Genomic DNA, 46,013 nt, shown 5'->3' with positions numbered 1-46,013 from the left:
ACTACCGTCGCACGCTCTATTGGAATCCGGCGTTGGAGACCGACTCTCTCGGTCGCGCCTATGTCGACTTCTACAACAACAGCCATGCAACGCGCCCGCGCATCGAGGCCGAGACCCTCACCCCCGACGGCGTACCGGGCGTGTATAGTTCCTCAAATGGATTTTGACGGTTCCCTTTGAAAGAGGCTTTTTATACATAAAAGAGGGGAACAGACCCACACAAATCCCTATATGTCGGTATTGCCGGCGGAGTGGCCTTGCTCTATCTTTGTGATGTCGAAACAAGCAAAGCCATACTTGATATTATAATAGGATTTGGGTTTAATAATAATGTAGTGTGTAAGCAGGGGACTGATGGGAATCAGTCCCTTTCCTTTTTTCGTGGGCGGAGCGGTGTGTCTCGTCCGTGGCTTGTTCAGTTGTCATTCGACCTCGATGACCACTCGCCGGTAGGCCGTCAGTGCGGGAGTTCCATCGTGGGTCAGCTCCAAGATGAGGTGTATGGTCTTTCCTGCCGCGTTGTCTTGTCCCGCTATGTCGTAGATGCGTATCTTGCCCACGAACTTCGCGACCTCTTCGGTGGGTGCGGGTGCGGCTGTGAGGCAGAAACAAAAAGCAAATACGGGGCTGCCATTGCTGGACAGTCCCGTATTCGTTTGAGTTATGAAGTCGTAGCGATTTTATTGAGCTGCGTTTTCTCCGGCTGCGGGAGCTTCGGGAGTCACGGGTACTTGGGTCTCGAAGTTGGGCATCGGAATTTCGGTGTTGATGGCATCTTTGATTTCCGAGGTGGCGCCGGTGTTGTGGTTGGGCAAGAAAGCGGCGGCGACGATGCTCAGTACGATAACGATGCCGGCGAGCGTCCAAGTGGCTTTTTCGAGGAAGTCGGCCGTCTTGGGGGCTCCCATAATCTGGTTCGACGAAGCGAAGCTCGATGCCAAGCCTCCGCCTTTGGAATTTTGTACCAAAACGATGAGTATGAGGCACACAGCTGCAATAAGAATCAAAACGGTGATGAACACGTACATGGTTATTCTGTTTTTATGTTAATAATCAATTTTTCGAGGAATCGAATTTGGTCTGCAAAGTAAATATTTTTTTCTGGATATTTCAAACTTAATTTTCGAATAATTTCCAGGGCTTTGGCATATCGCCGTTGTTTTATGTAGATTTTGGCCAGACTCTCGGTCAGGAATTCGTCTTCGGCTGGCTCTTCTTCGCTTTCTTTTACGGCCGAGGGCGAAGACTCTTCGGTCGACGGCGTGGGGGGGAGTGCCTTTTCTTGGGGCGATTTTTCGAGGAACGCGTCGATAAGTCCGAATGTCGAATCGCCTTTTGCGGCTTCTGATGTCGCGTCTTTTTCCGCGGGCGACTCTGCCGGAGCCAGTTCCTCGATGCGGTAGGGAATCTCGCCGGCCGGGAGCGTGCCGTCGAGCGGCTCTTTGGTCGAGAGCTCGGCCGCGTGGGCTTCGAGGTAGGAGTCGATGAGGTCAAAGGCGTCGGGCTTCTTGTTCTCGGTCTCTTCGGCAGCGGGGTAGAGCCGGCTCCATGCCTGCCGGGCCCCTTCGAGGCGGTAGAAGAGCGACTTGCGGTCGCCGGCATAGATTACGTTCTCGTGCAGGGCTTGGTCATACCGCTCGGGAAAAGTGTGTTGCAGTTTTTTGAGATAAAGGAACCGTGCCGCTTGGAAGTAAGGATAGTCGAGTTGCAAGCGGAGCAGTTCGTCGACGGCGAGGGCGGGTATCTCTCGGTCGAAGTCTTGGCGTAAGAGTTCTCCTTCGGTCATGATGATGTTACCAGTTTCCTACCGTCGCATTGAAGATGAGATCGGCCAGTTCTTGTGTGATTTGGGTTATCAGCTCGTCTTGCACGTCGGTGAGCATGCTGCTGCTCGGGAAGTCCCGGTAGGCGCTGAACGTGCGGTCGAGGTCGTTCTCGGGTTTTTTGTTGTCGGTATATCGCACGCGCACCGTGATGGTGAGTCGGGTCTGTGAGGCGTAGGCATCTTCGGTTACGGCCTGCGGGGTGAGGTTGTAACCCGTGATTTCTCCTTCGAGCACCAAGTCGCCGCCGCTGTTGACGAGGCTGAGCCGTGTCTGTCGCGTGTAAGCGTCTTTGAGCGTTTCGTTGAATGTCGTGGCCAAGGGCGGATACACCAGCGCCGCCCGTATCGGGAAGTCGTTGATGGTAATCGTCTTGGTGACGTTGTAGTCGATTGAGGCACCGTTGAATCGGTAAGAAATGGTGCAGGCCGTCGCACATACGGCCACGAGCAGTATCGGGAGGAGTCGTTTCATAGGTCAGTCGCTGAGGTTGTATTCTTTGATTTTGCGGTAGAGCGTGCGCTCTGAGATGCCCAGCTCTTCGGCTGTTTTCTTGCGTTTGCCGTTGTTCCGTTCCAGCGATTTGCGTATCATCTCGCGTTCGGCATCTTCGAGCGAGGGCAGGGTCTGTACGGCTTCGTCGGGCACATACTCGGCCTCTTCATGCACGATTTCGCCCTCTTCTTTGTCGATGTTGTGCGACAGGTGCCCCAGCACCGGTTGTACGGTGTGGGTAATGGGCGCCAGGGCGTCGGGTTTGGCATAGATGACCGGTGTCGCCGGTACGGCGGCCGATGTTGCCGGTTGGTTGTCGCGGCGATTCATCGCGGCGATGGTGGCGCGCAGGTCGTCGATTTCTTTTTTCATCTCGAAAACGAGATAGAGCAGTTCGCGTTCATTGCCGAACGGCATTGATTTGTTCTCCGTCTGGTTGAGTGTGGGCAGTTTCTCCATGTCGTAGGCCGGCAGGTAGGTATGCAGGGTGTCGGCGTTGATTTCGCGGGAGGTCTCGAAGATGGAGATTTGCTCGGTGACGTTTTTGAGTTGCCTGATGTTGCCCGGCCAGCGGTAGGAGAGCAACGAGCGCTGGGCTTCCTCTGTGAGCTGTATGGGCGGCATGTGGTATTTCTCGGCAAAGTCGGCGGCAAATTTGCGGAACAGCAGCAAGATGTCGTCGCCGCGGTTGCGCAGCGGCGGCAGTTCGATGGGCACCGTGCTGAGCCGGTAGAAGAGGTCTTCCCTGAAACGTCCTTCGGCAATGGCTTCCCGCATGTTGACGTTGGTGGCGGCGATGATGCGCACGTTGGTTTTCTGCACCTTCGACGAACCCACCTTTATGAACTCGCCGTTTTCGAGCACGCGCAGCAGGCGGGCTTGCGTCGTCATGGGCAACTCTCCCACCTCGTCGAGGAAGATGGTGCCGCCGTCGGCCTCCTCGAAATAGCCCTTGCGGTCGGCCAGGGCACCGGTAAACGACCCTTTTTCGTGGCCGAAGAGTTCCGAGTCGACCGTTCCCTCGGGTATGGCACCGCAGTTCACGGCGATGTAGCGGCCGTGTTTGCGGGCGCTGTTGGCATGTATTATCTGAGGAAAGGTTTCCTTACCCGTACCGCTTTCGCCGGTGATGAGGACCGACAAGTCGGTAGGGGCGATTTGCAGGGCGCGGCTCACGGCGCGCAACAGACCCGTGCAGTTGCCGATGATGCCGAAGCGCTGTTTCGTTTGTAATATTTCTGCGGTTGCGACCATAATCTGTGTCGAATTTTCGGTCTACAAATATAGTGAAAGGTGAGCGCAGAGACAAAAGGAAAACGAAGTTTTTTGCTTTTGGCTACGTCGATACGCCTCCTATATTCGCTGGGTAGTGCAAATATGGCGAAAGGCGGACGTAAAAAGGTAAAACTTGTTTTGTTCTTTCGGGCAATACATCGACCGCGATTCCAGCCATCAGGAATAATAAGGCCATGTCATTCAGGTTGTTGACTTGGAATCCAACGGTGAGGACACGGTAGGAATTTCCGTCAAGTGGGGAATGACAATATTCATGAAAATACCTGCTAATCTATTTGCTTTACTGACTGTTAAATTTAAGCCACCCGACATGTCCTGGCCAAATGTATAATATACCCAGTCATCATCGCCGGTGGAGTTTATGAAGACACTGATGCTTTTAGCCGTCTTTCTTTATGGCTCGGCATTGCGTTTATACACCAGCTTGCCGTTCTCTACCACTATGGCATCTTCGTAACACTCTATATCTCCCGAATTTGGGTCTGTATATTCGCTGAGGGGTTTTGTCACATATAAGGGTACCCTGTCGTATTGACCCGCAGAATTCTTCGTCATCGCTCTTACTATACTCCGCTTTTGATACACGATAGCGAGGTCTTTGTCCGTGGATAGTACCACTGTTACATATCCGGGTTGTTCATAGGAACAGTCAAAAAACAAGTAGGCTATGCTGGTAGGAGATACGGGAATCGTTACAAAGTAACAATCCTCTTCGGTCGGATAACATTCTATTGATTCCCGATGCGACTTTGCCCAACCGTCGAAATACTCTATATACACAAATTTTTTATTGAGCCGGTTCATTATCGATATTATTTGTATATCACCGCCGTCCTCCTCAAATTTCCCCGGATTTTTTTCTATATACTCTATTGTCTTGGGAGAATGTGCATATTTATATAATTCCACAACATTTACAGCATCGACTTCACGACACACAAGTCGATATTCACCATACCCGCGAGCCTCTTCACTGCCCGACAAGGTATCTACATATTCCGGCCTTGCGATGATTTTCCCGTCGACTATCGTGTATAACTCCTCTTCGGCGGAATAGGCACACAGACAAGGCATCAACAAGACCACAAGACTCCACAACTTTAAATATCTCCTTTTTATCATTTTTGTAATCTGCTAATTTATTTGCATATAACTTATGGATATCCCACAAGATACGAATAGTTGCCGGCTTTTCCAAATATTCCGAAAACGATTTTTGCTTTCTGCCCAGAAACATTTTTTGAGCTTGCGTTGTTGTTTACGGTATAGCAAAATCAAAATATAAAACTATGGGAAAGAAAGCGATTGAAATTGTCGATTTGGAAGTGAAAAAGTTGGTCGAGACGCTCAATCAGGCCCTCTCCGAAGAGTGGTTGGCCTATTACCAGTACTGGATTGGTGCCCGGGTGATGAGCGGCCCCATGCACGGTGATATCGAAAAGGAGTTCTACAAGCATGCCGACGAGGAGCTGCATCATGCCGAGATGCTGGTGCGGCGCATCATCGAGTTGGGCGGCACGCCGGTGCTCTCGCCCGAAGACTGGCCCCACTTGTCGAAGTGCAAATACGAGGCGCCGGTCGACGCCTATGTCGAGTCGATTCTCAAACAAAACCTCTCCTCGGAACGCTGTGCCATTCACCGGTATGAAAAGTTGGCTCAGCTCACCGACGGAAAAGATTTCACCACCTTCTCCCTGGCCACTCAGATTCTGGCCGATGAGGTCGAACACGAGACCGACCTGGAATCGTGGCTCGACGACATACGCGTGTTCCGTGAGTCGCTGGTGGCCATGCCCGTGTGAGTCCTGTCGCAAAATGTGCGTGAAAAACGTCGCGAACCGGTCGGCTTGTCTCTTGGCAGGCCGACTTGTCGCTGTTTGCGGTTTCCTGTGAAGCGATAATCCCCCCGACCATGTCCACCGAAAGATTAAGAGGCAAGAACCTTTGGCTGAAAATTTTTTATTTCTATTACGACGGTTTCAGAGAAATGACGTTGGGACGCACCTTGTGGATAATCATACTCCTCAAATTGTTTGTCTTTTTCGTGGTGTTGAAACTGTTTTTCTTTCCCGACCTGTTGCAGACTCGCTACGGAACCGACGGCGAAAGAGCCGAACGGGTCTCGATGGAATTGACCGATACCCATTAATCCAAACCTGTCTTTTTTTGATGTTATGAGCGATTTATATTCACTTGTCGACTGGTCGCGGGCGCAGTTTGCGCTCACGGCCCTGTATCATTGGTTGTTTGTCCCGCTGACGTTGGGCCTCGGGCTCATTGTCTCCTGCATGGAGACCATCTATTATCGTACCCGGGACGAGCGTTGGAAACAGATTACCCAATACTGGATGAACCTTTTTGGCGTGAATTTTGCCTTGGGCATTGCCACCGGCATCATTCTCGAATTTCAGTTCGGCACCAACTGGTCCAATTACAGTTGGTTCGTGGGCGACATTTTCGGCGCCCCGCTGGCCATCGAAGGCATCATGGCCTTCTTTATGGAGGCGACCTTCGTGGCCATCATGTTCTTTGGCTGGAACAAGGTGAGCCCCCGCATGCACCTGGCCGCCACTTGGCTCACGGCCATTGGCGCGGCGCTGTCGGCGCTGTGGATTTTGGTGGCCAATGCCTGGATGCAATACCCTACGGGCATGCAATTCAATCCCGACAGCGTGCGCAACGAGATGGTCGATTTCTGGGCCATGGTCTTTTCGCCTGTCGCCATCAACAAGTTCCTGCATTCGGTCTCGGCCGGTTGGGTGCTTGGCGCGATATTCGTCCTCTCGATTTCATCGTGGTATCTGCTCAAAAAACGCGAAACGTTCTTGGCATGCAATAGTGTGAAAGTCGCCGGTTGGGTAGGTATCGCCGGTATCGTGCTGGTGCTGTATACGGGCGACGGTTCGGCCTATTGGGCCGGGAGGGCGCAGCCCATGAAACTGGCGGCCATGGAGGGGCTTTACGAAGGCAGCCACGGGCAGGGGCTCATTGCCGTGGGGGTGCTCAATCCCGAGAAGAAGGCTTACGACGATGATGTCGACCCTTTCCTCTTCAAGGTGGAGATACCCAGGCTGCTGTCGATTCTTGCCACCCGCCATCTCGACGGCTATGTGCCCGGTATTGCCGACATCATGGCGGGCGGATATGATGAGGTCACGGTCGACGGCGATACCGCCGTGGCACTCTCGGCCGAGGAACGCATCGCCCGTGGCCGGGCGGCCATACAGGCTTTGGCCGATTACCGGGCGGCCCGTAAGGCGGGTGACGTGCCTGCGGCGGCCGCGGCAAGCAGGCTGTTGCAAGAGAACTATCCCTATTTCGGTTACGGGTATGTAACCGACCTCTCGCAGTTGGTACCCTATGTGCCGTTGGTCTTTTACTCGTTCCACATCATGGTGCTGCTGGGCGGATATTTCCTGCTGTTGTTCATCGTCGTGCTGGTACTCTCTTACCGGCAGCGGTTCGCCTCCCGTGCGTGGTTGCTGTGGATATGTCTGTTTTCCCTGCCGCTGGGTTACCTCTGCCTCGAATCGGGGTGGGTCGTGGCCGAGATGGGTCGCCAGCCGTGGGTCATACAGGACATCATGCCCACTTTCGCGGCGGTGTCGCGCATCGAACAGGCCGCCGTGCAGACTACCTTCTGGCTCTTTGCCGCCATTTTCACCGTATTGCTCATTGCCGAGGTGGGGATTATGTTGAAACAAATCAAAAAAGGAACCGACAAAAAATAACCGACTATGGAACTGAACGAATTTTTTTATCAACACTACTGGTGGTTTCTCATCTCGCTCTTGGGCGCGTTGCTGGTGTTCCTCCTTTTTGTGCAAGGCGGGCAGACGCTCCTTGCCACACTGGCCAAAAATGAGGTGGAGCGCTCGATGCTCGTCAACTCCTTGGGGCGAAAATGGGAATACACCTTTACCACGCTGGTCGTTTTTGGCGGAGCCTTCTTTGCCTCGTTCCCGCTCTTCTATTCCACCAGTTTCGGCGGAGCCTATTGGCTGTGGATGACCATCTTGTTCAGCTTCATCATACAGGCTGTCTCGTATGAATACCGTTCGAAACAAGGGAACTTTCTCGGCAAGGGCGTCTATGACACCTTCTTGCTCATCAACGGGGTGGTGGGGGTGACCCTGCTGGGCGTTGCCGTGGGAACGTTTTTTACCGGAGCCGATTTCCGGGTCGACAAGGCCAACCTCTACGACGACCTTTCGATGCCCGTGATTTCGACCTGGCAGAATCCGTGGCACGGCCTCGAAGCGGTGGCCGACTGGCGCAATCTGCTGCTGGGCATCACGCTTTTTTTCCTGGCGCGGGTGCTGGCGTTGCTCTATTTCGTCAACAACATCGACAATGAGGCGATTCATGCGCGTGTGCATCGCTGCTTGTTGCGCAATGCCGTGCCTTTTGTCGCACTGTTCCTCCTTTTCGTGGGGGTGACCCTCTGTGCCGACGGATACCAGTTCGACCCGCTCACGGGTGAGGTCTCGGTGCGGCCCTACAAATATTTCTATAATCTCGTCGAGATGCCGTGGGTGATGGCGCTCTTCCTGCTCGGGGTGGCGGCCGTGCTTTATGCCATTGTGCGGACGGTTTTTGGGACGCGCCGGACCTGTGGTATCTGGTATGGCGGGGCGGGTACCGTGTCGGTGGTGCTGAGCCTCTTTTTCATGGCCGGATACAACAATACGCCTTATTATCCTTCGTCGGCCGACATGCAAAGCTCGCTGACAATTTACAACAGCTCGTCGAGCCTCTTCACCCTCGAAGTCATGAGCGTGGTGTCGTTGCTCTTACCCGTGGTCCTGGCCTATATCTTTTGGGCGTGGCGGGCGATGGACCGCCGGTCCATTACCGCCGAAGAGATAAGACGCGAAGACCATATCTATTGATTGTCTTATCTTTTTTTGTTGGGACAAAAGGAGTAATTTTTATACGAAAAGTCTTGTCGATGGGAGACGACAGGACTTTTTGTATATTTTTGTGTCTGTAATGCGACGAGCTATGGATAAGAAAATTTACAATGTGACTTTTGCTGATATAGTCAACAATGTCGATAAGCGGTTGATCAGCAAAAACGGTGATGTGGCGTTGTTGGAGTTTGGCGATTATGATTATCAGGAAATAAGGGAGTTGCTCATGCAGGAGCAGGATATCGATAGCCTGAGATGTCAATACCAAGCGCAGTTTGCGTGCGTCTTGGCCGGGAGTCTGAAATTGGAGCTAAACGGGCGGTGTTATGACTTGGCGGCGCATGACGTGTGTTGCATGATCGAAGGCGACTATTTCAAGCCGCTCGATGCATCGAAAGATGCACATTGGTTTGTCATTATTTGTCGTTATGCCGAGTCGTTGATACAAGGCTTGAGCAATGTCATGTTGTTGATGTCTTTTATGAAAAAAATCAATACGAGCCGCTCTTTTCGCATGAAAGAAAAAACTTCCCAGGTCGTTTTCACGCTTTATAAGCTCATGCGCGAGGCGCTCGGTGATGAAGCACTGGCCTACCGGGATGCCATGGTCAGCAACTATTTGCAGATTTTGTTTTATCAGTTGTATTCCGATTTGACCCTCGACGAAGATGTGCACAAGACATTGGCCGTTTCGAGGCGTGATGAGTTGTTGATGCGTTTTACGCAGCTGGTGTCGGATAATTACAAGTTGCACCGCAAGGTATCGTATTATGCCGACAAGATGTGCCTCACCCCCAAGTACCTCTCCACGGTCGTCTATGAAGCCAGCGGGAAATATGCCCGCGACATCATTGCCGAATTTGTCATTCTGGAGGCCAAGCGGTGCTTGGTCAATACGACCATGACGGTGCAGGAAATCGGCGATTACCTGCATTTCTCGTGTCAGAGTTTTTTCGGAAAATATTTCAAGGAACACGCCGGCATGTCGCCCCAAGCCTACCGACGTGGAGGGGGTAGTCCCGGCTTTCCGGCTGATGGTTTGGGGACGGGCGGAACCGGGCGACGATAAGACGACAGCGGCATGGGAAATTTCAATTCCCATGCCGCTGTCGTGTGTGGAGGTGGAGAGATTCGAACTCTCGTCCAAACGAGGAAACAATATGCTTTCTACATGCTTATCTCCGCTTCGGTTGTCGGGCACACACAAGACCGGAGCTACCAATGTGCACCTTAGCCCCTAAGATTTCACGGTCGTCCCGGGGCGGGACTTCCGCTATTTCCGATATTCTTGCACCACCTGTTCGGAACGCTTCGGAACCACAGCAACCGGGTGATGTCTCGTTCCGGCAACTGTTGCCGGAATAAAGCTAACCTACTGTACTTCGATTAAGCAGCGAGAGCGTAATTGTTTTCGCCAGTTAAATTTTTGATGTCTGAGATTATAGAGCCAGGCAACGAAGCTCTGCATGCTTACATACCCTTTCTACCCGCTGTCAAAACCGGTCACCCCCATGGTGAGTGTATCGTGGTATGTGTCGGGTCGGGTGTGGGGCGCTCCCCTTTTTCCGAACCGGACGGCAAAGTTAGCAAATTCCGGGCGAAACCCCATGCTTTCTTTCGAAAAATAATGCGCCTCCCCCGATTTTTGTCTCTTGCTTTTCGTGACAATCGTCCTTCGCTGGTTATGCCTCTCAGGTCGGGGGTTGGCCTTTGCGTATGAGAATGATGACCTGCACGGCTACGTCGAAGAAGACGATTTTCCCGTTGGCGTTTTGGGCTATGTCGCGTTCGGCCAGTCGGAACAACTCGGAGAGTTCCTCGATGTTGGCGGCATTGATGAACGGGGCGAAGCGGGAGAGGAACTGCTCTTCTTCGGGGCGCACATAGTCGAGCTCGGGGTGATGCAGGTTGTAGATGAAGCTCTCGCGCATCATTTGCTGGCAGTAGCCGATAAACCGCTTTTCGCTTTCACGTCCCAGTGCGGCCACCTCCTCGCTCCATTTTTTGAGTTCTTTTACCTGGCGGGCATAGGCTTTGCGCATGAGGGTGACGAAGAGCTCGAAGAAGTGTTCGCGTTCTTCGCTCAACTGCACCGTTTCGAGGGCTTTGAGGTAACTCCCCGTTGCGGTGTGTGCCACGGCATTGGCCGTTTGGGCGTCGAGACCCTGGCCCTGTTGCAGGGCCGTGGCGATGGTTTCGGTCGGCAGGGGGGGTATGAGGGTGCGCTGGGTGCGGGAACGTATGGTTTCGAGAATGTTCTCGGGACGGTCGCTCACGAGCAGGAACAAGGTCTTGTCGAAGGGCTCTTCGAGAAGTTTCAGAATGGCGTTGGAGCAGGCGTCGTTCATGAGATGGGCTTGCCAGATAATCATGATTTTGTAGTCCGACTCAAAGCTCTTCAAGCTCAGCTTGCGTATGATTTCGCGAGCCTCGTGCACATAGATGAGCGGCTGGCTGTTGCCCGTGGCGAGAAATTGCTGCCACCCGTCGGCCGAGGGGTAGGCGGTCGTTTTCAGGTAGTCGCGCCACTCGGCTATGTAATCGTCGCACACGGGTTCTTTGCGCTGTTTTTTGTTGGCGATGGGGAAGACGAAGTGGAGGTCGGGGTGCATGAGCGACGATATTTGCCGGCATGAGGGGCATTCGCCGCAGGCATCGTCATCGCCGCGGTGCGTGCAGAGTATGTAACGGGCATAGGCCAGGGCGAGCGGCAGGGCGCCGGCACCGTCGCTGCCTGCAAAAAGTTGGGCATGGGCCATGTGTCCGCTCTTTACCGTTTCGATGAGGCGGCGTTTTACCTCTTCCTGTCCGATAATGTCTTTGAAAAACATGATTGGCGTTGAATTGTTTTCGGGACGGTTAATACACGGCGCGAGCCACGCGACGCACGCTCTCGGTGGCCATGAGTGAGTAGAAGTGAATGCTCGGCACGCCGCTGTCCTTCAATTCCTGAGCTTGTGCCGTGCACCATTCGACGCCGACTTCGCGGGCTGCCGCGTCGTCGCGGCAAGCGGCCAGCTCTTTTGCCAGAGGCTCGGGCAGGTCGACGTGGAATACTTTGGGCAGTACCGTCAGTTGGTTGGCCGAGGTAATCGGTTTCAATCCCGGGACGATGGGTACCGTGATGCCTTCGGCCCGGCAGCGCTTGACAAAGTCGAAGTATTTTTGGTTGTCGAAGAACATTTGTGTCACCACATACGAGGCTCCGGCATCGACTTTGGCTTTGAGATGGCGCAGGTCGGTTTCGAGGTTGGGGGCTTCGTCGTGCTTCTCGGGATAGCCGGCCACTCCGTAGGAGAAGGGGGTGGCAAGGGTCATGTGCGACCCGTCGAGAAAGTACCCCTCGTTGAAGCGGTTGACCTGTTGTTGCAACTCTATGGCATGGGCGTGCCCGTCGGGCGACGGGGTAAAACGGGCTTCGTGCTTGGCCTTGTCGCCGCGCAGAATGAGCAGGTCGGTAATGCCCAGGAAGTTGAGGTCGATGAGCGCATATTCGGTCTCGCTTTTGGTGAATCCGCTGCATATCAGGTGCGGTACGGCGGGAATGCGGTACTTGTATTGTATGGCGGCCGCCACGGCTACCGAGCCGGGCCGGCTCTTCTCCGACACGCGTTGGTAGAGGCCGTTGTCGGCTGCCTTGTAGACCAGCTCGCTGCGGTGCGAGGTAATGTTGATGTATTTTGGGTCGAACTCGCGCAGGGCGTCGATGGTGTCGAAAACCTTGTCGATGCTGTTCCCTTTCAGCGGGGGGAGTACTTCGAAGGAAAATGCGGTGCGGGTGCTGTTCTTGATTATTTCGGCGACGTTCATGGGTCAATTTTCATTTGCTGCAAAAATACTTTTTTATCGGGATATAAACGCCTTTTTGTCAGAAAAAGTGGCTTGTTGCTTCTTTTTCGCAGGAATCAAGCCGCTTTTCCCGACGGTTTTTGTGGCTCGTCGTTTTCGGGTGAGGGGGGCGGTGGCCGTGAACACGGCATGCCAATCGTTTTCGCCGAAGTAACAATTTCGTATCTTTTTTTTGCCTCAGCCCTTGCCGGCGGCCTCGACTGCCGCGGACATTGCACTCTCGCCTGGGGCGACAGGCTTTGAGTGTCAATAAGTTAAACAATCTAAAATCGTCCTCTCGGCGGCAAACATATCTTGTTTCATTTGTTATAATGATGTACATTTGAGAACAGTGTTTTTCATGGTATTAAATTTAGGTTACGGAGATTGGTTATCGTGAGATAATCAATCTTTTTTTTATGCAGAGTCAATGCGTCGATGAACTTTCCGGCGACAGGGCTTGTTTCCATTGTGCAAGGAGGAGATTATGCGGGTGACGTCATGTTGCGAAAGAATAGAAAAATTGTTTTCAAAGTTTTTTCGCTGCAAGATTATATATTAAATTTTGCAAAAAAACGAAAAACTATTTTTTTAAATCAAATCAGATATTATTTTTGCACTAACAAAATTGTGGATATAAAATCGAAAGAGTCTTAAAATATCCGAGTTGGTTGAAGAATTTTAGTAGCGAATCGTACGCGTACGATCAGTTCTTAATGGATTGTTTTTTGGTGTGAATACTTTCTCGGATTTTGTGTTGTGATTGTGGGGTGGAAGAGACATTTTCGATAGAATGAAAAAGGTATAAATATACATTACGCTCCGTCATGAAAGTGACCGTAAGAACAAATAAACTATTTTTATGTGTTTCTCCGGCCTTGTCTAAACCGTGGTACCGAATAGCTGTGTGGTGCCTGTTCGGGTTTCTTTTTCTCCCTTCGGTGGCCGAGGCCCAAGATATGGCCGTGAAAACAAATGCGTTGGGGTGGGGGACTCTTTCTCCCAATCTCGCTTTTGAGTATCGTGTCGCGCCCAAGTGGACGCTCGACCTCTCGCTCAGTTACAACCCCTTTACCTTCAAGGACAACAAGAAGTGGCGACACATTTCGGTGCAACCCGAAGCCCGTTATTGGATTTGTGCCCCTTTCGGCGGACATTTCGTCGGGGCACATTTGTTGTATATGCACTACAATGCCGGTAACATACGATTGCCTTTCGGCATTTGGGACCAGTTGCGTAATTATCGTTTCCAGGGCAACCTTTATGGAGGTGGCCTTGTGTATGGTTACCACCACATCATCAACAAGCGGTGGAGCATCGAGGGCGCCATCGGTCTGGGGTTTGCCCACACCTGTTCCAAGTATTACCGTTGTCGCAACTGCGGCCGTTATATCGGCATAGCCAAAAAGAATGTTTTTATGCCAACGAAACTTTCGCTTTCGGTGGTTTATGTAATTGATTGATTGATGCCATGAACAAGATAATCCCCCTCCTGAGCCTCTTGGCTTTGATGGCTCTTCCCTGCAAGAGTGAGGCATTTTTGTCGCGACCCGGTTATTTTGCCGTGGCCGACACGGCCTTTGTCAATGACACGGCGCATGTCGTCAGCACCCGGTTGTCGGCCGATACGCTCGTGGTCGACACCACGCTCATGGTGTCGACGACCTATGTTGTCACCCCGTCGGCAGGGGGCTTGGCTCCGACAGAAATGCCGGCCGTTTCCGACAGCCTTTCGGTGCGCCTTGTTTCGGGGCTCGGGTTGCCCGACACCTGTCTTGTCGAATGGACCGACAGCCTTGCCCTCACCCTGCAATTCCCGCTCACGGTTTCAAAAAAAGAGGTCAAGAAAGATTACTGCCTGTGGTTTTCGCCCGCCTTGTGTGGCGCCGAAGACACCATGGATTTGCCCGCGGTCGTTTTCCAGGGCAAGCGTCACCGCAAATACAATGTGCGCAAAGCGTGGCTCGACGGGCGCCAAGAGTGGTATCCCGCCGTTCCCAAGGGAACGCCCGGCGATACGCTTTGGTATGAAATGCGCATCGGGGTGGAACCGTGGATGCGCTATGGCCGCCTTACCCTTTGCCTGAATCGCGAAAAAGAGGGCTGTTGCACGGTCGACACCCTCGACCCCGTGTGCCGGGAACCGTTCCGTTACCGGCCACCCTATCGCCCCGAGTTGCCGTATGTGCAGCCGCAGGTTTATCCTTTGGCGCAGGAAAATCCCGTGTTGCATCTCCTGTCCGATTACCGTCCCTACGACGGTACGCAGGTATTGCGCAAGGAGCCCGGAGCATTGTATGTCTACTATCCGGTGAACCGGCATCTCCTCGATACGCTCTACCGTTCCAACAACGAGACCCTTGACAAGATTGTCGAGCTCACTTCGCGCGTCGCTGCCGACACGGCTGCCGATGTGCGCTTTATCGAGGTCATCGGTTTGGCTTCGCCCGAGGGGCCTCTCGATTTCAACATTCGTCTGGCACAGCGGCGTGCTGAGTCGTTGGCCCGGTACATACAGGAGCGCACCGGTTATCCCGACTCGCTCTTCCGCCTCATCTCCGGAGGTCCCGCCTGGACGGAGTTGCGCGATATTGTCGCCGACGCCGATTCATCGTGGAGCCACCGTGCCGACCTCTTGCAACTCATCGACTCCGTTGCCGACCCCGTGGCCCGGGAACGTGCCCTGCGCAGCATGGCCGGCGGGCGTGCCTACCGCGAACTGGGGCGTGAAGCCTTGCCCGAGTTGCGTAATGCCGGATATGTGCGCATCTATTACGACAATGCCCCCGACCGTGTGGCCATCATCATCAATCGGGCCATCGGGTTGCTCAACAGCGGTTATTCGGCCGAGGCTCTTGCCATGCTCGAAACCGTGGCTCACGACAGCCGCAGTTACAATGCGTTGGGCAATGCCTGCTATGTCAATGGCGACCCGGCTCGTGCCATCGACTACCTGCAACGGGCAGCCGATGCCGGCGATGAAGCTGCCGCCCGCAATCTTTTCCTCATCAGGCGCATAGTCGGCGACCCGGCCATGTAGCTTGTCGGTAAGATGTGAGGCGCGTTGAAGACAGGTTTTATTGATACCATATATGCACTAATAAAAGAAACAACAAATATTTATTCACCAATTTGCAATAACATGAAAAAAACATGGAAACTGGCCCTTGCAAGTGTAGCACTTGTTTCGGGCGTAGCATTCACTGCATGCAGCAGCGATGACGAAGAAATCCTGGGCGGCAACGAGACGACTGCTCCTGTCGTCGGCGAGACCGGCGAAGTGAAGACCCAAATCACCTTTGCCATTCCTCATGCCAAAGTACAACGTTCCACAGCCGATTATGTGCAAGAAACCCAAAATTTCAATGGTATGACCAACATCTATCTCCTTCCGTTTAAGGTAGGTGCCGTCGGTGAAACTGTTGATGCAGGTGATACTTTCTTGGGCACGATGGTCAATCTTGGCAACATTGCTTCGGACGAGATTGCCTCAACCAATGGGGTAAAAACCTATTCGCAGGTATCCTTGCCTTATGGTAATGTCTCTTTCCTCCTCTATGGAGAGACTCAGGCAACCGGCAACGGCAAGCTTACCCCGAGCTATACCACGAAAAGTCCGCTCGATGCTTCATACACTCCGAACGACATATCGTTTACCCTTACCGACATCGAGACTCCCGATCTTTCCACTCTTGCCACGGCATTGAAGGAGCTCCGCAGTACATTGCACACAAACTGGGGGACGTCTGCCGCTCAAAGTGCGATGAAAGAAAATGTTGCGAAACTTACCGGTAAATTTTCCGTGGCCGAGGTTCAGCTCACCACGATGCTCAACAATTTGGAGAGTGCACTTGATCTCGAAGCCGATAAGCATAATGCAGATATCCAAATCGGGGCTGTGCGTACGGCCATGGAATCTGTTTACGGGTCAAATTATAAACTCCCCACGGCTGTGTATGTATTCGACTGGTCGCAAGGCGGAGCTACTGACATTACCATGGATGAGCAAGTTGTAAATAACGGCTCTACGTTGAGCTATCCCCCTTCGCTCTATTATAGCACCAACTCCTTCCCTGTCGATTACAGTGGTGACAGCTTCGATGGTAGTGCTATCGCCATCGATGCCACGACTACAAGCGTAGCATTGAAAAACAGCGTGAACTATGCCGTAGGCCGTCTCGATGTGAACGTTAAAGCTTCTGCTGCTACGCTTGACGACAACAACAACGATGCCGACGCACCTGCTATAAATGTCAACAGTCTCACCTTGACCGGTGTCATTGTGGGTAGTCAGCCCGGTTCGGTCGGATATGATTTCGTCAATAACACCTCCGATTGGAATCACATGATTTACGACAATGAGGTCGTTGACGCAACCCTTTCTACGACTTCGGCATTGAAGACCTATGTCTTGGGGTTGCCTTCGCAGGTATATGTAAATGATGGTTCTACGGCTGCCACCGTGAGAATCGCCCTCGAATTTGTCAACAACGGCGCTGCCATTTATGGCATAAACAACGGAGTCATTCCCACCGGTGCCACTTTCTACCTTGTGGGCTCGCCTAACCCGAATGTTTCGGGAACGCCGAGCGGCCCCAAACAGGTATTCGCATCGGACTACTATACCACTGCCAACATTACGATTAAAGATCTCAAAAGCGCTTATGCAACTTTGCCCGACTTGACGAATCCTCAACTTGAATTTGCATTGAAAGTCGATCTTGCTTGGAAACAAGGCATCAGCATGGATGCAGAAATTGGCGACTAATGCCGGAAAATGGCATATTTGCTGTTAAATTCGGAAAATATCAACCCATCGAAGGGGCGGGAGCGTGGGCGTTCCCGCATTCCCGTCCCTTCTTTTTATAACACCAACAATCCGCACCGATGTCCGATAACACACCGACATATCGACCCTCTCGCAAAAAATGGCAGCCCCTCGCCATGGGGTTGGCCCTGCTCTTTTCGATGGCCTCGTGTATCAACGAAGACCTCTCGGAGTGCGGTTCCTATTGCGATTTCACTTTCCGCATTACCACCGAGATGGATTTGGAGCAGTCCGTGACCGCCCATCTCTCGACCGGTGCAGCCGAGCAGGAGATGGCGCAGTTGCTCATCGACAAGCTCTCGCCCGTGTTCTCGGGCAACATACACCACCTCGAAGTGCCTTTCTTCGACAGCGGAAGCCGCACCATCTCACACTATGAGACCGTGGCGGCCGGCGGTGCCGACGAAGTCGCCTATTCGCTCTATTTGGAACAAGGCACCTATCACCACCACCCGGTGGCCAATGCCGCGACCGATCCCGTGTGCCGCATCTCCGGCCGGGACCATCTCGACCATTTTACTCTCTCTTATATCGATGCCGACACCATCGACTCCTTCACCTGCGGCATTTACCATGCCGGTCTCGATGTCGAGAGCGACGGTACCGACAAGAACCTGCACATACCTCTGGGTATGGCCAATACGGCTGTCGCGCTCGTGCTTTCGCCGGCCGTCGACAGTGTCGTATCTTATATTGCCAATACCGCCAACGGCTACTCTTTTGCCGACAGCAGTTACGATTTCTCCTCGCCGGCCCTTGTGCGCACCTCGAAAGTGCTCACCCGCGACTTGGTGGCCTCGTATGGCGTATGCTTCCCTTCACGTGGCGGGGAAACCGTGGCGCGCGCCACGACGCGCGATGCCGAATATTGGCAGATGCACGTTTATGTCACCCGCAACGGGAAGACCACCCGCAACGTACTCTCGGTGCGCGAACCCCTCGCTGCCGGTGAACCCAAAATTTTGAGAGCAACCATCTCCGACAGTGGAGAGATTATATATCACGGCGCCGACGTGACGGTCTCTGTCACCCTCGACTGGAAACCCGGCGGCGACCACAACATAGAAATATGACAAGATATTTAGTAAAAACAGGTGTTGTATTGTGCCTGGTGGCTTTGTTGGGAGCCGCCGGTTGCAGTCGCGAAGAGGTGCTCGACATCTCGCGTTACCGCTCCGTGGTACTGCGGGTCCCCTCCGATGTGGCTGTCGTGCAACGCACGCCCGGCGACCCCGGAAACGGCTCCTCGTTGCAGATGCCCCGCCACCTTTATTTCTTTATCGAATACTTGGCCGACGGAAATACCCGTCCCCTCGTCTCGGCCATATCGCTCAACGATTTGACACCCGATTCGTGGACGGCTGTCTCCGACAGCCACGGCACCGTGCTGGCCTACCAGCGCACCGTGCAACTGCCGTTGCCCGAGACCGATGAAGTGACGCTCTATGCCATCGCTTCTTACACGCCCATTCCCGACCTGCAAACGACGGTCGACGGCGTGCGCTCGGGTGCGACGCCCATCTCCGGGCAGGAGGTCGCCGGGTTGCGGCTCAACCCCGCGCAGACTGACGGCTCCACGGTGAGCATCGCCGACGTGTATGCCGGCAGCGGCACGCTCCTTACCGACGAAAATGCCGTCAACGAGACAATCGTGTGCTACCATGTGGCCGCCAAGTTCGATGTCGTCTACAACCTCTCCGACGATTTCCGTACCGGCGGGCCCTATGAGGGGTGGCGCGTGCACAGCTTCACCCTGAAAGACCTCCTCACCGAAGGCTCCTATTTCTCCCCCGGTGCCAACACATCTGCGTCGGCCACCGGCCAATGTGTTTTCGACGGCATGACCCCTGCCAATAATTTTTACGGGCGTTTCGACACCTACCTCTTCCAGCCCGCTCCCGATGCCGGCGGCAATATCAGCCTGCCTTGGGAAGTGGTGCTTGTGCGTGGCGATGAGACCCGCACCCTCCCTTCCGTGTCGACGGCCGAGAAGGTCTCGGCCGACGGTGCGGCTTATTTTCGTTTGGATTTGACGATAAACGGTATCGGTGACGGTTCCGGCAATTGATTGAAAAGGCGTTTTGACTATGATACGATGGAATAAGTTTATATTGGCATTCTTTGTCGCGTTCCTGTCGGGCTCGGCAACAGCCGTGGCACAGCAGGCTGCGTCGCTGCGCCGGTATGTCGATGCCGCCAACGGCGCTTATGCCAACGACGGACTCTCTTGGGCTCAGGCTAAAAACAACATACAAGAGGCCATCAACGACCTGGCCGCCTACATGGCCGCCCGCGGCCTCACCGAGGGCGGTGAGGTTTTCGTGGCCGAAGGCACCTATTCGCCTACCGAAGGCACCGAGGAGGGCAGCACCCTCTTTGCCTCGTTCAAGATGTCGCCCGGTATCGCCGTTTACGGCGGGTTCCCCGCCGGAGGCGGGGGCATCGAAGACCCTGCCGACCGGCCCATGAAAGACGGCAGCCGCTACGGCTGGCAATTCCTGCACGAGACCGTGCTCTCGGGCGACCTGCTCGCAAGCAGCCCCGCCACCTTTGCATGGAGCGATGAAGACCAGACCTATACCACGGCTTTTCCCTCGAACGTCTACCATGTCGTGTGGTTTGCCACCGCCGGCTTCGATGCCGGAGGCAAGCCCGTTGCCCTCTCCCGTGAAGCCGTGCTCGACGGCTTCACCATCAAGCACGGTCATGCGGCCGATGCCACCCTTTCCGGTCGCCATTACAGCCGTGGCGGCGGTGTCTACCTCGTCGATGGCGGCGTCGTGCGCAACTGCATCGTTACCGAGAATGCGGCCGTCGAACGCGGCGGCGGCATCTACCTCGACGGCGGCGGCCGCGTCGAGTCGAGTTTCATACACCGCAACACCGCTCCCGGTGCCTCGACCATTGCCGAGGGCTATGGCGGCGGTATCGCCCTGGTGGGCGGCGGCGACGTGCGTCACTCGATGATTGTCAACAACTTCGCCGCAAACGGCGGAGGACTTGCCCTCTATAACCCCGACGACGGCGGGACGATTGAGGAGTCGCTCTGCATGTCGGCCGTCGCTTCGGTCGTGGCCAACAATACCGCCTCGAACGAGGCCGGCGGTGTTTACCTGCGCAACGGCGGCATACTCAACCTCATGACCGTCACCGCCAACCGCTGCAACGGCACCGGCATTACCGTGAACAATGTGCAGAACGGCAAGAGCGCCGGCGTGTATGTCGCCAACTACGGTTGCATACTCAACTCGGTGTTTTGGGGCGGTACCATCGGCACCGACGGCTATGTGCAATACTATCACCGGCCCGATGCCAGACAGACGGGCGACCTCACCTCGCTGGTATTCCATTCGGCTTTCTCCGACCAGGCCATTACCGAGTGGACCTATACCTACCGCTCGTCGGTCTTGTCGCTCGAACGTGACAATTTCAGCGACGATTCCAATATCGGGAACTATCCCATTTTCACCCGTCCTGCCCGGGACGGCAACGGCAATCTCAGGGTGGGAGTCATCGGCGATGACGCCTTTGCCTACGACGACCCAGCCCGCTGCGACTGGCTGCCCGCTTCGGTGTCGCCCCTGCGCGAATATGGCCGCCGCATATCCGACCTTTCGGCGCTCTCGGCCTATTCCGACCGCCTTACGCGTGCCGTTACCCCCACCGACATCTGCGGCAACGATTACAGCATCTGTCCCTCGCTCGGTGCCTACCGCATCGCCAGCCCTACCATCCTGACCTACCAGTCGGGAAGCACGGTTGCACTCTTCGTCGACCCCGAGACCAACAGCACCAACCCCGACGGGCTCGGCAACAGCTGGGAAACCCCGCTGGCCTACCTCAACGTGGCCCTCTCGCATTTCCGCGACAATCCCGATGCCTACCCCGGCATGAAACGCGTCATCTACGTCAAGGAGGGCACGGTGTCGCCCCTCTGTGCCTATACCAATGAGCGTTTCCGCTCGGCCGGCATACAGATGGTCTCCGGCGTCGAAGTGCGCGGCGGGTATGCCGCTTCGCTCACCGGCACCGACCTCTCGCTGCGTAACCCCGTCGAGTACCGCTCGGTCATCGACGGCAAGGTGGGCGACGACGAGTATGTCTACCACTGTGTCGTGTTCAAGGAGACTTCCGATGCCGTGCTCGACGGCTTCCACATCATCAACGGCGATGCCACCCCCACCGGCGACGGTTCGGCTCTTATCAAGAGCGGAGGCGGCATTGTCATGGCCGTCGACCCCTCGACAGGAGCGGTGGCCGGCGGCGCGATGACCGGCAACGCCATACGCAACTGCATCATCGAGAACTGTGCCGGTGAACTGGGCGGTGCCCTCTATGCCGCTCCTGCCACGGGTGCGGACTTCTCGTTGGCCATGGGCAACTGCATCATCAACAACAACACCGCCCTCCACTCCGCCGACCGTCCGGCTGCCGCCGTCTATTTCGACATTCCCGGCGATGCCGGTACCGTGAGCGTCGCCATGGAACACCAGACCATTGTCAAGAATGTGGGCTATGCCATATATGCCACGCGCGACGGCTCGGTAACCCTCGAAGACTCTTGGGCGTGGAGCAATGCCGCCCGCGAATATCCCGACGGCACGGCCCTTGCCCCGGCCGATGTCCTCACCCTGCACGGCGTCGCGCCCCGGTATTGCGCTTTTGATGACGGTGCAGGCTACTCGGCCGACAACAATACCTCCACCCTTACCTACGGGCGCAACGATGCCTCCTATCCCGCTTGCGTGAACCCCACCCGCAACATAGGCCGCACACCCGACGCTTTCAATACCTACAACGGCGGCCTCACCAGCTACATGCCCACCAACATGAATCCTGTCGTGAACTGCGCCAGCGACGACCCCGACCCCGCCGATACCGACATCACCACCGTCAATTCGCGGCAGGCGGGCGGCGCTCCCGACCTGGGTGCATATGAGAACTCGCGCCTCCCCCTCAAAGGTTCGGTATTCTATGTGCGCGACTACCGCAACGACGACGGTACCGTCGACCTCACCGCCGGCGGCGACGGATTGTCGTGGGAGACGGCCATCAACGGCAATGCCATATACCACATCGAGAACGGAGCCGTTGTCGAGAACGGTAGCAAAGTGGCCACCACCGATGCCCGCTACACCGCCTATTACGATGCCTCGCACCCTTACGGCGAAATATCCAACGCCAGCAAACCGTTCTGGGGAACTTCTCCTACATGTACTATATCTGATATCCGGTATGTCAGAACGGAAAGAGAGTGGGCTTATTATACTCATTATTATACATATACGTATGTTTATACTTGGAATGATGGTGCAAATGGTTATGAGTTGCCGGCAGGAACGGGTACCCATACTGAGACAACAAGCCTTTTTGACTCCGACCCACCTAATGTCACTGCATCAGATATTTCTGCTCCCAGTGCTCCCCGACGTACATACCGCATCACCAATACCCGCGAAGAAGATTATGTAGGCGGCCTGCAATATGCCGTGGAGAAAGCCTCGGCGGCGGCCCGCGCATCGTCGCGGCGGCTCGAAGTGTGGGTGGCCGGCGGTACCTACACCGACTACAAGGGCTTTGTCATTCGCGATTCGGTCACCGTGAAAGGGGGATTCCCCAACAGCGGAACCCCCGGCGATAACGAGCGGCACCCCTTGATTGCCGAGGGCATACCCCTCAGCGACGAAAACAGCGCGTATGCCGACCGCATTGCCGATTACGAGACCATCTTGCAGATACAATCCACGGCTCCTGTCACGGTCGAAGATGCCGTTGCAGGCCGTTATACCGTATCCGGCCTGCCGTCGAATGTCCGCAAGCACGTGCTTTACCAGCCCGATGTGTGCCTCCCCACCAATACGCCGGTAAGCAACAGCCATTACCATGGAGGCTCGGGTACGGCCTCGGGTGATAACCAGTCGAATACGCAGCGGAATGATTATTTGAAATACAACGGCGCGACATGGGACGGTTTCACCATTCGCCACGGTTTCATCAACGGCATTGCCGCCAACCGCGACGGCGGCGCCGGCGTGCGCATGTTCCAAGGTGTTTCGTTGAAAAACTGCGTCGTGCGGAATAATTACAATTATACAAATTCGGGTGCAAATCGCAACCGCGGGGGCGGTGTCTATTGTGAATCGTCCGATGGCTCTATCGAGAACTGTTTCATTTTTGATAATGTCACGGTAAGCAGTGAAGCTTATGGCGGTGGCATGTATATGATTCTGGGTACGGGTTATAATATTCTGGTGAGCCGCAATTATGCCCAAACACAAGGGGGCGGTATCTACATCGAGGATGCCACGTTCTTCAACAACACCGTGGCTTATAACGGCTCGCGGGGAACCGGCGGCATGCACCAATTTACAGGAGAGTATAACCTGGATGTAGCATTGAACGTGTTCAATACCCTTATCTACAAGAACTCCGGGGCGGCTGTCGGGGCGGAAAAACCCGAAAAATTGGAACCTTTCCGCAACTGTTATGTGCAGACGGAGTCGTCACTCCCCTCGAATATTTCGAATAAGATAACGACAGCAAATAATAACCGCCTGGGTACGGATTTGGCAAATCCTTTTGCCGACCCCGATGCCAAGACGAACAACAACTACCGGCTCTTGGGCTCGTCGTTGTGCATCAATGCCGGCCTCAACGAGCCTACCCATCCTGTCACAGGCGATCCCGTCTCCCTGCCCGTGACCGATGTCGATTTTGCCGACCGCATACAAGACTGTACCATCGACATCGGCGCCTATGAATACAACGGTGCCTACGGCATCACCCCCGGTACCGATAACCTTTTTATTGGCGGTGAAAGTGTGGAGGCCCATGTCTACTATGTGACATACAGTGGTGCCGATGGCGGTAACGCCTCGGCCGACAGCCCCGAAAACGCCGCCTGCTGGATGAAGTTGCAACAGGTGCTCGATGCCGCCGGTCGTGCCAAAGCCGATGACCCCGCCGGCCACTATGTCGTGAAGGTGGCCGGCGGTGCGACTCCCTATGCCCCGCGCCGCACCGCTGTCGTGCCCGGTGAAGACCAACTCCAGGAGGAGGAGACCGACCCCCGCAGTTTTGCCCTCATCGTGCCCCGCGGTGTCGAGGTATGGGGCGGTTATGACGAAAATTTCGAGACACAGACACGCGAGATCCTTGTCAACAAGACCCTCTTCAAAGCCCAATATGTGTCGGCGGCCGACACGTCGCTCATCAATACCTATCATGCCGTGGTGTTTACCGACTACCTCTATGACGAAGAGGGCAACCTTGTCGAGAACCCCGACGGTACTTACCGCACCATACCCGCCGAGGCCGGATATGCCGTGCTTGACGGCCTTTACATCTCGGGCGGCAACGCCGACGGCTCGCTGCGCGAAGACGACAGCCGCGGCGGCGGTATCTTGGCCGAATCGTATGTGCATGTGCGTAACTGCATCGTGGAGGACAATGCGGCGAGCGGCGAGGGCGGCGGCATATACCTCAAGCCCGGTGCCGTCGTGTCGGGTACGCTGGTGACCGGCAACACGGCCGCCCGCGGAGCCGGCATCTATCTCGCCTCCGAAGGCGACGGCGAAGACGAGGCCTGCCTCATCGCCACGACCATTGCCGGCAACGATGCCACGGACGAGGGGGGCGGCCTCTATTTCCTCGGCCGCAAACTGATTGTCAACTCCACGGTCTTGTGGGGCAACACGGCCAATTATGCCAAGGACGTGTATGGCAACTACGGCAGCGACGAGGAGGGGCATTACCTCTTCTCTTATGCCTTTGTCGAGAACCTGCAGGTACCCGGCCTCAATAACCGGTCGGTATCGGCCGACAACAGCAGCGGCGTGCGTTTCGTGATGGACAATCCCGCCGACCCCTGTTACATGATAGAAGAAACTTCGGTACTGGCCGGTGCCGGTATGCCCCAGACCGACTATTACCGGTGGGTCAGCGAGCATGACCTCCACCTGCGCGACTTTGCCGACATGTATCGTGTGTCCGGCGACAACATCGATGTGGGGGCGCGCTCCCTGGGTCGGGAAATACTGCCGCCCGAAGGTGTCCTCCTGCAACGCATCTTCGTCACCGACGGTTCGTTGTTGCACCCCGACCTCAACCGCCTGCTTGCGGCCGGTCTCTCGGGCGACGACGCCATATACCAGACACGCGGCTCGTCGTTTGTCTACCCCATGTATGAGCTGCACGACGCCTTGCGCTACATCAAGTCGGTGCGCGACAATACCACCCACACCTACCTTCCCGGTGTGGACAACAAGAACATCACATTCGAGATTTTCCTGTCCGGCGGTAGTTACATTCCCCGCGAGGCCGGCGACGGCACTACGGTAGAGAATGCCCGCACGTCGACTTTCACTGTGCCCGAAGGAGTGGCCATCTACGGCGGGTTCTCGGGCAGCGAGATGTATTGCCAGGACAGCGACGGGGGTGACCACGCCGTGACCGGCAGCAACGGTTTCTCGATAACCTTTACGGGCACGCCCACCGATGACCTGCTTTTGGACCGTACCCGTGCCGACCTCAACGGCAATTCGATTATCGAGCCGTGGGAATTTGCTCACCAGACGATTTTCTCGGGCCGTTCCAACAGCGAGCTCGATGCCTTGGGTGTCTATCATGTCATCTATGCCTGTGCCGACCCCGCCAAGGTGGGTACGCTGCCCGATCTCGAAGATACGCATACGGGACTCACGGTGGGTAAGCCCATCGTCTTCGACGGCATCACCGTGACCGGCGGCCATGCGGCCGACCTCCTGCCGGGCGATGCCACCTACGCCGGCAACTATTACAAGGGGGGCGCGATATGCGTCGACGGCACCGACAATGACGGCGCTGCCGAAATACGCCGCATTCCGCTTACGATACGCCGCAGCCTCATCTACGGCAACGAAGGTGTGCTGGGCGGCGCGATTTACAACACGGGCATCTGCTCGATTTCGGGCTCGCAGGTTTCGGGTAACGAAGCCATCGGCGATGCCTCTGTCTCGGGTGCCGATGCCGGATACGTCGGCTCGGGCGGCGCGTTGTTTGTCGACGGTGTCGTGTATGCGGTCAACACCCTCTTCGCCAACAATGAAGCCTATTCCCGCGGCGGCGCGATTTTCAACGAAAGCAACTCCCGCATCTGGATGGTCAACTGCAACGTCGTGCGCAACAAGGCCGCCGAGTATCCGTGCATTTACTCGTTGAATGCCAATTCGGCCGGGTCGGTGGCCACCAACCTCACGTCGAACCTCATCTTCAATACCGCTTTCTGGGGCAATGAGGCCGGGAAGAATCGCTATACCATCAACAAATGGCAGTCCGAAGGCGTTCCTTTCGACGACCCGTCGTCCGAGGCGGCTCCCGACATACTCCATTTCTGCGCCTATGAAGAGGGGTGGGACAAAACCTCGGTGATAGGTGACGGGCAGAGCGACTCCGATGCCGATGTAAATGAGAACCTGCCCGATTTCAAAAACAACAACGTGGTGCTCACCCCCGACAACCGTTCGCTCTACGGGCCGAACTTCGCCAATCCGTCGACCCTCGCCGGTGTAGCCGGCTACCAACAGGATGCCGACTGGTCGCTGAGCCGCATCAATCCCATGGTCGATGCCGGTTGGGGTTGGGCCCGGCAGACGTATGACGCCGCCGCCGGCGAATGGTCGTGGGCCGACCCCGAAGCATCGGGAGGCCTTTACTTCTCGATTCCCAAATATGTGGCTGCCGGCGATATTACCGCTATCAACCCTTTGCTGCCCGGCATACATGATACCTACATGGCCACCGGGAACCGGGTGTTGAGCCGCGTGTGCCTCGACCCCAACAAGTCGGAGAGCGACCTCTCGAAAAACACGTATATCGACATAGGCGTGTATGAGTATGAGCATACTCCTCTCAACCCCGTGGGCGATGTCCTCTATGTATGCGCCGAGGAGATTCCCGGCAATGTGAACGACGGCTCGTCATGGGCTACCGCCACCAGTAACCTGCAACGAGCCATTGAACGTCTCGTGCTCAACCGCAACGGCAACGACAAAGTCATATACATCACCGAAGGCGAGTTCGCACCCATCTATACCATCAACCGCAACGGCGGTTTCGTCATCAACACCCAGTATGGCACGCAGGGCGACAATCCGACGGGCGAACTCAACGTGCGTTCGTTGCGCATTGCCGGCGGTTTCAATGCCGACAACCAGCGGCAACCGATACCCGAGAACAGCCCCCTCTACCGCGGTGAGAATTACAAGACTGTCATCACGAGTATCAATCCCGAGGTGAAAAGCCTCTTCAACATTGTCGATGCCGCCAACCGCGAGGACGATGATACCGAAGCCGCTTCGGATCGGCCCGTCGTGCCCGTCACCATCGAAAACATCACCTTTGACAACCCCTACGGAGCGGCATTCAGGTATGAGACCAAGGCCGGGACGGCACAAGACGACGTGACGAAACTCATCTTGGGCGGTTGTGAGTTCAGGGGCGGGAACAGGTTGGCCGCCGACCAACCCGGCGAGCCGGTGGTGAAAATTTCCGGTCGTGGCGGCAAAACATTGATATACAACACTATATTCCATTCAAACAAAGGCATTCCCCTCGATGCGGTCGATACCGAAGTGCTCAATGCCACCTTTGCCCTCAATACCCAATCGCCGGTGCTCTCTGACAGCGTGTATGAAAGCTCCCTCTATAATTCGCTATTGTGGCGCAACGGCGGTGCCGGTACTTCCGAAGAAGAGTCGCAAGGCATAACCGCCCCGCAATTATTGTCCGTGGAAACGGGAGGCTATGCGCCTGTCAAGACCGAAAATATCGCATACAATGCCATACAGAACCTCGCCGCCACGACACTTGCGCAAGCCGGCAAGAACAACGACGACCTCTTGCAAGAGAACACCGACGTCATTTCGGGTCCCAATTTTGAGAATCCCTTTGATGGCGATGTGACGTTGCGCAATTTCGACATAGGGGCGTCGGCCGTTTTGCTCAACAAGGGCGACTCCGTGCTTTACCGCACCGCCTTGGGTTTGCCCGCAGATGATCCGTCGGGTTATGACATTACGTTGAATGACCTCCGTGTCTATGACGAAAACATCGACCGGGGCGCATACGAGAACAACCAGCGTCTCTATTCGGTACTCTATGTGCAGCCGGGAAAAACCGTCGATGGCGATGGAACGACGTGGGAGCGGGCTTTTGGACAAGGCCGTTTGCAGGAAGCCATCGACTTGGGTGCCGTGTATGTGGCCACCCGCAACGTTCCCGGTGAGACGGCTACCGTCTTTGTCAAGAGCGGTCGCACCAACGAGGAGATCACTTTGCATGACGGTGTGTCGGTTTATGGCAGCGTGCAGACGAATTACACCGATACGGTGACCGCTCCCGACGTGTCGCCCCAAGTGACCGTTGCCGATGTAGCTGCCGCCCGTCCCGGCTTGCTGGCATCGTCTGCGCCGCGCACCGTTATCGGAGGTGTGGCTTCGGGAAGTGAATCCTTCGACGGCATGGCCCTGCTCGACGGCTTTGAAATCACCTCGGCATCGGGGAGCGACGCGGCTCCGGTAAGTCTCGCCGACGGTGTCGTGATGCGCAACAGTTATGTGCATGGGTTCACCGTGGCCGGTAACGATCCCGTGGTGCGCAACGACGGAGGCCTGCTCTATAACGTGCTTGTCGCTGCAAATATCCCTGCTGCCGGAGAACCGGTCATGGCCAACAACGGCGGTACGCTCGTGAATGTCACCGTCGATGCCCCCGAGAACGTCGTGCCCGTGACGCATGCAAACAACGGGGCCATGTTCAATACGCTGGCTACCTCGCAACGCGCCCTTTATGACCCGCTCTATGATGTGACATCGCCCATGCCGGGCGACGGCAATCCCTATAATACCTACCTTGCCGATGAACTTTCTTTCCAGCTCAAAGAGATGGGCAAAGCCATCGATGCCGGTGATGCCGACCCGGCCATTCCGCAAAAATATGCAGGGTATGTCGATTTCGCTTCCGATCGCGACATTTTGGGCAATGCACGCATCTTTGGCGCAGCCGTCGATTACGGTTGTTTCGAGACGTGGAACATCAAGGGCGGATATAAAGCCACACAGGCTCCGGCCGCCGGTTCGGTCGTGTATGTGCACGACGGGAACCTTGTGCTCGAAAATCTCTCGACGACCTTTGCTCCCGGATACCTCCTCCTCAAAGAAGGAACCTCGCTTTATGGCAACGGTAATACCGTGAGTCTCGCTTATGTGGCTGTCGAGCGGACTTTTGGCGCCGGGTGGCAATTAGCCGCCTTCCCCTATGCTTTGCAGCGCGACAGCATCAGTCGGGTGGCCTATGACGGTACCACCTACGCACCCGCACGCTTGGCTTGGGGGGCCGGCGATACCATAGCCATTTACGACGGCCGCGGCCGTGCCGAGTCGCTTACTCGCTATCATGCCTCCAACTCACCCTATTGGGTAGAGGAGACCGTTTTCGACGCCGGAGAGGGATTTGGCCTTTGCCTCACGCAGGCCGGGACCTACCGCTTCACGGGACGTGATGCCAATGCGGCCATATATACCGAGACGAATACCGACAAGACCGTTTCGCTCACCCAGCACAACCTCACCGAGGTCGAGAGTGACGGAACGCCGCGGTTTACCCACAAGGAGAATATGGGTTGGAACCTCTTCGGCATTCCCTATCTGGTCGCCTCTTACGACTTTGCCGATATGGATTTGCCCCACCTCCTTTACGACTACGACGGTTCTACCTACAACACCATTGAATCATGGACGGGTGGCCAGGCCAAGTTGGGCGACGGGTACTTTACCCAAACCGCTATCATCGGACACGACGAGAAAGAGTCGCTCCTCTTCCCGCAACCTCAGTCGACAAGCCTTTTTGCTGCCGATAATACGGGCATGAACCTCTCGCTCCGCATCAAGGGTGAGGCCGGTGCCGACAAGGTCTTGTTCCGCACCACACGTTCGTCCGAGGCGTTGACCTATGAGGTGGGTCGTGATGGTATCAAGTTTATGAGCATGAATCCTGCCGTTCCGCAGATTTATATCGACAATCCTTCGACGGGCACCCGCTTCTCGTTGGCTGCCGCCGTCGATGAGGCGGCCTATACCTCGGTAGGTGTTTCGGTGGCCGACAGCGGATTCTATACCATCGACCTTCCCGAGGAGACGTTGGCCGAGAATTATGATGTCATTGTGCTCATCGACAACCGCACGGGGCAGGCCACCGATCTCAAAGAGTCGGCCTATACCTTCTTCGCCTCGTCGGCCGAAGACGACCCGCAGCGTTTCTCTTTGGCATTCCGCCTGAGCGAGACGACCGAAACGCCGTGGAAAGTCTACCTCCACGACCATGTGCTCTATGTCCTCGGTCTCGAAGGCGGGGAGCGCATCTACCTCTATGACATGTCGGGCCATTGCCTGCTCGACACGACCGGAACCGCTCCGCAATTTGCCACGCCGGTCGATGGCTCGGGTCTTTACATCGTCGATATAGTCTCCTCAAAGGCTCGCCGTTCGTTCAAGGTCATTGCCGATTGACGCGTCGCGCCTTGTCGGGAAACAGCCCATTAGCCACCGGGCACGCCCCAATACGGGGTGTGCCCGGTTTTTTCTCCCGCCTCCTTGCGTGGGCGGTGCCTTATGTTTCCCCCTCTCTCCGATCTGCATCATGCCCGAACGTTTGTCGCGGGAAGGCGCTTTCTCACCGCCTGTCGTTCCTGCGAATAATCGGCCGGCAGCATAAACTCGCTGCTCTGTGAAGTTGTTATGGAATTGTCACACGATTGTATTCTTCCAGAAATATACATGTCGTTCTTTTGCAGAGCAAAACAGAAAGAATGAAGAACAAAGAGTACCGGACCATCGTCATGTCGGACATACACCTCGGTTCGAAATGGTCCAAGGCCAAAGAGGCCAATCTTTTCTTGAAGGCACACACCTGTGAAACGCTGATACTCTGCGGCGACATCATCGACGGCTGGGAGATTGTCCGGGGCAAGAAACCGAAATGGAAGAAGCGGCACACCTATTTTATCAAGCGGTTGTTGTCGATATTGCCCCACACGCGCATCATTTACCTGCGGGGTAACCACGACGATTTTCTTGACCGTATCCTCCCGCTCGAAATTCCCAATTTCACCATCTGCCGCGACTATGTCCATGAGAGCGGCGCGCGTCGTTACTATGTCCTGCACGGCGATGTTTTCGACACGATTACGACGCGGTTCAGCTGGTTGGCCAAGGTGGGAGATGTGGGGTACAGCCTGCTCATGGGGCTCAATCGCATCTACAACCGCCGTCGCCGCAAGAAAGGGCTGCCCTACAAGTCTATTTCGCAACAGGTGAAACAGTCGGTCAAGGCATCGGTCTCCTACATCAGCGACTTCGAAGACTCGTTGTGTGACATTGCCCGGCGGAAAAATTGTGCCGGTGTCATTTGCGGCCATATCCATCATGCCGACGATCGCATGATAGGCGACATACATTACCTCAATTCGGGCGACTGGGTCGAGTCGATGACCGCTTTGGTCGAAGATTTCGACGGGAACTGGTCGGTCGTGGAATATCAAAAGGAAAAAGCGTGATGCGTTATCTCTTTATCGTACAGGGCGAGGGTAGGGGACATCTCACCCAGGCCCTCTCGTTGGCCTCGATTCTGCGCCGTCAGGGGCACGAGGTCGTCAAAGTTTTGGTGGGGCGCACCCGGCATCGCCAGATACCGGAGTTTTTCTTGCGTGGAATCGGAGCCCCGGTCGACACGTTCGAAGCCCCGCAGTTCAGTTTCAAGGCCGGCGATACCCGCGTGAGCCTTGCACATACCGTCATGGCGAATCTCGCTCCCCGGCGGCTTGAAGCCTATGTGCGGAGTGTCTGTTTCATACGAGCCCAGATACTCCAATACCGCCCCGATGAGGTGGTCAACTTCTATGAGATGCTCTCGGGGCTGGCGGTCAAGTGCTTCCGGCTTCCGGTCGAGATGGTCGGCGTCGGGCATCAGTATCTCATGCTGCATCGCAGTTACCGGCAGGCCGCGCGTCGCGGGTGGGGTGCCTGGCTGCTCAGGCAACATGTGCGCCTGAGCGCGATGGGGTGCAGCCGTTTGTTGGCTCTCTCGTTTTATCCGATGGCCGGCGATGAAGACCGCCACATAACGATTGTCCCGCCCCTGTTGCGCCGTGAGGTGTTGCAGAACAACGACTGCCACCGCGAGAATTTTATACTCGGTTACATCGTCAACAACGCTTTTGCCTCCCAGATACGGGCGTGGAGCCGCGAGCACCCCGAGTGTGAATTGCATGTTTTCTGGGACAACAAAGAGTATCCCGAAAGCTGGAAGGCCGAAAGAAATCTCACCTTCCATCGTGTAAATGATAAACTTTTCTTATCTTTAATGCGTCGATGCAACGGCTATGTCACGACGGCGGGATTTGAGTCGGTGTGCGAAGCCCTTTTCTACGATAAGCCCATGATGCTTATCCCGGCTCACATCGAGCAGCAAATCAATGCCGCCGACGCAGCGGCTTCCGACATTGCCATTGTTTCTGACCGATTCGACCTGAACCGATTTGTCGAACACATGGGCCGTCCTCATGCCGACGAGACTTTCCTTTATCGCAAGTGGTTGGGTATGAGTGAGACCGTATTTGTAGACCAGCTAATACACAGACATTATGGAGTATAGATTTATAAATCGGGAAGTAAGTTGGTTGCAATTCAACGAACGGGTTTTGCAAGAAGCCCGAGACCCGAATGTCCCCCTTATGCAACGCTTGCAGTTCCTGGGGATATTTTCGAATAACCAAGATGAATTCTTTAAGGTGCGGGTCGCCAACATCATGCGCTTATGCCGTTCCCGTAAAAGCGCAAACAAACTGCTTACCGGCGATTATACACCCGAGTCGCTCCTCGATGAGCTCAACGACAAGATAGCCATCTTGCAAGAGCATTTTTCCGAGACCTATCGTTCGATATTGGCGCAGATGGAGCGTGAAAACATCTTTGTCGTCAATGAAAAGAATCTGAACGAAGAGCAAAAAGAGTTCTGCCGCAGTTATTATGCACAGATTATCTCCCCGAGACTGGTGCCGCTCATAATCCGTAAGTCGGTCAAGTTGCCATTCCTCCCCGACGGCAACAGTTACCTCGGCGTGAAGATGTCGCATAATGCCAAGGCATCGCCGCGTTATGCCATCGTGCGCATACCCACCAGCTCGGCCTGTCCCCGTTTTGTCGTCCTGCCTTCGGAGCCGGGTCGTCATGACATTATCTTTATCGACGACATCATACGCCTGATGATCGACCACATATTCTTTATGTTTTCTTACGATGATATAGGCGTCTATACGTTCAAAATCATGCGTGACGCGGAGCTCACCTATGATGAAGATGTGTCGAAGAGCCTTTTTGAGCGTATTTCCGAGGGGGTATCGAATCGTCGTTATGGCCTTCCCATACGCATGATTTACGACAGGGACATGCCGGCCGACATGGTCGAAATCCTGGCCGGGAAACTCGGCCTCGACAATGTCGAAATGTTGGCTCCCGGCGAACGCTATCACATGATGAAAGACCTCATGAAGTTTCCCAAGGTGCGTCCCGACCTCCTCTATACCCAGCAGAAACCCATACAACACCCCTCGATTTCCCTCTTTTCGAGTATCCTCGACGTCATTGCCCGGCGCGATATATTCCTGAATTATCCCTACCACACTTTCCAGCACTTTATCGATTTCCTGCGCGAAGCCGCCATCGACCCCCGTGTCGAGAGCATCTACATCACCCTGTATCGCACGGCCGAACATTCCAAAGTGATAAACGCCCTGGTCAATGCGGTGAAAAACGGCAAGAAGGTCTATGCCATGCTCGAACTCAAAGCCCGCTTTGACGAGGAACAGAACATGGAAAATACCGACCTCCTGCAACGCGAGGGCGTGAAGATACTCCACACCATGGAAGACCTCAAAGTGCACAGCAAAGTGGTCCTCGTCGAACGCCGGGAGCATCGCGGGTTGAAACGTTATGCCTATATCGGAACCGGAAATTTCAATGAAAACACGGCGCTCATCTATTCCGATTTCGGGCTTTTCACTTCCCATGCCGAGATTACGCAAGATGTCCTCAATGTGTTTCTTTTCTTGTCGAACAGCCACAAGCAGTTTACCTTCAAGCACCTGATGGTTTCGCCTTATTACATGCGGCAAGAGTTTTATGATAAAATCGATAACGAGATACATCATGCGCGTAAGGGCGAAAGAGCCTATATCTATGCCAAGTGCAATTCGCTCACCGATGTGGGGATTATCGAGAAACTCTACGAGGCCGGACGTGCCGGGGTCGAAGTGCGCCTTATCGTGCGCGGCGCCTGTTGCCTCTTGCCGCAGGTCAAAGGGTTGAGCCCGAACATTCGGGCAATAAGCATCGTCGACAAATACCTCGAACATGCCCGTCTCTATATCTTCTGCAACGGAGGCCATGAGACTATCTACACGGGAAGCGCCGACTGGATGGCACGCAACCTCGACCGCCGCGTCGAAGTGTGTGTGCCGCTCTACGACGAGGTCATACGCAAAAAGGCCCGGGAGGTATTCGACATACAATGGCACGACACGGTCAAGGCGCGTCTGCTCGACGAGGGGCACCAAAATACCTATGTGCAGCCCACTCCGGGCGAAGAACCTTTGCGCAGCCAGGCGGCCCTATATGAGTATTACGGCCGCTTGTCGAATTACGAGAAATAATTGTCAGGGACGTTCCCGGAATCGAATACACACTACTAACGAAAGGCAGATATGCAGGAACCGAAGAGATACACGTTTGGAGCCATCGACATCGGCTCAAACGCCATACGCCTTCTTATTGACTATGTCGAGGAGTATGATGCTCCCGAGTTTAAAAAAGCCGCCTTTGTGCGGGTGCCCATACGTCTGGGCGAAGATGTTTTCTCGCTCGGGCATGTCACGCCCGCGAAGGTGGCGGCGCTTACGCAAGCCATGTCGGCCTTTGCCGCCTTGTTCAAGACGTTCGACATCGATGCTTACAAAGCCTGCGCCACCAGTGCCATGCGCGAGGCGGAAAACGGGGCCGAGGTGGCCGGGACGATAGCCCGCACTTGCGGTATCGACATCACCATCGTCGATGGCAATACCGAAGCCCGCACGATATATGAGGCCGGCGGCCTCGAAAAAGTGCTCGACAAGGAGAAATCCTATTTCTATATCGACGTGGGAGGAGGCTCCACCGAAGTTGTCGTCTATGCCGAGAACCGTCAAGTAGAGGCCCGCTCTTTCCGCTTGGGAACCGTGCGTTACATCAGCGGGGCCGTTTCGGCCAGCGAGGAAGAGGCGTTCGCCGCGTGGCTGGGTGAGAAAGCCAGTCGTTACCGGCCGTCGGCTCTCATCGGGTCGGGCGGTAACATCAACAAGGCTCATCGCCTGCTCGACAAGAAACCCAAAGATGCCATCAAGGCCAAGGAGCTCAATGCCCTTTATGAGCGGCTTCAAAAGATGTCTGTCGGCCAGCGCATGGAGGAGATGGAACTCAATGCCAACCGTGCCGATGTCATTGTGCCGGCGCTCTCAATCTTCACCACGGCCTTGCGCATAACGGGAGCAGGTTCTGTGATTGTTCCCAAGTTGGGGCTTGTCGACGGTATCGTGCGCGAACTCTATCGCGACTACAAGACCCGGCATTGACGGCGGGTGGCAAAAGGCAAAGCGGGGCCGCTATCATAGCGGCCCCGCTTTGCCCGTTAAGAGACGGTGGAATCTCTTATTTTGTTTTCATCTCTATCTCGGGGGCGATGAGCTTGTAGCCTTTGCCGTGGATGTTGATAATCTCGATGGAGGGGTCGTCTTTGAGGTGCTTGCGCAGTTTGGTGATGTAGACGTCCATGCTACGGGCGTTGAAGTAGTTGTCGTCGATCCAGATGGTTTTCAGGGCGAAATTCCGTTCCAGGATTTCGTTCACATGGGCACAGAGCAGGCTCAGCAACTCCGACTCCTTGGTGGTGAGCTTGGTGTTTTTCTCTCCGATGGAAAGAACCTGTTTCTGGGTATCGAAAGTGAATTGCCCGATTTTATACATCGTCACCTCCTTGCCCCGTTTGCCTTTGACGCGACGCAGAATGGCTTCGATGCGGAACACCAGTTCTTCCATGCTGAACGGTTTGGTAATGTAGTCGTCGGCTCCGATTTTGAAACCTTCGAGAATATCCTCTTTCAGCGATTTGGCCGTCAGGAAGATGATAGGCACTTCGCTGTTGACGGTCCGTATTTCTTGTGCCAGCGTGAAACCATCTTTTTTGGGCATCATTACGTCGAGCACGCATAAGTCGTATTTCCCTTTCAAAAATGCTTTGTAGCCGCTCTCTCCGTCAGAGAAAAGGTCGGCAGCATAGCCTTTGGCCTGCAAAAACTCTCTCAGCAGCATACCGAGGTTTTCATCATCTTCGCAAAGTAAGATACGCAACTTTTCTTCCATAATCATTTGTTTTTAAGGGGTAATGTTATTATAAATGTTGTTCCATGATTCAGTTCGCTTTCGGCACGAATTGTGCCTTTCAGGTCGGTGACGATTTTGTGCACATAGGCGAGGCCGAGGCCGAACCCTTTGACATTGTGCACATTGCCGGTCGATACACGATAGAATTTTTCGAAAATCTTTTTCAGGTCTTCTTTCTTGATGCCGATGCCGTTGTCTTGTATCGAGATGACGACTTTGTTGCCTTCGGTGGCGGTTTTTACCATCAGTTCGAGGGAAACCCCTTCGCGGGCATATTTTACGGCATTGTCGAGCAGGTTGAAGATGACGTTGGTGAAGTGCATTTCATCGACTTCCACCAAGCCGTCTTCGGCATCGAGTTCGGCGTCGATGCTGCCGCCAAACTGTTCGACTTTCAGCTTGAATGTGCTTAGTACATTGGCAACCAAGTCATTTATGTCGATAATCGAAAGTTTCATCATCGTCTTCTGCCGTTCAAACATCGACATCTGCAAAACTTTCTCGACTTGGAAACGCAAACGCTTGGTCTCGTCGTTGATGACGGTCGATATGTGGTTGAACATCTCCGGGCTCTTCGATACCGCCGGGTCTTTCAGCATTTGTGCGGCAAGCGATATGGTCGATATGGGTGTCTTGAATTCGTGGGTCATGTTGTTGATGAAGTCGTTCTTCATCTCGGTGAGCTTTTTCTGTCGGAAAAGTTTGGCGATGGTGAAGATGAACGTTATCAGCAGGACCAGTGTGAAAGTAAACGATGGTATGCTGAACCGTACCGACGAGAAGATGTAGTCTTTCTTGGTCGGGAAGTAGACGCGCAACTGGTTTTGCCGTTTCGAGGGGTCGTTGGGGAAAAGCGTGATGGAGTATTTTGTGCTTTTCTCCTCGGGATTGTATTCCGAGCTCTTGTAAACGATACGGTTCTTGGGGTTGTATATGGCATACTGGAAAGGAATGTTCAGGCCGTTGTTTCGCAGTTCGGCTTTCAGGTAATTCGACAGCAGTTCGGTATCGACGCGTTCCAGTATGGGGCGGTTGCTGGCTGTGGCAAGAATGTTGAGAATGACGTTTTCGAGCAGTCCTTTCTGGTAGAGGTACTGGTTTTTCAGGACCTCCTGCATGTCCTTGTAGGTATTGGTGATGGAGCTTCCGCTGTTGGCCTTGGGCATGGTGACCTTTTCGGGGAGAGAAAACGTGAACTCCTGCACGTTGAGGGTGCTGATGGAGCCGTCGGGTGAGACAAACGACCACTGTTGGGTAACCGAGCGGCCGCCTCGCTCTATCGAGAGCAGCCGTTTCTGGTTTTCCTCGATGTCTTCGGCTAGGTAACGCTTGGTCTCATCTTGTTCGAGTTGCGACGATACGGCATAGAGGCTGCGTTTCACCGCCTCCGAAAACTGTTCGTTGCGCATTTTCACCATGTTCTCTATATATGTAATCTGCATGAAGAGAAGACTACAAAACGTCAGAGCCATGATGATTGCCAATAGCCAAATCGTGGATTTTTTCATACGTTAATGCTTGCCTTTCGGAGCGTTGTGTCGCTTTCCTTTCGTCTATCGCCGGGATAATTCCGAGGAAAAGTCTCTTTTTTCATTATTTTTTTGATAAACAGTCGGGAACCCCGTTTTGTTTAACAAATTCAAATAACTTTTTTAGAATCGCCCTTGTTTAACAATTTGGTGCTAAATTAACAAACAATCCTTTAATAACAAAAAACCGTCTCGTAAAAGACGGTTTTTTGTATTAATTTAACTAATATCGGAAAGGCGGTCTCAAGCCACCTTCTTGTCGATGGGGTTATTCGTCGGTCTGGGTAGCCTCGTATTCTTTCAGCAGCTTATCTTGAATATCGCCGGGTACGAGTTCGTAAGAGGCAAACTTCATGCTGAACGAGGAACGTCCGCCGGTAATCGAGCTGAGGGCGGTCGAGTAGGTCGACATCTCTTTCAGGGGAACTTTCGCCATGATTTTCTCAAGTCCTTTCACGCTTTCCATTCCCATGATGATGGCGCGGCGGCCTTGCAGGTCGCTCATGACGTCGCCCATCTTGTCCGACGGCACGAGTACTTCAACGTCGTAAACCGGTTCGAGAATCTTCGGTCCGGCGTTCTTGAAAGCTTCGCTGAATGCGTTGCGGCCGGCGAGGCGGAAGGAGATTTCGTTCGAGTCTACGGGGTGCATCTTTCCGTCATATACACACACGCGCACGTCGCGGGCATACGAGCCGGTGAGGGGGCCTTGCTCCATGCGGTCCATGAGACCTTTGAGAATGGCGGGCAGGAAGCGTGCGTCGATGGCACCACCCACGATGCAGTTTACAAATACCAGTTTCCCTCCCCAGTCGAGGTCGATGGTCTGCGTGTCGCGCACGTTCATCTTGAATTCCTGGTTGCCGAATTTGTAACTTTCGGGTGCCGGCATGCCGTCGTAGTAGGGCTCGATGATGAGGTGTACTTCACCGAATTGTCCGGCACCACCCGATTGTTTCTTGTGGCGGTAATCGGCACGGGCGGCCTTGGTGATGGTTTCGCGGTAGGGAATGCGCGGTTCCTGAAATTCGACCATGAGTTTCTCATTGTTCTCGATGCGCCATTTGAGGGTGCGCAGGTGGAACTCTCCTTGTCCCGAGACGATGGTCTGTCGCAGCTCTTTCGACTGTTCCACAATCCATGTCGGGTCTTCTTCGTGCATGCGCACCAGGATTTCGTTCAGTTTCTCGGCGTCGGCCTCGTTCACGGGTTTGATGGCGCGTTGTATCTTCGAGTTGGGGAACTTCATCAGATCGAACGTGTATTCGCAGCCTTTCTCGTTCAGCGTGTTGCCGGTGCGCACATCTTTCAGTTTCACCGTCGCGCCGATGTCGCCGGCCACGAGCTCATCGACCTTGGTGCGTATCTGTCCGCATACGCAGTTGAGTTGGGCGATGCGCTCTTTGCTGCCGCGGTTCATGTTTTGCAGGTCGTCGCCTTCGTGTACTTTGCCCGACATGACTTTGAAGTAGGATACCTCGCCGATGTGGGGCTCGACCGTTGTCTTGAAGAAGTAGAGGCTGGTGGGGCCGTCGGCGTCGGGGGCCACTTCGGTGCCGTCGTGCGAGACGGGTTTGGGCATGTCGGTCACAAAGGGCACCACGTTGCCGAGGAACTCCATCATGCGGCGCACGCCCATGTCGCGCAGGGCGCTGACGCAGAATACCGGGAAGATGTCGCGGGTGATGAGTCCCTTGCGAATGCCTTCACGCATCTCGTCTTCGGTGAGCGAGCCTTTGTCGAAGAATTTTTCCATCAGTGCCTCGTCGTTTTCTGCGGCGGCTTCGACCAGTTGTTTATGCAGTTCGAGGGCTTTTTCTTTTTGGTCGGCCGGTATATCCGATATGGTGGGTACTCCGCCTTCGGGGCCCCAGCTATACATTTTCATCAGGAGCACATCGATCATGGCGTTGAAGTCGGGGCCACAAGCGATGGGGTATTGAATCGGCACCACTTTGCTGCCGAAGTCTTCTTTGAGTTGTTCGATGACCGCGTCGTAATCGGCTTTTTCGCCGTCGAGCTGGTTCATGGCGAAGATGACGGGCTTGCCCATCTCTTCGGTGTAGCGGAAGATGTTTTGCGTTCCTACTTCCACGCCATATTGTGAGTCGATGACAATGACGCCCGTGTCGGTTACGTTCATGGCCGTGAGAGCTCCACCTATGAAGTCGTCGGCACCCGGGCAGTCGATAACGTTGAGTTTCTTATTCAGGAATTCGGCATAAAAAACGGTAGAGAAAACCGAGTATCCATACTCTTTCTCTACCGGGAAATAGTCGGTGACCGTGTTCTGCGCTTCGACAGAACCTCTGCGTTTTATAACCCCACACTCGTAGAGCATGGCTTCTGCGAGCGTGGTCTTTCCCGAACCTTTGCTACCCAAGAGGGCAATGTTTTTGATTTCGTTGGATTGATACACTTTCATAGAATATCAGATTTAAAGGTAAAAAATGTGTTCTTTCGGGTATCGCGTTTTTTTCGCGATAACGAAGCGCAAAATAGAGAAAATAATCCGAATAAGCAATTTGTAAAATGTGTTACAAAACAGTTTTTTGGTCACTCCTGTCTTCTCGGAGGTCGATATGTCGGTGATTTTCCTTATTTTTATCCCCGTTTCATCATGGCCGGACTTTATTTGCATATTCCCTTTTGTCGCACCCGTTGCATCTATTGCGATTTCTACTCCACCGTGGGGGAGGAGGTGCAGTCCCGTTATGTCGATGCGTTGCTCGCCGAGTGGCAGTTGCGGCGCGGCGAGTTGCGTGGCGAACCGGTTGAGACTCTTTACGTCGGGGGCGGTACCCCTTCGCAACTCGCCCCGCGGTTGTGGGGGCGGCTTTTCGAGGCATTGGGGCGCGACATCGATTTCGGACGTTGCCGCGAGATAACCTTCGAGGCCAACCCCGACGACATCACGCCCGACTATGCCACGGCATTGGCCGCGCTTCCCGTCGACCGCGTGAGCATGGGCGTGCAGAGCTTCTCCGACGAGAATTTGCGCTTCCTGCGTCGCCGCCATACCGCGGCACAAGCCCTTGCCGCCATCGGCTGTTTGCGCCGGGCGGGGTTCGAGCGACTCAGCATCGACCTCATTTATGGCCTGCCGGGACAGTCGGTCGGGACGTGGCAGAACGATTTGCGACAGGCCGTTGCGCTCGACCTGCCCCATCTCTCGGCCTATAACTTGATATATGAAGAGGGGACCCCTCTCGACCGGTTGCGATGCGAGGGCCGGGTGCAGGAGTGCGACGAGATGCTTTCGTTGCAGCTTTTCGAGACGACCCTCGATGAGTTGGCGGCGGCAGGGTATGAGCAGTATGAGATTTCCAATTTTGCCCGTCCCGGTGAGTATGCCCGTCACAACACCGCCTATTGGCAGGGTATTCCTTATCTCGGGCTCGGCCCTTCGGCCCACAGTTACGACGGCGCTTGCCGGCGCAGCAATCCGCCCGACCTGAAACGGTATATCGAGAGCATGAGGCGGGGGAAACCTTTTTATGAAACCGAGCCCCTCGATGCCGATACCCGTTACAACGACCGTGTGATTACCTCCCTGCGCACGATGTGGGGGCTCGACCTCGACGCCGTGGCAGCCGATTTCGGCGAGGAACGTCGCCGGTATTGCCTGCGTATGGCACGGCCGCACATGACAAACGGCCTGCTCGAAACATCAAGCGGCCGTTTGAAATTGACCCGTCGGGGGCTTTTCGTTTCCGATGGCGTGATGGCCGATCTCCTGTTTGTCGGCGACGAGTAGCGCCCAGCAGAGGGCTTTATCCTTTTTTTTAGCTTCAAAGGTTGAACTTCACGCCTACGCCTATCGAAGAATAGAGTTGCTTGGGATTTTTTGCCGTGAGACGTTCGGCGCGCAGTTTCATTTCGAGCGTGATGAGTTTGCCGATGTCGTATGTGGTGCCGGCCTCGTAGCGTATGCGTTCGATGCCCACGGTCTTGGTGTCGTTCATGCTGTTCATGCCTTCAAAAATCTCCATCGAGGCAAAAGGTTTCCAAGGGTTTCCTTTGGCAATCGTGCCCACCACTTTTATCTGGTTGCGCCATTTGTTGTTGGGTACGCCGGCTTTGTGGGTCTGCTCAAATTTGGAAGAGAGCGAGAAGTTGAGGTGAGGAGTGGCGTAGCTGCCGGTAAGTCCTACCTGGTAACGGTGTTGGTGCACATCTTTCTTGCCCGATTGGCTCTCTTGGTTGAAGTAGGCGTAGTAGACCATGGCTTTGAGGTATTTGGGCACGAGGGTGTAGGTGAGGGTTACCGACGGCATGAAACGTTCATAGCCGCAAAAGTTGTCGTTGAGCCACAGGTCGGCCTGCACCTGCACATTGAGGTCGGGACAGATGTTTTTGCTGATGCCGGCATAGATGATGGCACCGTAGTCGAAGTCATAGAGATATTCTTTGGCTCCTGCCGGCAGGGAGAGCAGTAGTCCCGTGAGGACCATAAGCGGGAGACGAAACAGTTTTTTCATGTGTAGTGTGTTTGGTTATTCGTGATGATAGGGTTCGTGATTCAGAATCGTAAAAGCCCGGTAGAGCTGTTCTGTGAAAAGCAGTCGTATCATTTGGTGCGAAAAGGTCATCTTGGAAAGTGAAATCTTTTCGTGGGCCACTTCGTAGACGCGTTGTGAAAAGCCATAAGGTCCGCCGACCACAAACACCAGGCGCCGCGGCACCGTGTGCATCTTCTTGTCGAGATAGTCGGCAAATTGCATCGAGGAAAACTCTTTCCCGTGCTCGTCGAGCAGCACCAGCACGTCGCCATCGCGTAGGGCTTTGAGAATGAGCTCGCCTTCGCGCTCTTTCTGTTGCTCGATGCTCAGACTCTTGGCGTTTTTCAACTCGGGTATCACCTCCATCTCAAACGGGATATAACGCTTGATGCGGTTGCAATACTCGGTGATACCCTCGGAGAAACCCGATTGTACGGTTTTGCCGACGACTAAAAAATCGATTTTCATATCTGCGTTTACAGCTTTTTTGCGTACATTTGTCGGCCTTCTGCATCGAAGATGTTCGGTGCCGGCGAAGCCGCAAAGATAGTGAAAGGCGAGAGCAGAAGCAAACGGGAAAACGAAGTTTTCAAGTTTGATAATGCCGAGCCGCCTCCTGTCTTCTGGAAAGATAGTGAAATGCGAGAGCAGAAGCAAACGGGGAAACGAGGTTTTCAAGTTTGATAATGCCGAGCCGCGTCCTGTCTTCTGAAAAGATAGTGAAAGGCGGGAGCAGAAGCAAACAGGGAAACGAAGTTTTCGAGTTTGATGATGCTGAGCCGCCTCTTATCTTGCACAAAGGTAGCCATTATTTGTTATTACCCCTCTGTCGCTGGCAAGAAACAACTGCACGAGACGCTATTATGGAAATATGCCAAAATAAAGAGAAACTTATGAAAACTCCCGACCAACTGATTGACGACCTGATAACCCTGGCCTTTGCCGAAGACATCGGCGATGGCGACCATACCACGCTTTGTTGCATTCCCGCCGACGAGATGGGACGTTCCAAACTCCTGGTCAAAGAAGAAGGCATCTTGGCCGGTGTCGACATAGCCCGTCGGGTTTTTGCCGCATTCGACCCGACACTCACGATGGAAGTCTTTATCAAAGACGGTGCGCCCGTGAAGCCCGGCGACGTCGCCTTTATCGTGAGCGGCAAGGTGCAGTCGCTCTTGCAGACCGAGCGTCTCATGCTCAACATCATGCAGCGCATGAGTGGCATCGCCACCATTACCCACCGCTATATGGAGCGACTCAAAGGGTTGCACACCCGCGTGCTCGATACCCGCAAGACCACGCCCGGCATGCGTATGCTCGAAAAAGAGGCCGTGCGCATCGGAGGTGGGGTGAATCACCGTATCGGCCTGTTCGACATGATACTGCTCAAAGACAACCATGTCGATTTTGCCGGTGGCATCGAAGCTGCCATCACCCGTTGCCACAAGTACCTCGAAGAGAAAGGCAAGAACCTCAAAATCGAAATCGAGGTGCGCAACCTCGACGAGTTGGAGCAAGTGCTGCGTGTGGGCGGTGTCGACCGCATCATGCTCGACAATTTCACCCCCGAGCTTACCCGCGAGGCCGTGCGTCGCATTGCCGGCCGTTACGAGACCGAGTCGTCGGGCGGCATCACGCTCGACACCATTCGCGACTATGCCGAGTGCGGAGTCGATTTCGTCTCGGTGGGTGCGCTCACCCATTCGGTCAAGGGGCTCGACATGAGTTTCAAGGCTTGCTGATAAAAACACATTTTCCCTCTTTTGCCGATGGCCGACGACACCTACCTCACCGTAGCCCGCCTTTCCGAGGGGCTCTACAAGGAGAAGATGAGCAAGTTCATCTCTTTTGTCGTGCCTGTGTCGACGCTCGATGAGGCCAAAGAGGCCATAGCCCGTTACCAAAAAGAGTATTACGATGCCCGGCACGTCTGTTGGGCCTATATGTTGGGCGCGGCCCGCACCGAATATCGGGTCAACGACAACGGGGAGCCGTCGGGAACGGCCGGCAAGCCCATCTTGGGGCAAATCAACTCCTTCGGGCTTACCAACGTGCTCATCGTCGTGGTGCGCTATTTCGGGGGCATCAAGCTCGGGACCAGCGGTCTCATCGAGGCTTACCGGGCAGCGGCCGCCGACGCCATACGCGCCAACGAAATCGTCGAGTGTCTCGTCGAGGAAGATGTGCGCATATTTTTTGAATATCCCTTTATGAATGATGTGATGCGCATTGTCAAGGAAGAGAATGCCACCATCATCTCCCAGTATTTCGACCTCGATTGCGACATGACCCTGCGCCAGCGCCGCACCATGCTTCCCCGTTTGCGTGAGCGTCTTTCCAAGGTCGAGTCGTTGCGATTCCCCGAGTAAGGGCCGATGAGATGACGAGCCCCGCGCAGTCGACTGCGCGGGGCTCGCCGTTTTCAGGAAATCCCGATTTGTGCCGGGAAATCTCGCAAAGACCATGTCCACTCCCTTCTCGTGCGAAGGAGGGCTCAAAAGGAAGGGTTGCCCGGAACCCCTTTGCGCCGCTGTTTCCCTGCCAGGCGGGAAAGACGGGAAGTCGTCACTGGCAATATCTCTCGACGATGGCCGTCATCTCTTCGGCCGAAGCGCCGGCGGCGATGACGGTGCCGCAGCTGTCGACCAGGAACGTGTAGCCGGCGGAATTGTCGATACCGTAGCTTTTGAATATCTGGTTTCTGTTGTATTCGTCGATGAGGTTTATCCACGGGTAACCGTCATGGCGTATGCCCCGTATCATCTGTTGTCTGCCGTCGCGGCTGATGCCGACGATGCAGAACCCCTTGTCCTTGTACTTTTCATACACGGGAATCATTGCCTTTGAGGTGCGGCGGCAGGGCCCGCAGTGAATCGACCAGAAGTCGATGAGGGCAATCTTGCTGCCCCGTAGCAGTTCAGAGAGCCGGTGCGGCGTGCCTGTGGTATCGGGCAGAACGAGGTCGATGTATTTCCCTCCGACAAATGTCTGTTGTGATTGGAGGTATGTCCCGATTTCCCGGGTGAAAGGGTGTTCGGGATAGGAGGGGAGGTATAGGGTACGGTAAACATCGACCAGAGAATCGGGTGCCGGCTGTTTGTCATAGACGATGCACGCTTTCAGTTTCTCGTGTAGCAGGTAATAGGTGGCCAGTGAGGGGTGTCCCTTGATTTGGGCAAACTCCCATTCTCCGATTTCGGTAATGGTCTTTTGTGCTGTTTTGTCCCAGGCATCGCCTTCCCGGCTGTATGCTTTCCCGTCGACCCGCAGGTTTTGGAATTTCTCGCTCAGCAA

At 54.7% G+C, this 46,013-nt stretch carries 33 protein-coding genes and 1 other RNA gene (1 of these 34 only partly in view); 19 read left to right on the top strand and 15 right to left on the bottom strand.

Annotated elements, in window-relative coordinates:
- A partial coding sequence (locus IAD09_06000) for a hypothetical protein (GenBank protein ID HIT81773.1) occupies positions 1–167 on the top strand: 167 nt, incomplete at its 5' end.
- Positions 168–422: 255 nt separating this feature from the next.
- On the opposite strand, the gene IAD09_05995 is transcribed toward IAD09_06000, so the two are convergent.
- From IAD09_05995 to IAD09_05970, 6 genes are all read right to left on the bottom strand, one after another.
- Positions 423–560 carry a hypothetical protein gene (locus tag IAD09_05995; GenBank protein HIT81772.1) on the bottom strand — a complete coding sequence of 46 codons (138 nt, stop codon included), beginning with the start codon at positions 558–560 and terminating at the stop codon, positions 423–425.
- A 120-nt stretch (positions 561–680) separates the two neighbouring features.
- Positions 681–1,028: a preprotein translocase subunit SecG gene (secG, locus tag IAD09_05990; protein HIT81771.1), complete on the bottom strand. Its 348-nt coding sequence runs from the start codon at positions 1,026–1,028 to the stop codon at positions 681–683.
- A 2-nt stretch (positions 1,029–1,030) separates the two neighbouring features.
- Complete coding sequence (locus IAD09_05985) at positions 1,031–1,786, bottom strand: tetratricopeptide repeat protein (GenBank protein ID HIT81770.1); 756 nt, start codon at positions 1,784–1,786, stop codon at positions 1,031–1,033.
- Between the two features lie 7 nt (positions 1,787–1,793).
- Positions 1,794–2,297, bottom strand: a complete 504-nt coding sequence (locus tag IAD09_05980; GenBank protein HIT81769.1) for an LptE family protein — start codon at positions 2,295–2,297, stop codon at positions 1,794–1,796.
- Between the two features lie 3 nt (positions 2,298–2,300).
- Positions 2,301–3,572 carry a sigma-54-dependent Fis family transcriptional regulator gene (locus IAD09_05975; protein HIT81768.1) on the bottom strand — a complete coding sequence of 424 codons (1,272 nt, stop codon included), beginning with the start codon at positions 3,570–3,572 and terminating at the stop codon, positions 2,301–2,303.
- A gap of 435 nt (positions 3,573–4,007) precedes the next feature.
- On the bottom strand, positions 4,008–4,736 hold the full coding sequence (locus IAD09_05970; protein HIT81767.1) for a hypothetical protein: 729 nt from the start codon (positions 4,734–4,736) through the stop codon (positions 4,008–4,010).
- A 167-nt stretch (positions 4,737–4,903) separates the two neighbouring features.
- On the opposite strand from IAD09_05970, the gene IAD09_05965 reads away from it, so the two are divergent.
- The 5 genes from IAD09_05965 to IAD09_05945 all read left to right on the top strand — a co-directional run bounded on the left by IAD09_05965 (position 4,904) and on the right by IAD09_05945 (position 9,596).
- Positions 4,904–5,416 (top strand): ferritin, encoded by a 513-nt coding sequence (locus IAD09_05965; protein HIT81766.1) that lies wholly within the window; start codon positions 4,904–4,906, stop codon positions 5,414–5,416.
- A 110-nt stretch (positions 5,417–5,526) separates the two neighbouring features.
- Positions 5,527–5,763 carry a DUF4492 domain-containing protein gene (locus IAD09_05960; protein HIT81765.1) on the top strand — a complete coding sequence of 79 codons (237 nt, stop codon included), beginning with the start codon at positions 5,527–5,529 and terminating at the stop codon, positions 5,761–5,763.
- A 25-nt stretch (positions 5,764–5,788) separates the two neighbouring features.
- On the top strand, positions 5,789–7,345 hold the full coding sequence (locus tag IAD09_05955; protein HIT81764.1) for a cytochrome ubiquinol oxidase subunit I: 1,557 nt from the start codon (positions 5,789–5,791) through the stop codon (positions 7,343–7,345).
- Positions 7,346–7,351: 6 nt separating this feature from the next.
- The gene (gene cydB, locus IAD09_05950) at positions 7,352–8,506 is read left to right on the top strand and encodes a cytochrome d ubiquinol oxidase subunit II (GenBank protein ID HIT81763.1); all 1,155 of its coding nucleotides are present in this window, start codon (positions 7,352–7,354) and stop codon (positions 8,504–8,506) included.
- A gap of 112 nt (positions 8,507–8,618) precedes the next feature.
- Positions 8,619–9,596 carry an AraC family transcriptional regulator gene (locus tag IAD09_05945; GenBank protein HIT81762.1) on the top strand — a complete coding sequence of 326 codons (978 nt, stop codon included), beginning with the start codon at positions 8,619–8,621 and terminating at the stop codon, positions 9,594–9,596.
- 44 nt (positions 9,597–9,640) lie between these two features.
- Here the strand turns inward: IAD09_05945 and ssrA are convergent.
- The 3 genes from ssrA to metF form a co-directional block, all read right to left on the bottom strand.
- Positions 9,641–10,038: a transfer-messenger RNA gene (gene ssrA, locus IAD09_05940) on the bottom strand.
- Between the two features lie 180 nt (positions 10,039–10,218).
- On the bottom strand, positions 10,219–11,358 hold the full coding sequence (gene holB / locus IAD09_05935; protein HIT81761.1) for a DNA polymerase III subunit delta': 1,140 nt from the start codon (positions 11,356–11,358) through the stop codon (positions 10,219–10,221).
- Positions 11,359–11,386: 28 nt separating this feature from the next.
- On the bottom strand, positions 11,387–12,337 hold the full coding sequence (gene metF / locus IAD09_05930; GenBank protein HIT81760.1) for a methylenetetrahydrofolate reductase [NAD(P)H]: 951 nt from the start codon (positions 12,335–12,337) through the stop codon (positions 11,387–11,389).
- Between the two features lie 977 nt (positions 12,338–13,314).
- Between metF and IAD09_05925 the strand changes: the two genes are divergently transcribed.
- The 10 genes from IAD09_05925 to IAD09_05880 all read left to right on the top strand — a co-directional run bounded on the left by IAD09_05925 (position 13,315) and on the right by IAD09_05880 (position 35,880).
- A complete protein-coding gene (locus tag IAD09_05925) occupies positions 13,315–13,818 on the top strand; it encodes a DUF3575 domain-containing protein (protein ID HIT81759.1) in 504 nt (167 codons plus the stop codon).
- Positions 13,819–13,826: 8 nt separating this feature from the next.
- Positions 13,827–15,395: a hypothetical protein gene (locus IAD09_05920; protein HIT81758.1), complete on the top strand. Its 1,569-nt coding sequence runs from the start codon at positions 13,827–13,829 to the stop codon at positions 15,393–15,395.
- 102 nt (positions 15,396–15,497) lie between these two features.
- Entirely contained in the window at positions 15,498–17,123 is a 1,626-nt protein-coding gene (locus tag IAD09_05915) for a hypothetical protein (GenBank protein ID HIT81757.1), read from the top strand.
- Between the two features lie 176 nt (positions 17,124–17,299).
- On the top strand, positions 17,300–18,256 hold the full coding sequence (locus IAD09_05910) for a FimB/Mfa2 family fimbrial subunit (GenBank protein ID HIT81756.1): 957 nt from the start codon (positions 17,300–17,302) through the stop codon (positions 18,254–18,256).
- A complete protein-coding gene (locus IAD09_05905; GenBank protein HIT81755.1) occupies positions 18,253–19,251 on the top strand; it encodes a hypothetical protein in 999 nt (332 codons plus the stop codon). Before IAD09_05910 ends, IAD09_05905 begins: the two co-directional genes overlap by 4 nt.
- A gap of 19 nt (positions 19,252–19,270) precedes the next feature.
- A complete protein-coding gene (locus IAD09_05900) occupies positions 19,271–30,727 on the top strand; it encodes a hypothetical protein (GenBank protein ID HIT81754.1) in 11,457 nt (3,818 codons plus the stop codon).
- 299 nt (positions 30,728–31,026) lie between these two features.
- Entirely contained in the window at positions 31,027–31,773 is a 747-nt protein-coding gene (locus IAD09_05895) for a UDP-2,3-diacylglucosamine diphosphatase (protein ID HIT81753.1), read from the top strand.
- Positions 31,773–32,870 (top strand): hypothetical protein, encoded by a 1,098-nt coding sequence (locus IAD09_05890; protein ID HIT81752.1) that lies wholly within the window; start codon positions 31,773–31,775, stop codon positions 32,868–32,870. The genes IAD09_05895 and IAD09_05890 overlap by 1 nt, the downstream gene beginning before the upstream one ends.
- Positions 32,860–34,926: a polyphosphate kinase 1 gene (ppk1, locus tag IAD09_05885; GenBank protein HIT81751.1), complete on the top strand. Its 2,067-nt coding sequence runs from the start codon at positions 32,860–32,862 to the stop codon at positions 34,924–34,926. The genes IAD09_05890 and ppk1 overlap by 11 nt, the downstream gene beginning before the upstream one ends.
- Positions 34,927–34,977: 51 nt before the next feature.
- Positions 34,978–35,880, top strand: a complete 903-nt coding sequence (locus IAD09_05880) for a hypothetical protein (GenBank protein ID HIT81750.1) — start codon at positions 34,978–34,980, stop codon at positions 35,878–35,880.
- 76 nt (positions 35,881–35,956) lie between these two features.
- Here IAD09_05880 and IAD09_05875 read toward each other — a convergent pair whose 3' ends face one another.
- The 3 genes from IAD09_05875 to IAD09_05865 all read right to left on the bottom strand — a co-directional run bounded on the left by IAD09_05875 (position 35,957) and on the right by IAD09_05865 (position 40,642).
- Positions 35,957–36,667: a response regulator transcription factor gene (locus IAD09_05875; protein HIT81749.1), complete on the bottom strand. Its 711-nt coding sequence runs from the start codon at positions 36,665–36,667 to the stop codon at positions 35,957–35,959.
- Between the two features lie 2 nt (positions 36,668–36,669).
- Positions 36,670–38,196: a HAMP domain-containing histidine kinase gene (locus IAD09_05870; protein ID HIT81748.1), complete on the bottom strand. Its 1,527-nt coding sequence runs from the start codon at positions 38,194–38,196 to the stop codon at positions 36,670–36,672.
- A gap of 289 nt (positions 38,197–38,485) precedes the next feature.
- The gene (locus IAD09_05865; protein ID HIT81747.1) at positions 38,486–40,642 is read right to left on the bottom strand and encodes an elongation factor G; all 2,157 of its coding nucleotides are present in this window, start codon (positions 40,640–40,642) and stop codon (positions 38,486–38,488) included.
- Between the two features lie 195 nt (positions 40,643–40,837).
- Between IAD09_05865 and hemW the strand changes: the two genes are divergently transcribed.
- Positions 40,838–41,974 (top strand): radical SAM family heme chaperone HemW, encoded by a 1,137-nt coding sequence (hemW, locus tag IAD09_05860; GenBank protein ID HIT81746.1) that lies wholly within the window; start codon positions 40,838–40,840, stop codon positions 41,972–41,974.
- A 34-nt stretch (positions 41,975–42,008) separates the two neighbouring features.
- Here the strand turns inward: hemW and IAD09_05855 are convergent, their stop codons facing one another.
- Entirely contained in the window at positions 42,009–42,698 is a 690-nt protein-coding gene (locus IAD09_05855) for a DUF2490 domain-containing protein (protein ID HIT81745.1), read from the bottom strand.
- 15 nt (positions 42,699–42,713) lie between these two features.
- Positions 42,714–43,187 (bottom strand): 23S rRNA (pseudouridine(1915)-N(3))-methyltransferase RlmH, encoded by a 474-nt coding sequence (gene rlmH / locus IAD09_05850; GenBank protein ID HIT81744.1) that lies wholly within the window; start codon positions 43,185–43,187, stop codon positions 42,714–42,716.
- 425 nt (positions 43,188–43,612) lie between these two features.
- On the opposite strand from rlmH, the gene nadC reads away from it, so the two are divergent.
- Positions 43,613–44,461 carry a carboxylating nicotinate-nucleotide diphosphorylase gene (gene nadC / locus IAD09_05845; protein HIT81743.1) on the top strand — a complete coding sequence of 283 codons (849 nt, stop codon included), beginning with the start codon at positions 43,613–43,615 and terminating at the stop codon, positions 44,459–44,461.
- Positions 44,462–44,488: 27 nt separating this feature from the next.
- Positions 44,489–45,088: a YigZ family protein gene (locus IAD09_05840; GenBank protein HIT81742.1), complete on the top strand. Its 600-nt coding sequence runs from the start codon at positions 44,489–44,491 to the stop codon at positions 45,086–45,088.
- 196 nt (positions 45,089–45,284) lie between these two features.
- Here the strand turns inward: IAD09_05840 and IAD09_05835 are convergent, their stop codons facing one another.
- Positions 45,285–46,013: the final stretch of an AhpC/TSA family protein gene (locus tag IAD09_05835; protein HIT81741.1), read on the bottom strand. 879 nt of this gene lie beyond the right edge of the window; 729 of the gene's 1,608 nt are visible here — the last part of the coding sequence; its start codon lies off the right edge, out of view; its stop codon occupies positions 45,285–45,287.

Source organism: Candidatus Caccoplasma merdavium (assembly GCA_018715595.1).
Taxonomy (GTDB): Bacteria; Bacteroidota; Bacteroidia; order Bacteroidales; family UBA11471; genus Caccoplasma; species Caccoplasma merdavium.
Note: the sequence above shows the minus strand (reverse complement) of the source record. Positions and strands in the feature narration are given on the sequence as shown.

Excerpts from the sequence above, each read along its gene's own strand:
- IAD09_05925 (HIT81759.1), top strand. The coding sequence starts at position 13,315 with ATGGCCGTGAAAACAAATGCGTTGGGGTGGGGGACTCTTTCTCCCAAT.
- IAD09_05955 (HIT81764.1), top strand. The coding sequence starts at position 5,789 with ATGAGCGATTTATATTCACTTGTCGACTGGTCGCGGGCGCAGTTTGCG.
- IAD09_05970 (HIT81767.1), bottom strand. The coding sequence starts at position 4,736 with ATGATAAAAAGGAGATATTTAAAGTTGTGGAGTCTTGTGGTCTTGTTG.
- IAD09_05855 (HIT81745.1), bottom strand. The coding sequence starts at position 42,698 with ATGAAAAAACTGTTTCGTCTCCCGCTTATGGTCCTCACGGGACTACTG.
- IAD09_05840 (HIT81742.1), top strand. The coding sequence starts at position 44,489 with ATGGCCGACGACACCTACCTCACCGTAGCCCGCCTTTCCGAGGGGCTC.
- rlmH (HIT81744.1), bottom strand. The coding sequence starts at position 43,187 with ATGAAAATCGATTTTTTAGTCGTCGGCAAAACCGTACAATCGGGTTTC.
- IAD09_05865 (HIT81747.1), bottom strand. The coding sequence starts at position 40,642 with ATGAAAGTGTATCAATCCAACGAAATCAAAAACATTGCCCTCTTGGGT.
- IAD09_05875 (HIT81749.1), bottom strand. The coding sequence starts at position 36,667 with ATGGAAGAAAAGTTGCGTATCTTACTTTGCGAAGATGATGAAAACCTC.
- nadC (HIT81743.1), top strand. The coding sequence starts at position 43,613 with ATGAAAACTCCCGACCAACTGATTGACGACCTGATAACCCTGGCCTTT.
- IAD09_05905 (HIT81755.1), top strand. The coding sequence starts at position 18,253 with ATGACAAGATATTTAGTAAAAACAGGTGTTGTATTGTGCCTGGTGGCT.
- secG (HIT81771.1), bottom strand. The coding sequence starts at position 1,028 with ATGTACGTGTTCATCACCGTTTTGATTCTTATTGCAGCTGTGTGCCTC.
- metF (HIT81760.1), bottom strand. The coding sequence starts at position 12,337 with ATGAACGTCGCCGAAATAATCAAGAACAGCACCCGCACCGCATTTTCC.
- IAD09_05920 (HIT81758.1), top strand. The coding sequence starts at position 13,827 with ATGAACAAGATAATCCCCCTCCTGAGCCTCTTGGCTTTGATGGCTCTT.
- hemW (HIT81746.1), top strand. The coding sequence starts at position 40,838 with ATGGCCGGACTTTATTTGCATATTCCCTTTTGTCGCACCCGTTGCATC.
- IAD09_05870 (HIT81748.1), bottom strand. The coding sequence starts at position 38,196 with ATGAAAAAATCCACGATTTGGCTATTGGCAATCATCATGGCTCTGACG.
- IAD09_05910 (HIT81756.1), top strand. The coding sequence starts at position 17,300 with ATGGGGTTGGCCCTGCTCTTTTCGATGGCCTCGTGTATCAACGAAGAC.
- IAD09_05965 (HIT81766.1), top strand. The coding sequence starts at position 4,904 with ATGGGAAAGAAAGCGATTGAAATTGTCGATTTGGAAGTGAAAAAGTTG.
- IAD09_05915 (HIT81757.1), top strand. The coding sequence starts at position 15,498 with ATGAAAAAAACATGGAAACTGGCCCTTGCAAGTGTAGCACTTGTTTCG.
- IAD09_05895 (HIT81753.1), top strand. The coding sequence starts at position 31,027 with ATGAAGAACAAAGAGTACCGGACCATCGTCATGTCGGACATACACCTC.
- IAD09_05890 (HIT81752.1), top strand. The coding sequence starts at position 31,773 with ATGCGTTATCTCTTTATCGTACAGGGCGAGGGTAGGGGACATCTCACC.
- IAD09_05900 (HIT81754.1), top strand. The coding sequence starts at position 19,271 with ATGATACGATGGAATAAGTTTATATTGGCATTCTTTGTCGCGTTCCTG.
- IAD09_05980 (HIT81769.1), bottom strand. The coding sequence starts at position 2,297 with ATGAAACGACTCCTCCCGATACTGCTCGTGGCCGTATGTGCGACGGCC.
- holB (HIT81761.1), bottom strand. The coding sequence starts at position 11,358 with ATGTTTTTCAAAGACATTATCGGACAGGAAGAGGTAAAACGCCGCCTC.
- ppk1 (HIT81751.1), top strand. The coding sequence starts at position 32,860 with ATGGAGTATAGATTTATAAATCGGGAAGTAAGTTGGTTGCAATTCAAC.
- IAD09_05985 (HIT81770.1), bottom strand. The coding sequence starts at position 1,786 with ATGACCGAAGGAGAACTCTTACGCCAAGACTTCGACCGAGAGATACCC.
- IAD09_05960 (HIT81765.1), top strand. The coding sequence starts at position 5,527 with ATGTCCACCGAAAGATTAAGAGGCAAGAACCTTTGGCTGAAAATTTTT.
- IAD09_05880 (HIT81750.1), top strand. The coding sequence starts at position 34,978 with ATGCAGGAACCGAAGAGATACACGTTTGGAGCCATCGACATCGGCTCA.
- IAD09_05945 (HIT81762.1), top strand. The coding sequence starts at position 8,619 with ATGGATAAGAAAATTTACAATGTGACTTTTGCTGATATAGTCAACAAT.
- IAD09_05975 (HIT81768.1), bottom strand. The coding sequence starts at position 3,572 with ATGGTCGCAACCGCAGAAATATTACAAACGAAACAGCGCTTCGGCATC.
- cydB (HIT81763.1), top strand. The coding sequence starts at position 7,352 with ATGGAACTGAACGAATTTTTTTATCAACACTACTGGTGGTTTCTCATC.